Here is a 56,540-nt window from a genome sequence, read left to right as displayed (position 1 = left end):
GAGCATCTGCGCTTCGCGGTCTGTTACTGGCACACCTTCTGCAACGCCGGGCACGACCCGTTCGGCCCGGGCACCCGCCATTTCCCGTGGGACGCCGGCTCGCCGCTGGCCAGCGCCGAAGCGAAGGTGGACGCCGCGTTCGAATTCTTCACCAAGCTGGGCGTGCCGTACTGGTGCTTCCACGATATCGACCTGTCGCCGGACGCCGACGATGTGGGCGAGTACGAAAAGAACCTCAAGCACATGGTCGGCCTGGCCAAGGCGCGCCAGGACGCCACCGGGATCAAGTTGCTGTGGGGTACCGCCAACCTGTTCTCGCACCCGCGTTACATGAATGGTGCATCGACCAATCCGGATTTCGCCGTGGTGGCGCGCGCCGCCGTGCAGGTGAAGGCGGCGCTGGAAGCCACCGTTGAACTGGGTGGCGAACATTACGTGTTCTGGGGCGGCCGCGAAGGCTACGCCTCGCTGGTGAACACCCAGATGAAGCGCGAGGTGGACCACTTCGCCCGCTTCCTCACCATGGCGCGTGACTACGGCCGCAGCATCGGCCTGAAGGGCAACTTCCTGATCGAGCCCAAGCCGATGGAGCCGATGAAGCACCAGTACGACTTCGACAGCGCCACCGTGGCCGGCTTCCTCAAGGAACACGGCCTGGAGAAGGACTTCAAGCTCAACATCGAAGCCAACCACGCCACGCTGTCCGGCCACACCTTCGAACACGACCTGCAGGTCGCCTCCGACCACGGCCTGCTGGGTAGCATCGACGCCAACCGCGGCAATGCCCAGAACGGCTGGGATACCGACCAGTTCCCGAGCGACCTGTACGACACCGTGGGCGCGATGCTGGTGGTGCTGCGGCAGGGCGGCCTGGAGGGCGGCCTCAACTTCGACGCCAAAGTACGCCGTGAATCCACCGATCTGGACGATCTGTTCATTGCCCACATCGGCGGCATGGACGCGTTCGCGCGCGGGCTGGAAGTGGCCCATGGGCTGTTGAACGACTCGCCGTGGGAACAGTGGCGCAAGGAGCGTTACGCCAGCTTCGACAGCGGCGCCGGCAAGGATTTCGAGCGCGGCGCGCTCAGCCTCACCGAGCTGGCGGCACTGGGCGCGAAGGGTGGCGAGCCGAAGCAGATCAGCGGCAAGCAGGAACGTTACGAAAACCTGATCAACCAGTACCTGCTGCGTTGAGCCCACCGGCAAGGATGAGCACCATGACCCACTCACACGCCACCCGCCGCACCGGCTTCCTGCTGGCCGCGCTGCTGCTTTCACTCGCTGCCTGCAAGGGCGACGACAAGGCGGCAACGCCCGTGCAGGCCGAGGCCCAGGCCAAGGCCGATGCCAACCCCTGGCCCCAGGTAACCTGGCCGTTGCCCGACGACCCCGCGATGGAAAAGCGGATCACCGAGCTGATGGCCGGCATGACGGTCGAGGAAAAGGTCGGCCAGCTGGTGCAGGGCGACATCGCCAGCATCACGCCGGATGACGTGCGCAGGTATCGATTGGGCTCCATCCTTGCTGGCGGCAACTCCGATCCGGGCGGCCGCTACGACGCCAAGCCCGCCGAATGGCTGGCGCTGGCCGATGCCTTCTACGAAGCCTCGATGGACACCGCGCAGGGCGGCAAGGCGATTCCGGTGCTGTTCGGCATCGACGCGGTGCACGGCCAGAGCAACATCGTCGGCGCCACCCTGTTCCCGCACAACATCGGGCTGGGCGCGGCACGCAACCCGGACCTGGTGCGGCGGATCGGCGAGATCACCGCGCTGGAAACCCGCGCCACCGGCATGGAGTGGGCGTTCGCGCCCACCGTCGCGGTCCCGCAGGACGACCGCTGGGGACGCACCTACGAAGGCTATTCCGAATCGCCTGAAGTCGTGGCCAGCTACGCTGGCGCCGTGGTCGAGGGCCTGCAGGGCAAAGTGGGCTCGCCCACGTTCCTGGACGGCCGCCACGTGATCGCCTCGGTCAAGCACTTCCTCGGCGACGGCGGCACCACCGATGGCAAGGACCAGGGCGATACCCGGATCAGCGAAGCCGAGCTGGTGCGCATCCACGCCGCCGGCTACCCGACCGCGATCGCGGCGGGCGCGCAGACCGTGATGGCATCGTTCAACAGCGTCAACGGCGAGAAGATGCATGGTCACAAGGCCTACCTCACCGACGCGCTGAAGGGCCGCATGAACTTCGGCGGCTTCGTGGTGGGCGACTGGAACGGCCACGGCCAGGTCAAGGGCTGCACCACTACCGATTGCCCGGCCACCATCAATGCCGGCCTGGACATGGCCATGGCCTCGGACAGCTGGAAGGGCTTCTACGAGACCACGCTGGCAGCGGCGAAGGCCGGCACCATCACCCAGGAACGCCTGGATGATGCGGTGCGCCGGATCCTGCGGGTGAAGATGCGGCTGGGCCTGTTCGAAGCCGGCAAGCCGTCGTCACGCACGGTCGGCGGCCAGTTCGCGCTGATCGGCGCACCGGAGCATCGCGCCGTGGCACGCCAGGCCGTGCGCGAATCGCTGGTGCTGCTGAAGAACCAGGGCGGCGTGCTGCCGTTGGCACCCAAGCAGCGCATCCTGGTGGCCGGTGATGGGGCCAACGATGTCGGCAAGCAGGCCGGCGGCTGGACGCTGAACTGGCAGGGCACCGGTACCACCCGCAAGGACTTCCCGAACGCGGACAGCATCTTCGAAGGCATCGCCCAGCAGGCCAAGGCGGCAGGCGGCGAAGCGCTGTTGGCGGTGGATGGCAAGTACACCGCCAAGCCGGACGTGGCCGTGGTGGTGTTCGGCGAAAACCCCTATGCCGAGTTCCAGGGCGACCTGGCGACCCTGGCCTACAAGCCGGGCGACGACGCGGATCTCGAGCTGATCCGGAAGCTGAAGGCCGATGGCATCCCGGTGGTGGCGGTGTTCCTGAGCGGGCGCCCGCTGTGGGTGAACCGCGAGATCAATGCGTCCGACGCGTTCGTGGCGGCGTGGCTGCCCGGTTCGGAAGGCGGCGGCATTGCCGATGTGCTGCTGCGCAAGCCCGATGGCAGCGTGCAGCACGACTTCAAGGGCAAGCTCAGTTTCAGCTGGCCGCGCACCGCGATCCAGTACGCCAACAACGTGGGACAGAAAGACTACGACCCGCAGTTCGCCTTCGGCTTCGGCCTGACCTACGCCGACAAGGGCGACCTGGCCCCGCTGCCGGAAGTCTCCGGCGTGACCGGCAACGAAGGGGCGGCCGGTGTGTTCTTCGCCCGCGGTGACGCCGGCTCCGGCATGGCGCTGCGCCTGGAAGGCAGCACGGGGCAGGGCGTGACCGTCACCAAGGTACCGGAAGCGCTCGATGGCGACCTGCTCAAGGTCACCGGCGTGGACCATCTGGTGCAGGAAGATGGCCGCCGCCTGGCATGGTCGGGCAAGGGTGAGGCAACGGTTGCCGTGCAGTCGCACGTTCCGCTGGACCTGCAGCGCGAGAGCAATGGCGATCTGATGCTGATCACCACGCTGCGGGTGGATGCTGCGCCCAAGGGCGACGCCTGGCTGTCGGTCGGTTGCGGCGCCGGGTGTACCGCCCGCGTTCCGCTCGCACCTGCGCTGGCCAAGCTGCCGGTGGGCGAATGGAAGCGCGTGGGTGTGCCGTTGAAGTGCCTTGCAGGCGCAGGGGCGGACGTGGGCAAGCTGGATCGGCCCTGGTCGATCGGCACCGCCGGCGCAATGACGCTCTCGGTGTCACGCGTCGCGCTGGGCGCCCTGAACGAAGCGGACGCCACCGTCGCATGCCCAGGCGCGTAACCATGCGCCCCGTGCCATCACCGCTTGGGCGGGTGCGCGACCGAATCGCGCATCACCAGGCGGTGCGGCAGCACGTGGTCGGTCAGCACGCGGCTGTCGTCGGTGCGCTGGCGGATGGTGCGCAGCAGGATGTCGATGGCCGCGTCGGCCATCGCGGCGATGGGTTGATGCAGCGTGGTGAGTTCGGGCCACACCGTGGTAGCGGCGGAGGTGTCATCGAAACCCACCACCGACAGGTCACGCGGAACCTCGAGCCCCTGCCGGTGCGCCACGGAAATGGCGGCAGCCGCCATGTCGTCGTTGCTGGCGAAGATCGCGGTGGGCGGCTGGGACTGGGACAACAGCTTTTCGGCGGCATCCAGCCCCGAGCGGTAGGTGTAGTCCCCCTCTTCGACCAGGCGGGGCTCGACCTCCAGCCCGGCCTCGTGCAGGGCGGTGGCGAAGCCGTCGTAGCGCCGCGCGCTCGCGCTCAGGTCGTTGCGGCCGCGGATGAAACCGATACGGGTGTGGCCGTGCCGGATCAGGTGTTCGGCCATTTCCTTGCCGGCGTGGAAGTCATCGATGCGCACGCAGGAAACATCGTCACGCAGGTGTCCCGATGCGATGGCAACCACCGGAATGCCCGCCTGGACCAGCTCGGTCACCGCCACCGGCGATTCGCACAGCGGGGGCGGCAGTATCACGCCGTCCACGCGGCCGGCCAGGGCGCGCGCGGCCCTGCGCTCGGCAACGGGGTCCAGGTTGTCCCAGTAGTGGATGACCAGCTGGATGGCGGCGTTGGACGCACCCCGCAGCAGGCCCACCAGCAGTTCGCGCAGGTAGGCGCCGCTGGGGTTGGTGTAGATCAGCGCAATGCGAGTGTGCTGGGCCGCAGCCAGCGTACTGGCGGCCAGGTTGGGCGTGTAGCCCAGGGCCTGCACCGCGCGCATCACGCGCTCGCGGGTGTCATCGCGCACCTTGCCCTGGTTGATCGCCCGCGACACCGTCATCGGCGACACCCCGGCCAGCGCCGCCACCTCGTCGATCGTCACGCCACTGGTTTTGCGGCGGACCGATTTCTTCGGTTTGTCCAATGCGCACTCCCGTTCTTCTTTGTGACGCTGTGGCGTACAAAGCACCGGCTGAGCTTACAAGGTTTGCCGGCCGCACTGGCACACCGCACGCGTGTCGAGCGGTGTCATCGGATGCTGCTTGCTGCGGTGGCATTGATGGCCTGCAGCGCGGGTGCGCGCGCGGAGGATGGCTACAACCTCTGGTTGCGCTACGCCCCGCTGGACCTTGTGCTTGCTGCAGACTACGCCACACAGCTGGGCGAGGTTGTCGCCCCCGATCAGACACCCACCCTGCGTGCCGCACGCGATGAGCTGGTCCGCGGCCTCACCGGTCTGTTGGGCACCGCACCCCGGATCCAAAACGAAAGTTCCGCTGGTCGCGTACTTGCGCTTGGTACGCCCCAGTCGTCGGCGTTGATCGCGCCGTTCCGCGAAGAGGTCGAGTCGCTGGGGCAAGAGGGCTACCTGCTGAAGCGCACGCGGCGTGATGGGCGCGACATGCTGCTGGTGGCATCGCGCAGTGATATCGGCGTGCTGTACGGCACGTTCCATCTGCTCAGGTTGCTGCAGACCGGTGCTTCATTGGACCACCTTGATCTGCACGAGTCGCCCAAGGTGCGGCTGCGGGTGCTTGACCACTGGGACAACCTCGACGGGTATGTCGAACGCGGCTATGCCGGCCGCTCGCTGTGGGAGTGGCAGACGCTGCCGGAGTGGCGCGACCCGCGCTACACCGATTACGCACGGGCCAATGCCTCGCTGGGCATCAACGGCACGGTGCTGAACAACGTCAACGCCAACGCACAGAGCCTCGCGCCGCAGTACCTGGACAAGGCGGCCGCGCTGGCGGAGGTATTCCGGCCCTACGGCATCCGCGTGTACCTGAGCGCGCGCTTCAGCGCCCCCATCGAACTGGGCGGGCTCAAGACCGCCGATCCGCTTGACCCTGCGGTACAGCGTTGGTGGCGAGACAAGGCCGACGAAATCTACCGGCGCATTCCCGATTTCGGCGGTTTCCTGGTCAAGGCCAACTCCGAAGGACAGCCGGGCCCACAGGACTACGGCCGAAACCATGCCGACGGCGCCAACCTGCTCGCCGATGCATTGGCACCGCACGGCGGCGCGGTGATGTGGCGTGCCTTCGTCTATGCGCACGACGTACCCGCCGACCGTGCCACCCAGGCCTACACCGAGTTCGCGGGGCTGGACGGTGCGTTCCGCCCGAACGTGGTGCTGCAGGTGAAGAACGGCCCCATCGACTTCCAACCGCGCGAACCCTTCCATCCACTGTTCGGCGCCATGCCGCGCACGCCGCTGATGATGGAGTTCCAGATCACCAAGGAGTACCTGGGCTTCGCCACGCACCTGGTGTACCTGGGGCCGTTGTTCGAAGAAGTGCTCCAGGCCGACACCCGCGCAGGGGGCAGGCGCTTCACCGTGGCGCAGTCACTGAGCGGCATCGCCGGCGTTGCCAACATCGGTACCGATCGCACCTGGAGTGGCTCGCATTTCGATCAGGCCAACTGGTATGCGTTCGGTCGCCTTGCCTGGAATCCCGATCAATCGTCCCGTGACATCGCGGAGGACTGGGCGGCGATGACCTTCTCGCCAGAGCCGGCAGTGGTGCAGCCGATCGTCGGCATGATGATGGCATCACGCGAGGCCGCGGTGAACTACATGACCCCGCTGGGCCTGCACCACCTGATGGCGCGCGGGCACCACTACGGACCCGGACCCTGGGTGGACGGCGGCCCGCGTGCGGACTGGACCTCGGTCTATTACCACCGTGCCGACCGCAACGGCATCGGCTTCGACCGCACCGCGACGGGCAGCAACGCCGTGGCCCAGTACGCCCCGGAAGTGGCCGCAACCTATGCGGACCTGACCCAGGTTCCAGAGGCGCTGCTGCTGTGGTTCCACCATGTGCCATGGGATCACCGCATGGCCTCCGGGCGACCGCTGTGGGACGAGCTGGTGGGTCGCTACTCGTTGGGCGTACGCCAGGTCCAAGCCATGCAGGGCACCTGGGCGAGCCTGCGGGGAAGGGTGGATGCAGACCGGCACGAACAGGTCGCCGCCTTCCTCCAGATCCAGCGGCGCGAAGCGCAATGGTGGCGCGATGCCAGCGTTGCCTACTTCCAGTCCATCAGCAGCAGGCCACTGCCGGCAGGCGAAGCCACACCGCCGCACCCGCTGGCGTATTACCAAGCGCTGCAGTTTCCATCGGCACCAGGAGATGGGCGATGAACGGTAAACCGAGAATGGGATGGATGTTGGGCAGCCTTCTGGCGTGCTTCGCCGCACCGGTCATGGCGCAGGAATCCGTGACGCCACTGTTGCACCCGCTATTCCAGGACCATGCGGTGCTCCAGCGCGATCAGCCGATTCCGGTCTGGGGCCATGCCGCGCCGGATACCACCGTATCGGTGAAGTTTGCACGCCAGACCGCCACGGCACAGGCAAATGCAGAGGGTCGCTGGCAAATCACATTGAAGCCCATCGCCGCCGGAGGCCCCTACGAAATGAGCGTACGGGCAGGGCGGGACGTCCAGACCGTGAGCGACGTGCAGATGGGCGACGTCTGGCTATGCTCCGGCCAATCGAACATGGAGCTGCCGGTGCGGCGCGCGCTCAACGCCGACAGTGAAATCGCCTCGGCGGCGCAGCCGGACATCCGCCTGTTCACCGTACCCAAGGCCCCAGCCGTGACGCCTCGGGAGGGCTTCTCCGGCCCCGTGTCATGGCAGCCTGCATCACCGGAAAGCGTGCGCGACTTTTCCGCCGCCTGCTACTTCTTCGCGCGTGAACTGCGGAAGACCGTCAATGTGCCGATGGGACTGATCCAGTCGGCGTGGGGCGGTTCGCGGATAGAAGCCTGGACCAGCGCCGATGCGCTGCGCGCGCAGGGTGGCATGGAGGAAGCCCTGGATGTGTTCGCCTTGTATGCCAGCGACCCCGTGGCGGCAAACGCAGCCTGGGGCAAGCACTGGCAGCAGTGGTGGGAGCAGCGCGAGCGCGCCACGCCCGGCGATGCCCCCTGGCAGCCCGACGCCGACCGCACCGGGTGGCGCCAGGCCCCGGCCCAGCTCGGCGCATGGGAGCGCTGGGGCATCCCGGCGCTTGCCGCGTACAACGGCATGGTCTGGTACCGCACCCAGGTGAAGCTGAGCGCCGCACAGGCCGGGCAGGGCGCACGCCTTGAGCTGGCGCCTGCCGACGAAACCGACGTGACCTGGGTCAATGGCGTGGCGGTGGGCAGCCAGAACGCCCCGGGGGAACCGCGATCCTATCCGCTCCCGCCCGGCCTGCTGAAAGCCGGAACCAACAGCGTGGTCGTCAACGTGCTGGACACCTGGGGCGACGGCGGGCTGGCGGGCCCCGCAGAGGCCCACGCCCTGCAGCTGGACGATGGCACCCGGATCGTTCTGGATGCTCCCTGGTGGTACCGCGCAGCGCCGGGCGACCTGTCACCGCCACTGGCCCCGTGGCATGCCGCCAGCGGCCTTTCGACGCTGTACAACGGCATGATCGCGCCGCTGGGGAGCTATGGCCTGCGCGGCATGCTCTGGTACCAGGGCGAATCCAACACCGGCGATGGCGCTGCCTACGCGGACAGGCTGCGCACGTTGCGCGATGACTGGCGCCGGCAGTTCGGCGCGGAAATGCCGCTGCTGGTGGTGCAGCTGGCCGGCTACGGGCAGCCGCCCGTGGCCCCGGTGGAAAGCGGCTGGGCGCAGGTGCGCGAGGCGCAGCGGCGCGTTGCCGCAGAGGACCCGCATTCCGGGCTGGCACTCGCCATCGACATCGGCGATGCCTACGACATCCATCCGCCGAACAAACAGGAACTGGGCCGGCGCCTGGCCCGCGTGGCGCGCCATGTGGTCCATGGCGAACAGGCGCTGGCAGCCTCCGGCCCGACGGCAAGCAGGGTTTCCCGCACGAGGGTGGAGGTGCGCATCAGTTTCGACGATGTCACCGGAACGCTGGTCGCCACCGGTGCGAACGGCCCCATCGGCTTCGAACTGTGCGATGCCGAGGCCAAGCACTGCACCTACGCCGACGCCACGCTGGACGGCAACGCCGTCGTGCTGAACAGCCTGCAGGCAGGAACCGCCGCCAGCGTCCGCTACTGCTGGGCAGACGGCCCGGTCTGCACGCTGCGCGACAGCAGCGGCGCGCCCGCCGGTCCGTTCGAGCTCTCCCTCACTCCTTCAGGGACGCCCTGATGCGCCTGCTGCTTGCCACGGTACTGCTGCTGTCCGCCGCGCTTCGGGTGCAGGCGGCCACACCCGCAGCCCCGGTTTACTTCGACTGGTTCGAATACGCCGGCAATGACGTGGCGTTTGAACCGCCGCTGCCCGCCGGACATTACCGCAACCCGATCCTGGCCGGTTTCCACGCAGACCCCAGCATCACCCACGCCAACGGGAAGTTCTACCTGGTCAATTCCAGCTTTACGTACTTCCCGGGGATCCCGGTATTCGAAAGCGTGGACCTGGTGCACTGGAAGCAGATCGGCAACGTCATTGACCGCCCAACGCAGCTGGACTTCGATGGCCTCAGCGTGTCACGCGGCATCTTCGCGCCAGCCATCTCGTTCCACGACGGAGTCTTCTACGTGGTCACCACGGCGGTCGACAGCGGCGGCAATTTCATCGCCACCGCCCGCGATCCGGCCGGCCCTTGGTCCGACCCGCACTGGCTGCCGGGCATCGAGGGCATCGACCCATCGCTGTTCTTCGACGAGGACGGCAAGGTCTACCTGCTCAATAACGACGTGCCGCCCGGCCCGGCGCGCTACGAAGGCCACCGCGCTATCTGGATGCAGCAGCTCGACCTGGCGTCATTCAAGCCGGTAGGCCCACGCAAGGTGCTCATCGACGGCGGCGTGGAACCGGCCAAAAACCCGATCTGGATCGAGGGGCCGCATATCTACAAGCGCGATGGCTGGTACTACCTCTCCGACGCCGAAGGCGGCACCGGCCCGCAGCATTCGCAGGTGGTGCTGCGCAGCCGCGAGGTGTGGGGGCCCTACGTGCCGTATGCAGGCAACCCGATCCTCACCCAGCGCGACCTGCCGCAGGACCGGCCACTGCCGATCACCAACGCCGGCCACGCCGACCTGGTGGAAGGCCCGGACGGATCCTGGTGGGCGGTATTCCTGGCCAGCCGCAACTACGACATACGCCACTACAACACCGGGCGCGAAACCTACCTGCTGCCGGTGGAATGGCGTGACGGCTGGCCGGTGATCCTGCCGGCCGGCCAGACCATTCCGTACGCGGCCAAGGTGCCATCGTGGATGCAGGGAGAAGCAACACAAGCTCCTTCCACCGGCAACTTCGTAGAGCGCAACGAATTCGACACCCCCACGCTCGGCAACGATTGGCTGCGCGTGCGGGTACCCAAACAGCCGTGGGCCGACCTGCGCGAGCGCCCCGGTTCCCTGGCGGTGCACCCGCTGCCGGAAGACCTGGACACGCTGCGCAACCCCGCGTTCCTGGGCCGCCGCCAGCAGCACCTGCGCTTCGAGGCCAGCACCCAGATGACGCAGCCAGCAGAAGGCGTGGCGGCAGGATTGGCCGCCTTCCAGAGCGAAGCCTACTGGTACTTCCTCGGCGTCCGCAGCGTTGGCGAGGATCGCGTGGTGATCTTCCTGGAAGGACGCGACGGCGGCGGCGCAACAAAAACACTCGCATCGCGCGACGTCGCAGCGGCAGCTCCGCTGCGCCTGCAGATAAAAGGGGACGGAGGACGTTATGCCTTCGCCTTCGACACACGCGATGGGCAAGGCTGGCAGACCCTCGCCGATGACGTGGACGGAACGGTATTGAGTACGGATCGTGCAGGCGGCTTCGTCGGCGCCCTGCTGGGACCATTCGCGCGCGACGAGCGCGCCCTGAGGAGCAAATGATGACGCGCAGGCCCCTGTTCCGCACGCTGGCGCTCTGCGCCGCCATCAGCCTGGCCACCGTCGGCCACGCCGCCGCGCCTCAGCCGTGGCTCGACACCTCGGCCAGCTTCGAGACCCGCGCCGCCGCGCTGGTCGCGCAGATGACCCTGGAAGAAAAGGCGGCACAGATGCAGAACGCCGCGCCCGCCATCGAGCGGTTGGGTGTACCGGCGTACGACTGGTGGAACGAAGGCCTGCACGGCGTGGCCCGGGCAGGGCAGGCCACCGTGTTCCCGCAGGCCATCGGCCTGGCCGCCACGTTCGACGTACCGCTGATGGGGCAGGTGGCCACCACCATCAGCGATGAAGCGCGCGCCAAGCACCACCAGTTCATCCGCGAGGGCTCGCACGGCCGTTACCAGGGGCTGACGTTCTGGTCGCCCAACATCAACATCTTCCGCGACCCGCGCTGGGGCCGGGGCCAGGAAACCTACGGCGAAGACCCGTACCTCACCGCGCGCATGGGCGTGGCCTTCGTGCACGGCCTGCAGGGCGATGACCCGGTGTACCGCAAGCTGGATGCCACCGCCAAGCACCTGGCCGTGCACAGCGGCCCCGAGGCCGACCGCCACCACTTCGACGCCCGCCCCAGCAAGCGCGACCTGTACGACACCTACCTGCCGGCATTCGAGGCACTGGTGAAGGAAGGCCAGGTGGACGCGGTGATGGGCGCCTACAACCGGGTCTACGGCGAATCGGCCAGCGCCAGCCACTTCCTGCTGCGCGACGTGCTGCGGCGCGACTGGGGCTTCAAGGGCTACGTGGTCTCGGACTGCTGGGCCATCGTCGATATCTGGAAGCATCACAAAATCGTGCCGACCCGCGAAGCCGCGGCCGCGCTTGCGGTGAAGAACGGCACCGAGCTGGAGTGTGGCCAGGAATACGCCACATTGCCCGCAGCAGTGAAGCAGGGCCTGATCAGCGAAGCCGAGATCGACGAGGCGGTAACCCAGCTGTTCACCGCGCGGATGCGGCTGGGCATGTTCGATCCACCGGAACGCGTGAAGTGGGCACAGATCCCGGCATCGGTGAACCAGGCCCCTGCACACGACGCGCTGGCCCTCAAAGCGGCGCAGGAATCACTGGTGCTGTTGAAGAACGATGGCCTGCTGCCGCTGTCGCGCAATCTCAAGCGTATCGCCGTGGTGGGCCCCACCGCCGATGACACCATGGCGCTGCTGGGCAACTACTTCGGCACCCCGGCTGCACCGGTAACGATCCTGCAGGGCATCCGCGATGCCGCGAAGGGGGCCGAGGTACGCTACGCACGCGGCGTGGACCTGGTGGAAGGGCGCGATGATCCCAGCGCGACGCCCCTGATCGAAGCCACCTACCTGCGTCCTTCCGTGGATTCCCCCGAGCGCGGCCTGCGTGGTGAGTATTTCCGCACCGCCGATCTTTCCGGCACGCCGGCCCTGGTGCGCACCGATGCCCAGATCGGCTTCCGCTGGGACCGCGGCTCGCCAACCGACAACCTGCTGGCCCGCGGCGAAGCCGCCCCGGGGCAGGGCATCCCCAACGACGGGTTCAGCATCCGCTGGAGCGGTCAGCTGCTCCCGCCGGTGTCGGGTCGCTACCGCATCGAGGCCGCCGCCGACGACGGCTATCGCCTGTACGTGGACGGTAAGCGCGTCCTGGACCATTGGACCAGCAGCGACCGCCTGCATGGCGATGGCGTGGACCTGGACTTGGAGGCCGGGCGCGCGTACGAAGTGAAGCTGGAATACTTCGATGCCGAGCGCGACGCCGGCGTGCGGCTGGGCTGGCGCATGCCTGGTGCCAAGCCGCCGTTTGAGGAGGCTCTGGATGCTGCGCGCAATGCCGATGTGGTGGTGTTCGTCGGCGGCCTGACCGGCGACGTCGAAGGCGAGGAGATGAAGGTCAACTACCCGGGCTTCGCCGGCGGCGACCGCACCGACCTGCGCCTGCCCGCGCCGCAGCGTGCACTGCTCGAAGCCCTGCACGCCACGGGCAAGCCAGTGGTGATGGTGCTCACCGGCGGCTCGGCCATGGCGGTGGAATGGGCGCAGGCGAACCTGCCGGCGATCCTGATGAGCTGGTACCCCGGGCAACGCGGCGGTACCGCCGTGGGCCAGGCGCTATTCGGCGATACCAACCCCGGCGGCCGGCTGCCGGTAACGTTCTACAAGGCAGACCAGGCGATGCCGGCCTTTGACGACTACACCATGGAAGGCCGCACCTACCGCTACTTCCGGAGCACGCCGCTGTACCCGTTCGGGCACGGCCTGTCTTACACAACCTTCGACTACGGAAAACTGCGCCTGGATGCGCCCCGCATTTCCGCAGACGGGCACCTCAAGGTGCAGGTGGACGTGGCCAACACCGGCAAGCGCGCAGGCGATGAAGTGGTGCAGCTGTACATGCGGCGGGTCGATGCGGCGCCGGGTGATGCACAGCAGGCGCTGCGCGGCTTCCAGCGCGTGCAGCTGGCCCCGGGTGAGCGGCGTACCGTAGCGTTCGATCTGGATGCAACGCAGGCCCTGCGCCAGTACGACGAAGCGCGGGCGGCCTATGTCGTGCCGCCGGGCGCGTACGAGGTCAGGGTAGGCAGCTCCAGCGCCGACGCCCGCGTGCAGGCCCGCTTCACCGTGGAGGCTGCCCGTGACTGAGCACGTCCTGTCGGTACGGGAAAAGCTGGGCTACAGCCTGGGCGACCTCGCGGCGAACCTGATCTTCCAGACGCTGATCACCTACCTCGCGTTCTTCTATACCGATGTGTACCGGCTGCCCCCTGCCACGGCGGCGACGATCATCTTCGTGATCGGCCTGTTGGGCGCCTTCGTGTTCACCCCGCTGATCGGCATCGCCGCCGACCGCACCGCAACACGCTGGGGCAAGTTCCGGCCGTGGATCCTGTGGACGGCGGTACCGTTCGGCGTGCTCTCGCTGCTGGCCTTCAGCACCCCGCAGCTGGGTGCGCAGGGCAAGATCATCTACGCCCTGGGCACCTACGGCCTGCTGATGCTGGTCTACGCAGCCAACAACCTGCCGTACTCCGCGCTCAGCGGTGTGCTCACCGGCAGCATGGCCCAGCGCAACAGCCTCTCGGCCTACCGCTTCGTGGCGGTGATGATCGCCCAGTTCATCATCCAGGTGCTGCTGTTGCCGCTGGTGCTGATCCTCGGTGACGGCGACCGCGTGCTGGGCTTCGAGCGGGTCATGACCGTGTTCGCGGTGGTGGGCACCGTGTTCTTCCTGATCACCTTCGCCACCACCCGCGAGCGCATCGTGCCGGCCAAGGAACAGACCGGCGGCGTGCTGCAGGACCTGGCCGACCTGCTGCGCAACCGCCCGTGGCAGGTGATGCTGGCCCTGACGATCCTGGTCTTCATCAACCTCGCGTTGAAGGGCGGCACCTACATCTACTACTTCCAGTACTACATGAGCGAGCCCGCTCTCGCAGGCTTTCTCGACAACACCGGCTTCAACCGCTTCATCGGCGGATTGAACGCCACGCTCAATGGCATGGGGCTGTCCGGCTTCGCGTGGCCGGAGGATCCGGCAACCTCGGCGTTCAGCCTGTTCAACGCCTGCGGCATCATCTGCATGATCCTGGGCATCGGGGTATCGCGCCGGCTGGCCGATCGTTTCGGCAAGCGCGATGTATTCGGAGGCGCGCTGCTGGTCTCCACCGTGTTCCTGCTGGTGTTCTACTTCTTCCCGCCCACCGCCGTGGCCGTGGCGTTCGTGTCCTTCATGCTGCACGGCTTCTTCTACGGCATCACCATTCCATTGCTGTGGGCGATGATCGCCGACGTCGCCGACTACTCCGAATGGAAGAACAACCGCCGCGCCACCGCCATCATTTTCTCGGCGATGCTGTGCGGCCTGAAGATCGGTCTCAGCATTGGTGGCGCACTGGTCGCGGGCATCCTGGCGTACTACGGCTACCAAGCCGGCGCAGACCAGCAGCCGGAGGGCGTGGTCAACGGCATCCGCCTGACGGTGAGCGTGTACTGCTCCCTTCCGTTCCTGATCGCCGTGGCGATGCTGTTGCTCTACAAGATCGACAAGCGCATGGAAACCCGCATCGAGCAGGACCTGCAGCAGCGCCGCGAAGGCAACAACCTTGTGCACCTTGCGGCACATGCCATCTCCCAGCCGCTGGTGACCCACATCTACACGGCCGATCCGTCGGCCCATGTGTTCGAGGGGCGGCTGTACATCTATCCCTCGCACGACATCGACGCCGGCGCGCCGTTCGACGATGACGGCGGGCACTTCGGCATGGAGGACTACCACGTGCTGCGGATGGACAGCCCCAGCGGCGAGGCCACCGACTGCGGCATGGCCCTGCATGTACGCGACGTGCCTTGGGCCGCAAAGCAGATGTGGGCACCCGACGCGGCCCACCGTGACGGCCGCTATTACCTGTACTTCCCGGCCAAGGACAGGGAGGGCAGGTTCCGCATCGGCGTCGCCGTGGCCGAACGCCCCGAGGGTCCGTTCACCGCCGAACCGGAGCCGATGGCCGACACGTACTCCATCGACCCCGCCGTGTACGAGGACGAGGACGGCGCGCATTACCTCTACTTCGGCGGCATCTGGGGCGGCCAGCTGCAGAAGTACCGCGACAACCGCTACGACGCCGCGCACGCAGAGCCCACCGGCGATGCGCCGGCACTGGGCCCGCGCGTCGGCCGACTGGATGCAGGCATGACCCAGCTGGCCGAGCCCACGCGGGAAATCATCATCCTGGACGAGCACGGCCAGCCGCTGCGCGCCGACGACCATGAGCGGCGGTTCTTCGAGGGTCCGTGGCTGCACAAGTACCAGGGCAGGTATTACCTGTCGTACTCAACCGGCAACACCCATCTACTCTGCTACGCCATCGGCGACAGCCCGTACGGCCCGTTCACCTATGGCGGCGTGATCCTCAAGCCGGTAGTGGGCTGGACCACGCATCACTCCATCTGCGAGGTCGAAGGCCAGTGGTACCTGTTCTATCACGACGCCCTGTTGTCGGGCGGGGTCACCCACCTGCGTTCGGTCAAGTGCACCCCGCTGCACATGGAAACGGACGGCAGCATCCGGACCATTGATCCCTATGGCAACTGACAGCCCGTTGCCCATCGACGACGCGCAGGCGCCACTGCCTGCTGGCCACCTGCACTGGTTGCGGGCGGGGGAGCTGGAGGTGGCACTTGCCCCTGAGGCCGGCGGACGCATCGCCCGCATCCGCCATCAAGGCGTGGAGTGGCTGGTGGACGAACGGGAGAGTGGGGCCGCCGCCATTGCCTGGGGCTGCTACCCGATGGTGCCGTGGGCCGGCCGGATCCGGCACGGGCGCTTCAACTTCGATGGCCGGGCGTATGCATTGCCAACAAACTTCGGCGAACACGCCATCCACGGGGTAGGGTTCGCACTGCCCTGGCGCATCGACAGTATCGCGGCGGACAGCGCCACGCTGTCGCTGGAACTTCCCGAGGACGACTACTGGCCCTTCGGCGGCACAGCAACGCAGGTCATACAGATGACGCCGCACAGCCTGGAACTGCACCTCGCAGTGCAGGCCGGCACCCAACCGATGCCCGCCGTACTCGGCTGGCACCCGTGGTTCCGCAAACCGGATCAATTGCTGTTCGAGCCCGACGCCATGTACCCACGCGACGAGGAGGGCATCGCCAGGCTGCCACTGGCAAGCGCATCCCCCGGCCCATGGGACGACTGCTTCATCAACCAGAGAGACATAACCCTGATATACGGAGGCCAGCGCCTGACGCTGCGAGCCAACACCGACCACTGGGTGGTCTATGACGCCGCGCCGCACGCTACCTGCGTAGAACCCCAAACCGGCCCACCAGACGCCTTCACCCTCGCACCCAAGACACTGGAGCCAGGCCAGCAACTCGAGCTACGCTTTGAGCTGAGCTGGTAGGGTCGCTTCCCAAACGACCGCCGATAGCGGTGATCGGCACGGTAACGCATGACCCAAATCGAAAATACGCCTCCTCCGTTCGAGGTCATGCCCCAAAGGAACAATCACCACCCCGGCGGTTGATTGGGATGCAACCCTACCGGCAGCCGGCATCCAAGATCCCGGCGGGCAAGTACCTCAGCCAGTCACCTGCGGATCATCGCTCGGCGCGGCGAGGCGCCAGGCGGCCACGTACCGGATGTACTTGCCGACGAAGATGCCAGTGAAACCGCCCGACAGCAGCAGATAGGCCGCCCGGAAACCAACATCGCCCGCAAGCGTCGGCGACATCGCCAGCGCGGATTCAAACCCGTACTTCACCATGAATGTCACCAGCAGCAGCGGCAGCAGGCTGTAATCCGCGCTGCGCCACAGCTTCCCGGTTGCCCGGTTCGCGGTCAGCACTGCACGGCGAAGCATCATCCAGCCGATACCCATCCCCGCGCCGATGCCGACCAGCCACAGCGCCCATGCCTGCCAGGAGGTGCCGTAGCGGGCACTGATCGACCACAGGCCCCAAGCGGTGAACAGCGCAGGCACCACCGCCAACCTCCCCAGCGTGATCTCACCCGGCTTCATCGCGGCGACACCGCGCGTGATCAGGAAGATCAGATGTTCACCGCACAAGCTCCTGTTTCGACTAAGTGACTGATTGTATTTGGACTGCCCACACCTCGCGGCATCAACTTCGACCTCCCCACAAGGGTAAGATTTATAGCAGCCTTCGACAGCGCGCCATTTCTTGCTCAACGATGGACGCAACGTCGACATGTCGCAGCACCGTTGGCCGTGGAGCGTCTGGTCACTCCCCTGACGACTAAGAAGTGCATGTTTGGGGCCGAGACGAAGATGCTTGCGATCAGGCAGCACGCATGCGGGGCATGGCAGGGAGCAGGCATGACGCATGCTGCATGGCGCCTTCCAGCCCCCGCCCGCTTCTGGCCAAAAGCGGAGAGGCCAGCTCTCCCGGACGAAGACAGTATGGTTGGGAGTGCTAGCGCCGCTTCGCGGGCTTGCGCCGCGTACCAGTTTTGCCTTTACTCAACGCAGGGGTGCCCCTGCGGGCGCTGGGCTTCATCTCCGCATCCCAGGGTTGTCGACGGGACCAGGCGATCGTGACGTCCAGTGAGTGCTCGGCGTTCCGCGCAAGTCTGATCCATGGCAGCCGGGGGCCCGCTCTGTGTCGCGACTGGTCATACAGTGCAGGGACATGGCGGCCCAGCACGTGCCTGAAACCGTCGGCATAAGCCCGAGAGAGCGCCCGCAGGGTAGCCGTCAGCAGTATTCGATGCAAGTTACTTGGTGCCGGCTCGAGTTCAGGAAAAGCGAGAAGCGCGCTTAAGTTGGCGATCACCCGGTAAGCGGTGCGATGCAGGACGCGCACGTCCAAGTAGAGGCCACTGGCCACGCGTTGGACAGGCAGCAGCAGGAGATCGTGCCGTGATGAGGTTGATGGAGCACCAACTACCGGTTCAAGCGCCAGAGCTTCGCGCTCCCGGGTCGTAAGACTCGTCGCAGGAAGGGGAGATGCGATCTGGCGAGTAATGCTCAACAACGGCGGGAGAAATCCTGCAGGCAGATCCGCTATCGCTGCCTGTCCAGGCCAGAGGCTCTTGGCACACCGCAGGAGGTCCTTGGCGGCTTGATGGTCCCGCGCGCCGCTGGCGCGGGGGCGGCGCAGTCGTTCCGTATGAATATGCGTCGGGCTGATAGTGAAGCTATTGTGCCAGCGCATCAGGCACGTCGGTGCTGGCCACAGGGCAGCAAGCGCAGCGGCGCCACCCACGGACTGCTGCTCCGGACATAACAAGGTGTTGAGCCCACGCTCGACCGCCGTCCACCCTAGATAGGCTGCAAGGAAATCTCCGCGCTCACCTTCATGAGGATCGCCCTTGAGGATGGCGCGCTCATTAACCTGATCCATCCCACAGGGACAACACACCAGGTCCAGCCCCTGCCGGAACCCTTCAAGCAGTGGCCGATCGCATCTTCGGCAGCTATGGACCAGCTTCGTACGGTGCCACGGACACTGCGCCATCCAGGGCATCTGAAACAGATTGGAGTGATAGCCTACACGCAGGCACGAAGGGCAGGCGCGAAGCGACCAAGGCAAGGCGGACCAGGGGCCCTCACCAGCAAAAGGCTGCCACGGTTCGACAGTCCACAGGCCTTGTGATTCCTGCGAAATGCCCGCGGTAGCGGCCAGCCGAACCTGATTCCGTTCGGAAAATGCAAGGACGTGGGAGAGGTCGTCGCGGTACTGGAAGTGCAGTCCGAAGGCCGCCCGAAAGTCGGGGCCGTGGAAGTGGTTCAGACGGGCCACATGCAGCAGCGTTCCGAATGCAGAGAGTCCATGCTGGTGCTCCAAGCGCGCACTGACCAAGCCATTTGAAAATACATCGACAGCTGGCATGTTAGTCCTCCACCAGACCGGTGCCGCGAGAGCGTTCGAGCTCAATGAAGCCCGATGCCTCTAGGGCAGCATCGATGTCCGCATCGGTGAATCCGCTGAAGTCGGCGCGTCGCGCGGCGATAGTCGTCAACAGAAAGTTGATGCACACCTCAAAGCTCTTCATCGCCCACGTCCAGATGCCGGGCAATCCGGACTGCAGTCGGAGCTTCTCGGCGCGCTGATGCAACTGGGCGGCGTGTTGGCGAAACCGCCAGCCGCTCTCAAAAGCGTCCTGCGCAAAGTGGTGCGAGTAGCTGCGTCCGGACCCTAGCGGCCACTCGGTATGGTCATCCATGCGGCCCAGCGCGTGATTAATTTCTTCAATGCCATCCAGTCCACCGAACTCATGTTTGCGAATCAGGAAACGGCCTCGTACATGCGGTGGCGGATTTCCATCGTAGATCTTCTCCATCGGCGTTCCGCTAAAGTCACTTTGCACGACCAGGACGACGAACAGCATGTAGCCTGCGTCAGTCATTTCGTTATCCAGCGTCACAAGGTGCTCGTAATCGTCCGGGAACAGACGCTGCGCCTCGTCAAGGAAGATCACTGCCAGATCGGTGCCATGTTCGTTGCATTTGGCGATCAGGAAGTTGCGAAGGCGTGCCATCCGATCCAGCGGCGTCGTGCGCTGGGGTAAGGACAGCGAAAACCGCTCAAGCCACAAGCTGAAGAAGGCGCCGTCCGTGCGCTTGTGGCTCTTCGGAACATTGACGCGGGAGGAGAAGAAGGGAGTTTGAATCCACGATGCATCGCCGCACAGGTACTTCACAGCCCAAGACTTTCCAAACCTCGCTAAGCCATAGATGACGATGCCGCGATACTCGGCTTCGACCGCACTGACGATGGCATCGGCCATTCGCTCGATGGGACGGGTTGCAAACGGCGCGCGCAGGCGTTGTAGAAGCGGATGCATGTTCATTTGGTCGGATCCTTGGAATGGTCGAAGCTAACGCGGCCACCGCGGGGGGCGAACACCACCGGGGCCTGCGTCTGGCTCGTGGGGGCGAGAGGCGTGCAGGAGGAATGCTTGGCCAACTGGTCGACTGCAGCGGGCAGCTGATGCGCATGCGTACGTACAAAGGTGCGGTACGCCGAGATCGCATCGTCCACACCCACGATCGAGAACAAGCCCCGATTGCTCCACCGGATGATCAACTTGCGCATGTCGAAGTCGTGGCGTGTACGACTCCATGGCGGCAGTGCCGTGAGGCGGACGAGCACATCTCCTTTGACGGTCAGAAGCGTGATGTAGCGGAGGTCTTCCATGGAGATCACGGCTTGAACCTCCTGGCCGACCCAATCCCATCGATCACGGAGACCGAACGCCCGATAACGCGCACGCCTATAGTTCACGTACGGCTGGCGGCCTTCCTTGCGATTGCCCTTAATGGTGACCGTCAGCCGCAGCAGGGCCAGATTGCTCGCATCGGCGGGAGTGCGAGAAGACTCGAATGTCCAGCCGCCACCACTTACAAATCGGCGCACGACCGCTAGGGCCGACTGCTCCCCCAATGCCGTCAGCGGAGTCGCGTTGTAGCCGGCGATCACAACGTCCATGAGATCGTGCAACGCAACCGGATTCAGCGGATGCTGCTCGGCCGAATCGGCGGTGGTCGCCCGCTTGGGGGTATCGGCACCGCGCGCCGGCTCGAAACCACCCGGCAGATGACGGATCGCGCCGTTTTCCATTTGCCGGAACAGAGCCTCCAGGACACCACGCGTTTCCGGAACGTGCGCCGGACCTAGGTGCAGTACGCCGCGCATGTGGCGCGTGGCGTTGGTCGTGGTGAGCTTGGCGTGGTGCGCCATCGCGTTATCGATCGCCGACAGCACACCTCGCAGCAGCCGGCCCGTGGCCACTACGGTACCCACGCCCGACTCCGGGACGTATTTCATTTCAGGTGCCAGCAAGTCACGCGGGACCCACGGAGTCAAGGCGCGGTTGAAGAGCCGAAGCACATCGATCTGGGAGTATCCACGGCCCACGACCAGCGACCAACCCAGCACCAACCGCGATGCCGCATCGATGATAAGCAACAGCCACACATAGCTGATCTCGCGTAGGACGGTCTTACCGGAACCATCTTCCACTTCCAGGCAAAAGTCCGCATCCATGCGGTGAGCGTCGAATTCGAGCCGCTCCATCACCCCGAAGTCAAACACCTCCTTGAGCTGCTTGGCTTGCGTGACGTCAGTGTATTCCTCTTCGCATTCACTTTGAGGAAGATCCTGCCGTATTCGCTTCAGATGCTCCAACAACGCGCGACGTCCCTTGTCGCCCGCATTGAAGGGATAGCCCACCCCTAGAGTGTGCTTCCGTACCGCAGCGAGAAATTTCTCGAACAGGCGCTCGAATGCTGTCGACCTGCGCTCCCGTGTCGGCAATGGCTTGTGGAAATCCGCTAGCATTGGGGCAACACCCGGCAGGGCACGTAGCAACCGTCCGAAGGCTCCGGGGCCTGACTTTGCGGGCACCGGTGGCGTTTGCTTTGCTGACGGCACCCGCACGCGATGGGGCAAGCACACCCGCCAGCCCCATGGCTTTCCGTCAGGCGCCATAGCTGCGCACGTGTCGACCATCTTGATGAGGGTGTTGCGCTGAACGCCGTTCGCCTTTGCTGCCGCCAGCATGCTGTTACCACGCACTACCGAGCGTAACGCCGCCTTGCGCTTGTTATAGGCAGCAATGATTTGCGGCGTCCGCCCATTCAATTCAGGTTCGTCCCACTCGTCCAGCTCTTCTTCAGTAGGGGGAAAGATGTTCATGAGCGCACCGCCGACTCCACGACCGCGTGGATATGCAGCTTCACCGTCCAGTTGATCCTCAATTGCCCGCTGTGGATGAGACTGCAGGTGATGGCGCGAACGTCGCGAACGTCGTACTCGGCAAACGTTCGTTCAAGGTGATAGAACGAGTGGCGATTTTGGAGCTGGAACAGTGCGAGTATGCGCTCACGCAATTCGTCAGCCTGGGCTAGCTCGCGCGCCGTTTGCACATAGGGCAGCAGCCGAATCCGGTTCGCGTTCTCGACCGCCCGTCGCAGGAATTGCGTCTCCGGGACCAGGCGCAAGGCGACCTGCGCGTCGCAGGCGGCAGCGACGATGGCATCGCGCTTGCGCGCGGCCGCCCGCGCTGGGCCGGTATGGCCTTCCGGATAAGCCGTGAGCAGATGGAACTGTTCCAGACCACGGTGCGTGCGGGTCCAGAACGAAAGCTCCTGCCCGGTACCGTCGACTCGCAGTATCCTCGGTCGCTCTACGTAGGCTTCGATCTCGGGCGAGAACTCAAACTCCAAGGCTAGCGCCAAGGCCGTCGGCCGCACGACCGTCACACGGCGCCCCAGTTTGGGCGACTCATATAGATAGATGTCTTGGCGCTGCAACTGCGAACGGGTCAGTTCGCGGGCAGCGTAAGGCGCCGTATCTCCCACCGTGCGGCGGTTCATGCATGGCTCCGTTCTGACGGGGTGGGGAGGGCGGCCGCGACCACGCGGGGTGGCAGTCGACACTTCATGGCGGCAGGGGTCGTGAGGTTGTTGACGAACAACGAGGTGAGCGCGCCCAAACGCCGCTCCAGCAGGGCGAGTCCCTCAAACGATGGCCAGCGATGGGACGTGATGGGGGCAAGATCAGGTACTCCCCCCACCCCAATCGATTCGATTGCAAAGTGGGGAGAGTTAGGCCGGCGGACGCCAGCGGGTACACGCAGGACCAGAAAACGGGATTCTTCCGGGCGCGAGGCGACCGGGGCAAGTGGGATAGCTGTCATAGGAAGGCTCCGTTGTGGACAAGTTCGCCCGTACCCGGCTTCCAGTGAGGAAGGGGTAGACGTCGGCGAAGAACGGGGGTAGCCTTCAGACCGTTAGAGCAGTCTTAGTGGCACCCAAAGCCCCCGGTTCGCACCCGGGGGTTTTCCGTTTCCGCTTAGGGCAGGGTGGGACTACACAATCCTCCTCTTGGCATGGCTGGGGAAAGGCATGGACATTAGGCTTGGCAATCGTCAGGCGAGCCTGCAGCGGAGACCGACGCCAGCCAAAGGCCCACATCGCGTGTGCGCGCAAACCAACCGCGGCGGCCTGGAACGCGAAATACGCTCACCGGCAACGCCCCTTTGCTGGCGCTCCGCCGAAAGGAGCGGTCGCTACCAAATTTAAACAGGGCGGCCAGGGCCTGACCGTCCATGAGCTCGCCATGCACCGCAAGCAGGCTTGTCGCCCACTCTTTTTGTGAGTCGCTTGAGGCTGGGGACGGGACGGATGCGGTCACCAGTGCCCTCCAGTGGACAGGTGCGGCCATACAAGCACATGATGGGCCCGCCACCTGCCGCCACTATTGGGAATTACGCTCTATTCCTGCCGGACGACTCCAAGGAAGCTTTGGCGAGCCCGCCGACCGTGTCCGGGCATGGCATTGGCTGGCCGAGGTTCTTGCCGCCGCCCAGGTAGACAGTGTCCATGTGCTGGACCGACACACGCCCCGCCACCGGCTGATGCGGGGCCAGTCCCAAGGCCGTCGATTCGAAACCGTCCTGCTGGACGGCTACACGCCCCCTCGTTGGCTACGTGAGCACGTAGCAGGCCAAAGAGGTTTCAAGGCCACACAGCGCGCCTATATGCACCCGGTATGGGACCACTTGGCATACCGCGCGCCCTGCTTCCCCGAGCGCGATTCCTGGCTGACCCAGCAGCTCAAGCTCCACCGGATCCTGCGGATCGAGCCAGGGGACGAGCTGCATGCCATTGAGTTGGGTCTGATTCCAGACGAAAGGGAATGGGACTCCAAGTCCACCTTGGATCTGCATTTCAGTCGCTTTATGTCCTTGGATGGCCTGCTGCTGTTGCTACTGCTCTATCGCGAAGCTCAAGACGTGGGGCATCGAAGCCAGGCAGCGATGTTCCGAAGCTTGCTCTATGCGTTGGGTTCTGAGTGGCCACGGCACTACCGTTATCACAACGAAGCATCTGATACATGGCGGTTTTTGCTCGAAACCCGGATTGTGGACTGGGCGCCACGTTTTCAGCCTAGTCAAGCAGCGATCACGCGGGCGGAGGAGGAGTTGTTGCAGGAGCACGATCGTCTCGCAAAGCTTGCCAAGACGAAGCCACACACGCCGCCGGGACAGCTTAAGAAGGGCCGCAGCGAACGTCGTTGGCGTCGAAAGGTTCTGATTCGTGCGTGTTGCGTTCACTACGATGGTTTCTCGAGCTACCGCAACGTCGACTACCGCGACGCCGATCCATTATATGAATGGCTGGCAGCTCACCGCGAACACATCGCCCAACATCGTTCTCGTGCGATCGAAGTGCTAATAATGGATCCCGAAGATGCGGCAACGTCTCGACTGGATCCGTTAGTAATGCCCGCTGCGCTCTATGCCCAACGGTGCCGGCCACCGATTTCGGAATCGGAGTGGATTGTGTTCGGTAACAAATCCATCTTTGACGTTATCCCAGTGGTGAGCGAATGAGGCAGACGGCTCAACTCCAACCATCGGGAAACGTCCAAGTGATCCGTGTCATGTCTCGCAACGCAACTCGAAAGTGAAAGCAGCTTGTTGGATCCGCCCGGGCGGCGCAAGATCGAGGACGCGGTGATGTCCTGAGTCAGAACGAAATCACCACCGCAGCATTTTATGGAGAGGGGTCGCAATCAGTTGTAAGTCGATGCTATCCCCAAACTGCTTCTTGGCGCATGCAATACCAGCGGCGGCGGCGGGAACAGATCCCCTCCAATTCCTTAACGGCGGGATCAGGCTTCAGTCCCAGGCAGCAATCACAGCTATCGTTACAGCTGTAAAGCCGCATAGCCTCGATCGCTGCACCCAGAGACCTGAGGCTTCCGTCCGAGTGGTGCCCCTGGTCGGAATCGAACCGACGTGTACGCGCTTATCTGGCGCGTGCTCTCACCGGGGTATAAGGCCGGCGCTCTGACCAACATGAGCAACAGGGGCGTGATCGATCGAAGCGATCACGCCGGTATTCGAGGGTCGAGCGGGCTCAGGCGGGTCATAGGGCAAGCATACCGGGATCGACACCAAGCTACTATCCCCGGGCGCGACGGTAGGAGTGGGCCCACGCGGGAGCTGGGACGCGGTCGGTCGATACTAGCCAAGCCATCCGCAAGGCCTGCGCGTCCACCAGGGCATGATGGCGTCTGGCCCTATGTTCCGGATGGGCTGCGAACCAATCCTCGACCAGCAGTCCCGGAAGGCCTTCCTTCGACATGCGTGTCATGACCGGGGCCGGCCGGGGCCCGCATGCAGCGACTTGGTCATCAGGCAAGTCAAACCCATCCAAGGCATACCGCAGCAGCTGAAGGTCGTTCGGGAAATCCGCGATCACCGCTGGCGCGTCGGTCTCGTTCAGGAAGGCGCGCAGCTTGGTGGTCAGGGCGGCATCAGGCAAGGCTACGCCGCCGCGGTCGAGCAGCGGGTAGACGCTTTGACGAACGAAATCGGTGGGGGCGTCGGGCAGGATGGCTCGCTCGGCGTAGAAATGACGATCTCCATCCTCGTTCACTAGCGCCAGACTCACCAGCTCGCTGCCCGTCACATCGGCCCATTCGGTGTCCAAAAAGTAGTACGCGGTAGCCATGGATGAATGATGCCATAGCTTTCAAGGCCCCCCAGGGTAGGGCGGTCTTGGTCAGAACGCATTTCTCCTAGACGAGGAGGGCACCTGTCGCTGATCGAGCGCGTGAACCACCTCACAGCGCCCCAGCCATGTACGCAAGACGAAGAACTCGTCTTCTGCAGGCCACTCCAGATCCAGCCTGCGTATCCGGTCGGCCCCTTCATTCGTACTGGCGGTTTTGCCTAGCAGGGCGAGTGCTTCCTGGATCATCCGGAGCAGGTCATCGCCCGCTCTTTTCCACGCTTTGTTTTTCGCGTCCGTCATTGCTCTTCCTTCACTGGGCCCTTCAGTTCGATCGTGGCACAGGAGGTCACGCCTCCGGCTTTGCGTGCCACGGGATTAGGGATGGTTATCGAGGGTAGGGCGAGTCGTGGCGGTCGCGGATAGGATGTCCGCTAATGGCCGGAAGTGGACACCGAAGTCGGCTGGCAGGGAGCGACCACAACCTGGGAAACTCGCTCAAGGACAATCGCAGACACTTCTTCGGTCGCGAGGTAAAGCACCTTGACGATCTGTGCTATGAATATAGACAGTTGAATGAATGTGCATGGGAGGCCGTGCGATGAGTCGGAATAATGTTCCTTCTCAAGAAGATTTTGCTCGCGCAAAAGCGGCAATGAGGAAGGACGATCAGGGGCTAGCTGATGTTCGGAGAAATATCATGAACGAGTTCGGATCGCGAGGGATCCGCCAGGTGTTTTCACTGTACTCACGTGCAACCAATAGCTTTGGCGTATTCGTCTTCTTCCAGTCAAACACAGAAGTTGCTAGCGCGCATGAGTCTGGACTTGTTTCCGAAATAGAGGGGGCTGCTCTGCAGGCGCTTGAGGAAGTCGGGCGAGGACCTAAATCAAGCATCGATGTACGCTTTGAATTTGATAGTGACGAGAACGTCCAGATGGATTTCGCCGGGGACTACTCTCGCCGGCTTCGGTAGAAGGGGGTGGCAACGGCCCGGATGCGCGCCTGCAGCCTGCGGCGATCAGCTGAATCGCCCAGGCGACTTTGAATCAGCTGCTGCTATCCGATGGTCCGCTTCTGGCCGGAAGCGGACATGTTGACCATAACTGACCGTTGGCGGTAGGGGGCAAATACCGAAGCGCACTGCACCTGTTTTTAGCTAGCGGCCGCCAACTGCTCAAACCGGTAGGGCTTTGGCAGAAACCGCACAGAGAAAGGAAGGTGGGCCTCCTCCGTTGGAGCTGATATCCACCGAGACCCACTCGGCAGTGCCGATCAGGGCTCGCCTGAAAGGACGGGTATCGGTACGGACGCGCTGGCCTCAGTAGTATTACCGAGTCATGCCACGTAGAAATTCGGCGGTAGTGAGCGCTGGCAGCATCCAGAATCCATCCAATGGCCGGCGTTTTGCCGAGTCAACGGAGCTGCTCGATGGATACCACCACCAAGCCGAACATCGTCATGATCATGGCCGATGATGTCGGCATCTGGAACGTCAGTGCTTATCATCGAGGCATGATGGGCGGTAATACGCCGAACATCGACAGATTGGCCGGTGAAGGTGCGCTGTTCACTGATTACTATGGGCAACAGTCCTGCACAGCCGGACGCGCAGCCTTCATCACCGGGCAGACACCCTTCCGTACCGGCTTGCTCAAAGTGGGCCTGCCTGCCGCCAAGCAGGGGCTGCAGGCTACCGATCCTACCATTGCTGAGATCCTCAAGCCGTTGGGCTATGCGACGGCGCAGATCGGCAAGAACCATCTCGGTGATCGCAATGAATACCTGCCCACGGTGCACGGTTTCGATGAGTTCCACGGAATTCTCTACCACCTCAACGCGATGGAGGAGCCCTATGATCCGGAGTATCCGAAGGAGGCCAGCTTCCGCGAGAAGTTCGGGCCCCGCAACATCATTCACAGCGTAGCGGCCGAAGAGGACGACGCCACCGAAGATCCGCGCTGGGGGCGAATCGGTAGGCAGAAGATCAGCGATGCAGGACCCCTGCCACCGCATCCAGGCATGGATGCGGCTGCCCAAGTGAGCATGGAGGATATCGACGCTGACCTGGTCAAGCGGTCCTGCGAATTCATCGAGCGCTCCGTCAGCGCGGGCCAGCCGTTCTTCCTCTGGCATAACTCCACGCGGTGCCATTCCTGGACGCATCTGTCCAAGGAATGGGACGGGAAGACCGGGTTCGGCCTGTTTGCGGACGCCATGGCCGAACTTGACTGGATCGTGGGGGAATTACTGGCCAAACTGGACGCGCTAGGCGTCGCCGACAACACGGTGGTGCTGTTCACCAGCGACAACGGTGCCGAGATCTTCAGCTGGCCCGACGGAGGCAATCATCCCTTCCGGGGCGAAAAGGGCACCGTGTACGAGGGCGGCTTCCGCGTGCCGATGCTGGCGCGCTGGCCCGGCGTGATCCCCCCCGGGGTCATCATCAACGAGATCATGTCTGCCGAAGACTGGATGCCGACGCTGGTAGCGGCCGCTGGCGAGCCGGAACTCAAGGAAAAATTGCTTAAGGGCTACCAAGCAGGCACTACGACCTTCAGGAACCATCTTGACGGTTACAACTTCAAGCCTTTCTTTGAGGGAACGGTATCGCAGAGCCCGCGTCGCGAATTCTTCTACTTCAGCGACAACGCCGATCTGATGGCGGTGCGTTACAACCAGTGGAAGATCACCTTCAAGACCATCGTAGGCAACCTGTTCAGTGGCAAGGAAGATTCAACCAACGTGCCACTGGTAACTAACCTGCGGGTTGATCCGTGGGAGCGCTACCAGACCGAGTCCACGTCCTACGGCCAGTGGTGGGGCGAAAAGCTGTGGGTGATGATGCCCGCCACGGGCGTCGTCGGTGCGTTTCTAGCCACCTTCAAGGACTATCCGCCCAGCCAGGTGTCCGGATCGCTCAGCGTGGATAAGGCCCTGCAAGCGTTAGAAGAAGGGGGCAGAAAGAACTGATGGTTCCGCAACGGCGGCCCCAATGTGCTTACTCGCAACGCTGGATGTAGCAGCGTGCAGCGGCCCAGCCTATGGGTCAAAGGGGCGAAGATGACGTCTGAGCGTGCACTTAGTCCGCTATTGGCCGAAAGCGGACGGTGGGCGTGGCAGGTCGCCGCGTTGGATCCGCGGCTATGCATTTCATCCTACGAGCGCATCAGTGCGTGTGTTTGCCACTAGCAGGGCTCAGCGAAGTGCCGGCTGTAAGGTGGTTGTTGCGCGCAGTGGTATTGTTTGGACCTCGGACAGCTAACGGGGAGCAGGATGCCTCTACACGCCATTGCCTATTGGAGCCAAGTCGTACCCGACCTCACTCTTGACAAGGTGGATCACCTCGCCCGGGATGCCATGGTGCATAACCTGATCATGGACGTCACCGGAGTCCTGCTGACCGACGGAAACCGGTTCCTGCAGTACCTTGAGGGTCCCGAAACGGCGGTAAAGCAAAACTACAGGCGAATCACTAACGCCCGAAGCCATACCAGAATGGTGGAGCTGGGACGCAGCACGGGGAGGCAGAGGCGGTTCCCATCCTGGCCCCTGCGTTGGCTCCTGGTTGAGCCCGAAGATATCAGGCTTGCCATCGTCAGCGATTGGCGGGGCTTGGCCCATCGGAAGGAAGTTGATGTGTTCCAAGTACGCGCCGGCATAGAGCGCCTCACCCAACTGATTGATCCCTTTCTGGGGATTGAAATACCTGATTTCGGCGATCCTGTTTGAGATGGCGCTCCGCAGCCCCACCGTCTCAGGGGATGCATGAGAGCTTGTGCTGCGACGGGGCACAAATGGTCGGGCTCTCCCAGCGCAATAACGGAAGAGGGTGGTTTGTCGACCTGTGCACCCATCGCTTGGATGAGCGCGGCATGCACCCACTTGTCGTGCACCCCTTGGTTTCAGCGCGGCTGAACGATCGCAGCATCTCATCCGCAAGGGCAGCGAAAAATCGGGTCCAAGTATCCGCTGGCACAGCAATGTCGGATGGCCCCCCCGACCATAACCTCATGTGCGCCGCTCGCAAGCGCCGGGACGGCTGCCTTCAACAGCCCGAGCCAGGAGGCCCAGAGCGACCCAGAACGACCCGAAACTGAGCCTCTATCCTGGCAAATTTTTGATTTCAGAGAGCTTTTGTAACTGCTGAAGGTGGTCGGGGCGTCGCTTGGCCAGCCACCTAACAACCGCCGGGTTGTTAAGCAAGGAGCTTCCGACGTGGGTTTTGATTATTTCCAGTTGGAGGCTTGCCGGGCCAAATCCCTCCTGTAGCGTCTCGGTATCTGCCTGCAATGCGGCCAGCTCTTGTTCCAGGCGCTTCAGTGCCTCACTTGGTGTGGCATCTGTCTTTCTTTGGGCGGCTTCCGGAACCAGCTGGTCTGGGGAGCTGTTGCGCAGGAGGGCCACTGCCAGTCGAGTCGAGTAGGTGTTGAGATTCACCATGGTTTGCGCCACATCGATCTGCCGCATCGGCTTCATTTGTCGAAGCACGTTGAACATCCCTGAGGTTGCCGGCTTCTCCGCCAACAGGACAATGGCTTCAGGGCAGATGCCGTCGAGGAGCCTGAACTTGGCCCGGATGGTGTTGACTGACAGGTCCAACGCCTCGGCGAGCTGGGCAACCGACACCCCGCCCTCGGCGGCCTTCAGGATCATCTTGTGCGCCTGGATCACCGATAGGCTATTGACCCGCTTGTTGTAGGTGTAGCCCTCGTCGTCCGTGGAGATGAGGCACAGTGCCTTCGTTACCCCTAGATCTCTGAGTGCCTCAAGCCGCATATGGCCATCCAGGACAAGAAAGCGGCCGGGCTGGTCACGGTCCGTGGTGACGATGATTGGCTCAACAATGCCGATGGTCTCGATGGACTTTACGATTTGACGATACTTCACGGAGGCCTTGGCACCGCCAGGTAGCGCGATGGCCGCCCTGAGCAACGAAAGGTCCACGTCGACGCAGTTCTTCTCGAACGCTAATCGCAACCCTGTCCCCTTGGCGCTCATCGGCGGGCTCCCTTTGCAGGGACGAGGTCCGCGAGAGGGCGGGGCACCGTCGTTAACTTCTGCGCCTGAAGAAGCGCGACGAACTCCTCGTCGGCATACAGCTCCTTAAACACTTGCCTGGCAACGAGCAGCGATTGCTGCACATACTCGGACTTCATCTGGATGCGTTGGTGGGCTTCCACGTCTCGCTTGTAGAGCTTGGCAAGCTCCTCGCGACCCATGGGCTTACGCGGAGCACCCTTCACAAAGTCATTCTTGGCCTGCTTACCGCTCCGGTTCCGATGCTCTAAGATCTGGCGAATGCGGAAAATTTGCTTCCCTCGGAGGTCGCCTTTTTCATAGGCGTCTTGAAGAAGCTGCTGTGTCTCAACATCGGTCGCTCGAGCGATGCCTACAGCCAAGTGAATCGGTATGTGCCCGGCTTCGGCAGCAGCGAGCAGGCGCTTCTCTCCCTTCTGCAGGAGCGTGGTCACATTGTTGACCCAGGATGGTGAGCATCCCAACTTCTCAGCGACCTGGGAATCCGAGTAACCACGCTCCCGGAGGAGGCGCACATGCTCTAAGGTTTCCGCGGCGCGGGGAGTCCTCCGGGCTACATTTTCCACGATGCTCATGACGTGCGCGGTGCTTTCATCCACATCGATGACGAAGGCCGCGATTTGCCGATGCCCTAGAAGTCGGCAGGCTTCCATGCGCCCCTGACCGCAAACCAGCGCGTAGGGTTGGCCGTTTGGGCTCTCTGGCCTGCGGCGGACGGTGATCGGCCGCTTAAGGCCAATCTGCTCGATGCTCCGAACGATAGCCTTATGTGCACGATCGTTGCGGGCGCGCGGATTCGCGATTGCGATATCGTCGATTGCCAACATCACAACTTCCGATGAAGTCGAGTGATTGGACGGAGGGGAGTTCTTCATGCGCTCTCCTTCAGCGGCGCTCGGCCGGCCAGGTGATAAAAGTTGTGGAGATCGTCCGTGCGATACAGGTCCAGCCACAGCCCGTTGTTGTCCAGCCTCGGCTGATCTGACTGACTAAAATCCAGGGAAGGGAAGACGTAATAGTCGTAAGGGACTCGGTTGTCAGCGCACAGTCGGGTGACGAGGGTTACGTCGGGCTGGAGGCCGTTCTCGAACCTCATCCGCCAGCGCATTGAGCCTGCCGGGGTTGGCTTGCATGGAGCGACTACGAGTGATGCGGTGAACTCGCCGTTGACCAGCAGCAGGCCTGTATTGCCATGGGGCTGCACGTGCCCGCCAGCCGCTTCGATCTGCCGGCTCATGTTCTCAACTATAGTTGGGTGCATCTTCCGCAGAGCACGATTGATCTCTAAGTAGGCGTAGTCTCGGGCGGGCGTATAGCCAACCAATCTGTAGGCGCGCAAAAGGCTGCCGAAGCGGGAGCGGAATGCCGAGCTAGACGGGAGGGCTTCCTCTTCGTCGATCATCAACCCAGACAGTGCGCCGTGCTTAGCCAGTAGCTGCCGAAGCATCCCTAAGAGCTGGTCGTCTTCGTAGTGCGAGGAGCGCTGGGCGATGATCTCCCGGACCTGGAAAAACGTCTCGATCGGAACGAGGGCTGGGAAGGCGTCAGCTTTCCGCACCCATTCCTCTGGTGGGTTCTTCACATGTTGGGCTTTTAGCTTGAAAGAAGTCCGGTTGTAGACGTTGTTGCCGATGTATTTTTCGTTAGTCAGGATCTGGTGAACGACGCCACGGGACCAAGGCCTTCCGGTTTCCGTTGCAACGTTCTCCCGGTTGAGGATGGCCGCAATGACACGCTCCGGATTGCCTCTGAGGAACAGGTCGTATATGCGGCGGACGACAGAGAGCTCTTCCAGGGGCCCCGGCACAAGGATGACCCGGTCGGTTTGGATGCTCTTATGCTGACCCCGGGCCAAAAGTCCTTTGGGCTGGCGCTGTTCGTCCAGCAGTTGGCGCCTTAGGCCGTAGCCGGCTGTCCCGCCCTGGCGATACCCGTGATGGACTATCGTGCAGGCACCGCGGAACACTTTCACCGAAAGCTCTCGGCTGTATTCGGCCGCCATGCCCCGCTTGAGGCCGATCATGATGGCAGAGGGCAGGGAGCCGTCGTTCTGGAAGGGCTCGGCGCAGTAGACGATCGCTACGCCCCGCTTTTTGCATGCGTGGACGTAGCTCGCTGCTTCATCCGGATCAGGAAACCTCCCCCAGCGGCTCACGTCGTAGACCAAGACGAGTTCAAAATCGCGGCCGGGTCCTTGGACATCGTCCAGTAGCCGTTGCAGGCCGGGCCTGCCCTTCAGGGTTAGGCCGCTCTTGCCAGCGTCTTCGTAGGTCCGAACGATTTCAATGCCGTGCGCCTTCGCGTATTCGGCGATGGCCGAAGATTGGTTCTCAGTCGAGTAGCGTTGGTGCTCGGTCGACATGCGCACGTACTGCGCCGCGCGAAGGCCTCTGGCCCCGTTCTGTGGTTTGCTCACTTCCGTGTTCTGTTCCAGGGACACAGAAACGTCTCAGTCAGGCCGATAGATCCACTTGACGCTAGGCCGATGCCTTGACCATCACGTGACGGTCGGACTTTGGGTCTGAAGCAGTTCATCTTCGTGAGCCTAGAACTGAATTCGGGCCGAGAACTGGCAACTCGCGCTGAAGAGGGCGCCTATGACATTGCGCGATGAGCCTTCGAGGCATCTGCACCCGGCAAAAGCCTTCAATCCTCGGTCAGCACGTTGCGAGCGTAGCTAAGCCAGCCGTCCGCCTGAGGTGCCATCGTCTCATCCGCGAGTTTGCCAATCGGACCGTCTGCAGCCCGTAGCGCGCTCACCGAACGAACGAGAGCAATGTTCTGCTCAATGTGCTCCAGCAGCTCGGCCGGGCGAGGATGTGACTTAAGCGACGCCATCAGAACCGCGTCCATCACTTGGACTTGTGCGAAAAGGCTCAAGAACGTCGGGTCCTCGATAAGTTCCATGATGCCCTCCTTGCGGGCCAATGTATCCCACCCAGCGTAGCGCACGAAGGCGGAAGCCTTCGGTCCGAGGTCAACTTCCCGCGCGGCGACCGAACTGTTCTCCGCGCGCGCCTCTAGGTTCATTTCTGTGTCCGCTTATGGCCGAAAGCAGACATGGAGCATTGCGCAGCGCTCCGTTGGACCTCCTGGTGCAAACTCGGTTAAGGACCCCGGAGCAATTGGAGTTGATGTTCACCTCAACAACAAAGCCCTCACCAGTAGCCTATGCAATCCGTTGCCATAGTCCCTGATCGGCCCTCGCGCCACTTTAACGTTGATGGGAGCAGATTTTCCCTCAGTCTCGGGGGAGCCATCCATCCACCACTTGTACAGTTGGGATGGAAGCATGCAATGCTTAGAGAGGGAAGTTCTTCAACGCTGGCAGCTGGATCCTGAATTCCGCAGGCAGGCCTTGAGAGATGCTACCCAAAAGCTGACGGACCTCCTGCCTGCGTATCCGGGCATCGGAGACCAGCCGGTCGCGATTTGCGCTCTGGGGTATAGATGGTTCGAAACCCCACAAGAGGCAATGGCAGACGCAATTTGTCGGGCCGGGCAGATTGAGCCGGATCGGGACTGTACGCTCGAAGGCCAAGAATGGAACCTTCGGGATGGTCTCTGGGGGCTTTGGTGCGTGCCGGGTCGACCTAGGGCAAGGGCGCTCGTGGTGGTGGACCTCATTTCCAGGGGCCGACGGAAGCATTTGCGCAGCCGCGTCCCTGATACTTAGAAAACGTGCCGGAAAACGGGCCAGGAAGCCTGCTGGAGACTTATTTCGTCGCAGGATCTCATAGCTGGATCCGATGAGTACCTCTGGCCGAGAGCAGCCGTGCGGTTCGAGCAGGTGATTATGGTTCGTTATCAGGGGTAGGGCAGAGGTCCGCTTCAGGTTTCGTGCTCGCTAGGCTTTCGGCTGCTTTGCCATCTCAAGCGCATCTTCGACCTCTATTCCCAGCTAGCGCTCTGTGCGGCCAGCATCGTGGGGGGCGATGTTACCCATTCGGTACTGGCCAGATCTTCTGGGGCATGCTTGACCTGCGGCAGCTGCAATGCCAGTGGCGGCGCCACGTGCCCGGCCAGCGTGCCGTAGAGGGTAACGGCATCGGTAACTGAGCGACGTGGGCGGCCAGCAGGGGTGCCATGCAGGTAGATTTACTGAGCAGTGCCCGGTAGTAAAACGCTGGTTGCGGATGCGCGCTGCCGCGATTCTTGATGCAGGCTCCAGCGTCGGACAGTGCGTCATGCCCAGTCAAGAAGACGCCATACAATGGGTTGAATGGTCTGCGCTTGGCATCGAGCTGGTGGCGATCGGCCTGATTGTCGCCACCATCCTGGTCTCGACGGTGGTTTACCTGCTGGCACTGGCCGTGCAGCACAAGGACCGGGCGGACAGCTATGAGCGCTACCGGCGTCGACTGGGCCGCGCACTGCTGCTGGGCCTGGAAATTCTGGTGGCCGCCGACATCGTCCGTACGGTGGCGTTGGACAGCACCCTGAATGCGATTCTGTCGCTCGGACTGCTGGTCATCATCCGCACCTTCCTGAGCTGGTCCGTGGTGCTGGAAGTGGAGGGGTTCTGGCCCTGGAAGCGACCACCCGAGCGGGTACTGCCAGCCAATGAGGAGTAGCGGTCCATGAACACCCAGACGCTGATCCTGCATTGCCTGCAGGCGAGCATCCTCGGCACGGTATTTTCGTACGGCCTGCAGGCAGCCGTTTCGGATGCGCTGTTCCTGGTGCGCCACCCCGGTCTGCTGCTGCGCTCGGTGCTCGCCATCTTCATCATCATGCCGCTGGTAGCCATCGCGATGGTGGACGTATTCGCGCTGCCCCGTGCAACGGAGATCGCGCTGGTGGTTCTGGCATTGGCGCCGATTCCGCCGCTGCTCCCCAAAAAAGAAAGCAAAGCCGGTGGCGAGGGCGCCTATGCGTTGGGCTTGATGGTGGTCATGGGCATGCTGGCGATCCTGCTGGTGCCGCTGCTGGCGTGGATGCTCGGGGCGTACTTCGACCGCGATTTCGGCATGCCGCCGACGTCGATTGCCAGGATCATCCTCGTGATGATCGTGCTGCCGCTGCTGGCGGGCATGCTGGTCCGGATCGTGGCGCCGGCGCTTGCCAGGAAGTTGGCCCGGCCCATCGAGCTGGCATCGCTGGTGCCGCTGCTGGCCGCCGCGGCGCCCGTCCTGTTCGCTGCGGTGCCGATCGTGGTCAACCTGCTGCACAGCGGCACCCTGCTGGCCATCGTGGCATTCATCATGATCGGCCTGGCCGTGGGGCAGCTGCTGGCCGGGGCGGTAGCGCAGCGCCAGACCGTGCTGGCCCTGTCCACGGCCAGTCGCCATCCCGCGATTGCGCTGGCTATTGCCAAGACCAATTTTCCTGACGAGCCGTTCCTGGCCGCCACGATCGTGCTGTACCTGCTGATGGTGACCTTGCTGGCCATCCCTTACATCAAGTGGCGTCGCCGTATGGAATCGCCCGCCTCGGGACGCAGCGCTTAAGGGTGAAGGTCGCCAGGCTGGCACTGTCAGGAGGCGGTCGGTACCGGCGCCTGCATGCATCAATCACTGGGCAAGGATCGGTAGAAGTACCGAAGCAGCTTCTGCACCCGTCGGTCATCCTTGAACTCACCCCCGCGTACCCCGTTGGTGATGGAACATGCATCTGCCAGGCAGCTCATCCTTCATCCCGCTGTGGCTGCTCACCTTGATCTTCTTCACGGCGTTGCTGGCCGCCCGCGAGCTGGGGGCCTTCCTGCGCTCTCGACAGAGCCTGCGGAGATCACGGAAGGCTGTAACAACCGGTGCCGATGAAGGCGACTCGTTCTCGACCAACACCGTGCTGGGTCTGCTGGCGCTGCTTATCGGCTTCACTTTTTCGCTCGCACTTGGCCGCTACGACGAGCGCAGGTCGCTGGTTCTGCATGAGGCCAACGCGCTAGGAACCACCTGGCTGCGGGCGGACCTGCTGGAGATGCCCGACGCCGTGCAGGTACGCGCCGTGCTGCGCCGATACATCGACGCACGCGTGGATTTTGCGAAGGCAAAGACCGCGCAGCAGGAGGTGGATGAGTACGCACGCACCACCGCGCTGCAGACGGAGCTATGGGCCGCTGTGATGGCGGCCACCGCCTCATTTCGGGATACGCCGCGCGCAAGCCTGATGGTCACCACCACCAACGAATCCATCGATCTGGCCGGGGAACGGTTCGCGGCCCGCCAGGATCACATTCCACACCGGATCCTGCGGATGTTGTTCCTGTTCGCAGTATTTGCCGCCGGCTTGCTTGGTTATGAGCGCGCCCGCCAGCGGACGTCGACAACCTTGTTGCTCCTGCTGTTCTCGTTGGCCGTGGGATTGGTCCTGGATCTGGATCTGCCAAGTACCGGCGGCATCAACGTGCCACAGGACCCCATGCTCGATCTCCAGCGCTCCGTGGGTCTGCCCACCCCCTGACAAGTGTCCGCCATGCCGCTCTCATCCAGCGCTGCTCGCGCTCTGCGCCTTCGACCGTTGCTCGGTGCATCGGTCATCTTTCCAGCCCTGGCAGGGCTGTCCCAGCCGGCGTGGGCGCAGGACGCCGATGCCCTGGCGAAGAAGCTGTCAAATCCTGTGGCAGCGCTCATCAGCGTCCCGCTTCAGTACAACTACGACGACGGCTATTCCAACGATGGCTATCGTCATACGCTGAACATCCAGCCTGTCGCACCGTTCTCGGTCTCCCCGGAGTGGAACGTCATCTCCCGCACCATTCTGCCGGTGGTTTACCAGAAAAACGTGATTTCGGGTACTGACCAGGCGGGCCTTGGTGACCTCACCCAGAGCTTCTTCTTCTCGCCGAAGGAAACCGGCCCCTCCGGCATCGTCTGGGGCATCGGTCCGGCACTGCTCCTGCCCACAGGCACCGACGATCTTGGCGCCGACACCTGGGGTGCTGGTCCGACCTTCGTCCTGCTCAAGCAGGACGCGAGCTGGACCTACGGCGCGCTGGTGAATCATATCTCGGACATCGCCGGCAGCGGCTCCCGCCGGCGCGACATCAGCAACACGTTCGTCCAGCCGTTCCTCGCCAAGGCGTTCTCGGGCGGCCGCACCCTGGCCTTCAACATCGAGTCCACCTACGACTGGAAAGCGAGGCAGTGGAACGTGCCGCTCAACGTCCAGTACTCGAAGGTCAGCAAGCTTGGTAGCCAGATGATCAGCTACCAGGGTGGAGTTCGGGCCTACCTGGAGGGGCCGCGGGGCGGGCCGGACTGGGGCATCCGCTTCACTGTCACGTTGCTCTATCCCCGCTGACGAAAGGCCCCCGTGGGCAGCAGTCCGTTTGATCCGTCTCAACTGGAAAGGAGTAGATCATGGTCAAGACAGCAGAAAAAGCTACGAAGCCGTCCTCCGCAAAAAACGGTAGCACTGACAAGCTCCCCAACATCCTGGTCATCTGGGGCGATGACATAGGGGTGTGGAACGTTGGCGCCTACACGCACGGGATGATGGGGCGCACCCCCAACATCGACAGCATTGCCAGTGAAGGCATGCTCTTCACCGATCACTATGGCCAGCCCAGTTGCACGGCTGGGCGCGCGGCTTTCATCATGGGCCAACTGCCGATCCGCACCGGCATGACCACCATTGGCATTCCCGGCTCCACCCGTGGCATCCAGAAAAGCGACCCGACGCTGGCCGAAGTGCTCAAGTCGGTCGGCTACGTGACCGGCCAGTTCGGCAAGAACCACCTGGGCGACCGCAACGAGTTTCTGCCTACCGTCCACGGCTTCGACGAGTGGTTCGGCAACCTCTATCACCTGAACGCGGAAGAGGAGCCCGAGGAGCTTGACTACCCTGGGCAAAAAAATCCCGAATACAAACAAACCTTCGGTCCCCGCGGCGTGCTCCACGCCTGGGCCTCGGACAAGGACGATGCCACCACCGACCCGAAGTTTGGTCGGGTAGGCAAGCAGAAGATCAAGGATACCGGCCCGCTCACGCGCAAGCGCATGGAAACCTTCGACAGTGAAGTGGTCGAGGTAACCCTCGACTGGCTGGACCGGGTGGGCAAGGGTGACAAGCCGTTCTTCGGCTGGTTCAACACAACCGCCATCCATATTCATTCCCACTCGCCGAAAAAGTGGATACAGAAAGCCGTGGACGAGGGCAGGGCGGAGGAAGACGTGGTGCGGGCCAAGATGCTTGAGCATGACGAGCAGGTCGGTCAGCTGCTGGACAAACTCCGGGAGCTCGGCATCGAAGACAACACGATCGTGATCTACAGCACCGACAACGGCAATGAGTTGATGCTCTGGCCCGATGGCGGCTACGCGCCGTTCCGTGGCGAAAAGGGGACGACCTGGGAAGGCGGTGTGCGCGTACCCCACCTGGTCAAGTGGCCAGCCCGGATCGCCGCCGGCAGCGTCTCCAACGAAACACAGAACCACGAAGATGTCTACGCCACGCTGGCCGCAGCCGCCGGGCTTCCCGATCTGAAGGAGAAGCTGATCAAGGGCCATACCATGAATGGCACCAAATACAAGGTGCATCTGGATGGGTACAACAATCTGGCCCACTGGACCGGGGAATCGCCCAAGTCGGCGCGGCGCGAAATCTTCTACTACGATGAAACCGACCTGATGGCGGTGCGCGTGGACAACTGGAAGATGCACATCGGCGTGAAGCGGGAGGGCAGCTGGTGGGATGAAAAGTACTACCCGTCCGTGCCCTACATCTTCAACCTGCGCATGGATCCCATGGAGCGAATGGACCCACAGTCGCCGGAATGGGGCTACATCGGGCGCAAGTTCTTCGCCTCCAAGTTGTGGGCACCCACAGCTGCCGGCCCGTTCATCGCCGCGCACCTGAAGACGCTCATGGAGTTTCCTCCGTCGCAGGGCGCCGATACCCTGAGCATGAAGAAGGCGTTGGAAGAGGCCCAGCGGAAGATGGAGAACCCGGCCGGGAGCAGTAACTGACAATAACGGCGCCGGGTGTCCTGGGACTCCGGCGCCCTCGGCGCGGCAGACCTCAGCTGGTGAACAGCCAAACCGCCGTCAGCCCGCCCAGCAGTAACAGACCCATCGTAAAGACCGTTGTCGCGCGATGCCTAGGATCGATGATGCCGCGTTCGATATCCCTGGTCACCAGCTGATAGCGGACAAGGGACCAGACAAGCAGCGCCAACCCGAGCAACACCATGCCAAAACCCGCGTTGCTCGCGTCGTGCAGCATCAATCTGTTGCCTTTGGGCGCTTGGTCGTTCTGGATCAGGTAAGTGCTGAAGCGGTTGATAGTGATCCCGAAGCCGATCAGCGACACCGTTGTGCGCAGGTACGCCAAGTGGGTGCGCTCGTTGCCCAGATGGGTGCGGCCACGTGCTAGGTCGTTGGCCAACGTGGAGGGAGGCGGGGCGTCGGGCGGGGCAGGCAGATGGCTCATGGGAACTCCATGATGGTAGTGACCCGGGGGCCCCAAGTGTCTCGTCCTGGCAGACCTGAATGCATGCGTGTCAATGCGCATCCGACCTCAGTAAAACTACTGCGCAGCACTTCAAGGTAGGGAAGCCTCCTGTGAGAGAAGGCTCACATGCGGCCGCCGCGGGTGATCAGGGTTCGCTGTGGAATTCAGTAAACATACTGACGAGTAACCGGCAGTTGTGCGGATGCACGTGGCAGCAGGCAAAAATAGACTCGATGCTCCCAAGCGGAGCTCGACATGTCATCTACGCCGATGGGTATGGCAAAGGGGACGGGGGATGTCCGGGGGCGCTCTCGAGAGGCGTTGCGGCTGACCGCGTTGGCATCCGCCTGCTTCATGAGCTACGTAACCTCTGCGGCCCCGCCTCCGGACCATGGGTTGGAACCCTTGCCCACGCTGTCGGGAACGACGCTGCTGACCGCACCGTCGGAGGGGTCTGGGTGCCAAGGCATCCAGACCAACCCTCGCGTGGTATCACTGTGCGACGGCGCCACGCACGCGTTACCCGATGCAACGGTCCCCGGGACGACCTGGGACGTGGTCCGCGTGGGGTATGGCACCACGGCTACATTCAACGGTTACAACATCGTGGCCGAGATACCGACCGGCGGCGCGGGCTTCTTCAGCCCCATCACCGTGTTCAGTGGGCCGGATGGCGCCTATGCGGTCGCAACCGGCACGTTCACCAACACCACGATCTACATGGCCCCCCAATCCCTGGCCAACGCCATCGCGACCACGGGGGGCGTGCTCAACCTGGGGGCGGGCACGGTAGTGGGCCTCAATCCCGCCAACACCTACTCGCCGACCATGACCATCGCAGCGCTGACGGCGTTCGGAGGCGGTGTGGTCAACGCCAACGGCACGGTGGTCAACCTGCCCACCACGTTGGCCACCGTGTTCCAGATCACCAACTCCGGACCTGGGGGCGGTCTGCCGGGTCAAAGTGCTCTGGGCCAGATCAATGCGTCGAACTTGACCGTCACGTTGGGCGATGGAATCGCTGGCACTGGCCGGACCCGTGGAGCGTTGGTCGGGGGCGAGGCCGAGTCGAACCTGACCGACAGCACGATTACCGCAGGCAACTACTCGCTCGGCATCTACAACTACTTCGCCGGGTCCTACACAGGCGCCATCGCAGGCTCCCGATCAAATGTCCTCCGCAGCTCGATCACGCTCGGCAATGACAGCGTTGGGTGGTGGGGCAATGGCGCACTCGCACCGGCCCGCCTCACCGCCACCGACAGCCAGTTCAACGTCGGCACCGGAAGCTGGGGCCTCTTCATGGCCACGGGCGCTGTCGGCCGCCTTACGAACACGACGGTTTCAGCGGGCGCGAACAGCTTCGGTGCCCTGATGCATGACGGCACCAGCCTGACCATCGATGGAACCAGTGCTATCACTGCGACCGGAGCAGGGTCCGTCGGCATCCGGAACGACTCTGGAGCCGTCGTATTTGGCTCGGGCACTCCGGGCATCACGGGCGGTGATCTCGGCTTGAACGGCATCGCCGCAAGCACCTTCGAGCTTCAGTCCGGGAGCACGCTTCGGGTATCAGGCCGCGCTCAATGCGGGCGTCAAACCGGGGTCTACTGTGGCCATCTTCGGCGCCGGCCCGGTCGGACTGATGGCTGCAGCGTGCTGTCGCTTGTTGGGCGCTGAGACCATCTTCATGGTCGATCATCTGGCCTACCGGCTGGCCTTCGCCGCGCAGACCTACGGCGTAACCCCGGTGGATTTCAGTCAGATCGAGGACCCTGCGCAATACATCATCACCCAGACCAATGGGCGCGGCGTGGACGCGTCCATCGAAGCAGTCGGCTTCGAAGCCGAAGGCAGCGCGCTCGAGTCGGCGTTGACCACGCTGAAGGTGGAAGGCAGCAGCGGGGTTGCGATCCGCCAGTGCATCGCCGCCACCCGCCGCTGCGGCACGGTGAGCATTCCCGGCGTCTATTCCGGCTATCTGCATGGCTTCCTGCTTGGCGATGCGTTCGACAAGGGTCTGACCTTCAAAATGGGCCAGACCCACGTGCAGGGTTTGATGCCCGAACTGCTCGACTACATCGGGGAAGGCGCGCTCGACCCTGGAGTGATCATCACCCACCGTCTTCCGCTCGAAGAAGCCGCCCGCGGCTACGAACTGTTCGACCGTAAGGAGGAGGACTGCCGCAAGGTGATCCTTATCCCCTGACAAACGAGACGGGCTGGCGGCGCCCCGCTCGGCTGCGAGCAATCTCTGAGCTCCACCCGGCGAGGTCTCCCTGACCGCCGGGTTGCGGGCCGGATTCGCCTAGGCGCGGTAGGCAAGGCAGCGTCGGAACTCAACGAGGGCGGGAAGCACCGTAAGAAGTAGCGCCGGCACGATGGCAAACAGCCACATGGCGATGGGAGCCGGTTCAAACACCAAGCCAGTTACCGCGTGCGTATCAGGAAGGGACCAGTAAAAGGCGCCGATAGCGATCCAAGGGGCCAAGTCCAGGACGCTATGAACGTGTTGCTCCAAGGGGCCAATGGCTCGGGTGGGATAGGCCACGCGTGTATCCCAATAGCCTGTGATGGCATGCAGGCACATCAGCCCCAGAAGGATCACGAAAAGCGGTTGAGATGCTCGAAAGGAGAGCCACAGGAGCGTTGCCGCCCCCAGGATCGCGATCTGCGCCAAGTGCAGCGTGGCCTCTTTCAGTCCCGATGTGGATTCGATGCTGCTGGCTCGGTGAAGCAGAAAGTCCATGGCCCCTGCAACCAGCCAAAAGAGATAGAGGACGTGCCAAGCCGTCACGTCCATGGCTGAGTTGATCCTTTGACGTCCCAGACTCGGTTGCAATCACTTTTCATCGTGACTCCCTGTAGCGGATCCAAGGTTAGCCCGATAGAAGATAATAGGTGACCGCCGCTCACGGCGGTGTGTATTTTCTGGCGTGCGTACCGCCCATCCATCCATGAACAGCAACTCGCTGCAACCGGCCCAGTCGTTTGACGTTCCCTTGACGCCGCAGTGACGCGACATGCCCTCCGCCAAGCGGATATTTGTCATCAAATATCTACTAGGAAGATCTTATGAGTGCTTACCGACAGTTACGGGCGGCAACTCCCCGCGTGACTCGGATGGAAATGGCGGATCTCTACGTGGGCGATGCCACCACCGCGGTTCAGCTGGACGCGGTCCCCTGCGAGACGTGGATCCAGAACCTTCGCGTACTGGTCAGCCGGTCTACTGAGCTTGATGGAGCCCGAGTGGAAGTGGAGGGCTCATGGGTCCACTTCATCGGCGTGAGGAAAGAAGTTGGCCCCGTTGCCGCACATCTTCTGGAGCTCATCGCGGCTGCAGACGAGATGGCCTACGCACCCGCCGCCGTTCGGTCGCCCACCTTCAGCGGCACCGCAGCACGCGCGGCGCGGTGACCTGGCGCCGGCAATTGCTGGTCGCGAAAACAATCTGGAATGCAAGGACGAGATCATCATGACCGACGACAAAAAGAACGCTGGTAGCCCGGACCGCGATCGCATCAACGTCAACGAAGACTATGAGCTGCAATATTGGACCAAGGCACTGGGCGTCAACGCCGAAGAACTCCGGGCCGCGGTGAAAGCGGTGGGTTCTACTGCGGTCGCAGTGCGCAAGCACTTGGGCAAGTAGCTCGGGGCAGGGCATGTCCCTCAAGCTGATGGGCGTTGAATACATCATCAGTGGGAAACTGTTCGCTGGCCTCCCTGAGCAGGAAAAGGCGCTCTGGCACAGCCACGTCCACGAAGTGAAATCGGGGCAGCTGATCGCACCAGGGATCCCGGAGGTGGCCGAGCATGAGCGCATGGAGAAGCTCATCCACACGTATGGAAAAACGTGGCACACCTGGCACACCGACCTGGATAAAGACCTGCCGCGCGGAATGCCGCAGCTGATGATGGGCTTTACCGCCGATGGCCAAGCCGATCCAGCGATGGTGGCGGCTCGGGACGCACGGCTGGGGGTCAGCAGCGAGGACAAACGGAAACGCCGCGCCGATATCCCCGAGCCCGCTATAGACCCGGGAGCAGACGCTTGGCAACAGGGGAGGGTGGTCCAGCTTCAAGACCCAACGGGTGCCCACGCTCACGACGCCCGCAGCAACGTCAAGGAGCGTCCCAACCCAGACCAGAACGCAGCGTCCAACGGCTCGACCGAAGAATAGCTGCAGGGTCGGCACGGGGGCTTGAGAAACACCCCTCAGCGGCGTAGGTAGCTCGCCAGTTTGAGGACACGAGCCGCCTTGGAGTCATCCAGCAGCCGTAATGCGGTCGTTCGTCTGGAGCCAATGCCAGCCACCGCTTCCTGCACCACGGTCGTCTGGTATTCCCTCGCATTGCTGTCGAAGCAGGTAGCGGCGATGCATGATTCGGCGGTCATTCCTGTAATGACTAGCTCCCTCACGCCCAGCTTGGCCAGGAGCACGGAAAGCGGGGTGGCGAGGAAGGCCGAGTGTTTGGGTTTGAGCACGAAGTAGTCGCCAAGGTGCGGCTGTAGAACTTCAGCGATCGCTGACGACTCGCCTTCCGTCGCCAGACAGAGACTTACCAACTCTTTGAAGTCCATCTGCCAGTTGGCAAAGTTGTCATTTACATAGATGACCGGGTTACCTCGCTCGCGGAAGCGCCGCGCGAGGACAGCGATCTGCCCGGCGGCCTTCAACGCGTTGGGCTTCACCTGGTCAGCGTCGGGGAAGTCGAACAGAGTGAACATGTCGATGATCAGAAGAGCAGGGGTGGGCTGACTCATGGATGCTCCGGCCCCTCAATCGCCCGTCTGACTGTGCGGTGCAGCCAGCGGCTTCGACTGTGGCGAGTCCTTTTGGCGCAGGAAAATGGTCAGGATGACCAACGCAAGAACAGCCAAAAATTCGCTCTGCCAGTTCTGGAACGACTCGAACCAGAAGCTGCTGCTCCAGAGATGTTCCCAGCACGTCGGCGTGGGCTGTCCAAGGGCCATCTGCTCATCGACCTCCGCGCGCCAGCTACCCGTAAGGTGAAACGAGAAGCTCAACAGGAACAGCACCCCGAAGGTGATCGCCAAGGAGTGGCCGTATAAGGTCTTCCAGAGCCCACCTTTGCGAACGGCCCAAGGGGTAGGGCCAGCCTCAATGCGCTCCTCTTCTTCGGCGTCGTCCAGTGGTCGGGATTCAGCAGAGCCCTTCTGACGCAGGCTGACGGTCAGCAGGACATACATGCCCATCTGAAGGAACTCGCTTTCCCAGTTCTCAAACGTGGCGCTGACGAAGTGCCCGCTCTGCAGATAGTCCCACAGGTCCAGCGGCGCTCGGTGTGCGTCAGCGAGTTCCTGGTTGTGTGCCAGGAAGCCGGTCCACACTTGCCCTCCCAAGAAGCAGAGAAGCAAAAGGAGCAGCACGATCGATAAACCGTTACGTTTCCACATTCCCATACGGCCCAGAGTTAAGCTAGCTGTCCGACGTTAGTCCCGCCGGTGGAGAAATCCGGTGAAGGAGCGGCAGCCAGTGCCGCTCCCCGGATTACCAGCTGGGTCAGGACGCTTTCTGGTCGCGTTCCATGGTCCTACCTCACGCCGCTTGGGCTGCCTTGGCATTTCCACCGGACTTGGCCAGGAGCGTCAACTTCTCATCGGTTGCCTTCTCTTCTTCCAGGGTCTCAAGAAGAAGCGGGAGCGCGTCCTTGTACCCGAGCTGCTTGGCGAGCGCCGCGATGGTGCCATACGAGGCGATCTCGTAGTGCTCCACCTTCTGGGCCCCGCCGATCAGCGCGGCATCGCGCACCGGGCCCTTCTCAACCGAATCAATGACTTCTTTGCCTTCCTCAACCAGCCCTTCCATCGCGGCGCACTTGATGCGCTTGAGGCGGATGCCCAGCACTTCAACGACCTGATCGATGCGCTCGATCTGTCCCTGTGTCTCTTCCAGGTGGGTCTCAAAAGCAGCCGCCAGATCCGGGTTTTCTGAGGCTCGGGCCAGGCGGGGCAGGGCTTTTGTCAGCTGCTTTTCAGCGCTGTAGATGTCGGACAGCTCGTGAACGAACAGCTCTTCAAGCGTTTTGATGGCCATCTAGTGATCCTCTGGTGGGGTGAGCCAATACCTTGCCGCCAGCCTCGACCAAGACGCGTGAAAGTAGACCCCTCGGCGTTGAGAATTTCTTAACCAAGCCATCTGGGCCGCTGAGCGGTGGGCGGTGTGCGAGCAGGTAATCAAATCACCTATGCGTTCTCCAAATAACTCAGGCTCAGCCAGGGCCTCTTGCCGGGATGCAGCGTTGCGGCGCAGCGCCGTCCGCATTCGATTCGTGTAACAGCGGAAACGAAGGCGGTCTCCGCCGAAGCGACTGCCCGAGCTAAACTGGCTTTCAGGCAGCTCCTCCCCAAGCCCATGCAGCTTTGCCAACTGTCACCAAGGGAGTGCCCACAATGGATATGCAAGTTGCAAGTAGTGTCCGCCCGCTCAGCAGCGAGATCCGGCGGCTCGCTGGCCAGCAGCATGACCATGGCGTCAGACCATCGGTTCTGGCCAAGCGCTTAAACCGTTCAGCTAGTTCAGGTCGCGAGCGACGAAATGGGCGCTCGCTCACGTCGGGTGCTCTACTTTGTCCGCTACGATTCTCTCCCCGGGATAGGAAACCAGAGCAGCGGAGAAAGGTCGGAATGACCCTGCAAGCAATCGCATACGCCAGTGAGGCGGCTATAGATCTGAGCAACGACCAGTTGAACCGACTGGTTGAGAAAGCCGCTGCGCATAACCGTCTGGCGGGCGTGACCGGGATACTGCTTTTTGATGGGTCACGCTTTTTGCAGTACATCGAGGGCCCGGATGATGGACTGTCGATGGTTTATTCGCGGATCGTCAATTCTCGTGAACACTGCAATGTCGTTGAGCTTGCCCGTGGACGGGTCTCCGAGCGACGTATGCCCTACTGGTCAATGCGGTGGATTCCTATCGTCGATACCCAATTCCAAGAGGCGGCGTTCAGCGATTGGACGCGCCTCGGTGGTCGAACCTTGGGCTCTCGTCTTGTGCCCACCGGGGTAGAGCGTCTAGCCGAAATTGCAGCTCCCTATATCGCTTAATCCTGCTCAGACCGAGGATCGCTTTCCGAGCTGAGGCGGGTCGAGAAGAGGTCAAAGCGTGCTTTGCTGATAGCCTGTCTCGCGCCACATGCGGAGCACGTCAGCACCGTCCCACCCGCGATGGTCACTAAGTCGGGTGGAGCAGTCGCGTGAAACTTATGGCTGCACTTCGTGCATGTCGCACTTACCATCGAGATGGACGTGAACTGCCCGGGGGAGCCTAACGTGGGCCCCGAGACCTCATGGAGATAGAAGGCGCCAGTATTCGGCATTGCGGTCCCTACCTTCGAACGAAGGCGCAGCTTATGAAATTTGCTAGTTAAGGGACGGTAGATGCCGCGCCGTCGGCGTGTAGAATTTGAAGCAACTGCGATCACGCTTGACCGACGGCCTGCGCGGGCTAGAGTTCCGTCTCAGCGTGGGGCGCTCGGGCCAGCCCTCCGCCGAAGAGTGGATCCTAGCCGTCAGTCGTCGGCTGATGGGATGGTAGAGTCGCGCATCCTGGTCGATCTGGGGGAGGCGGCATGGGAAAGCTACACACGCTTGTTTACACGAGCCAAGTTGGCCTTGGGGCGACCCTTCTTCAGGTTAAGGAAGTGGGGCGTAGCGCCGCCACTCATAACGCAACTACAGGTGTCACCGGCGTATTGCTTACCGACGGAAGCCGGTTCCTTCAATACATCTAAGGTCTTGAGGGAGCGGTGGTGGATGCTTGGTCGAGAATCAGCAGTGCAAGCTGCCATAAAAACATCGCCGAGCTGGCGCGTAGCGTAGGCGGGCAGAGACGGTTTCCTTACTGGCCGATGCGGTGGCTGCCTGTTGAGCCCGAGGACCTCCGCATTGCGAAGCTAAGTGACTGGCGAGGCTTGCTACCCCGCGAAGAGGTCACAATGTTCCAAGTGCCTACCGGCATCGAACGCGTCAACAGGTTGATCGATCCGTACGAAGGGGTGGACCTGCCCGATTTGTGGGATGCCTGAAGCAGCTACCTGGTGACGGCCAAGTTCTTCGCGCCGTTTTCACGCCTGTCGGCGGACATTTCCATCCAATAACGGGGGAGACACCACCCACTGGGTGGACTCCAGCTGGACGCGGAGCGGATCCGCAGGGTGAGGTCGGTAATACATTCGGCCAGATCTCCTGCGGATCCGCGAGGCGGACGTTCTAGTCCCCTTATCCGGGCCCGGCTTAGGGTGGCTAGAGGGATATCCCCGACAAAGCCGCGCGGGCACACCGCGTGGATCCCACTAAGCTAGCGCCCACCCTAGGGCACCTCCTGCTGCCTGATTCCTGCACCCTTTAAGAGCAGTGCGCCGCGTCCCTGAAAGAGTCTGTCCGGCGGAAGGTGCGGGACCGGACGAAGTGGTGGGAAAGAGCGGCTCCGAAAGTTGCCTTAACTCCCCCACACCGCCGGGAAGCCACCCATGCCGCAGGGCGGTGGATGTTCCGGTGCTCAGTGACGCTGACATGGCCAGTTAGTTCGGAGTGTCGGTGCCTTGGGTGGCCAGCTGCGCGCAAGCTTGCGGGTTCTCGGTCGTGCTACATGCCAGCTGCATTGCTTCAAGCGCGGCTGGCAGCCGCCCGGCGGCACGGAGGGCTGACGCCACGGCAGTGCAAAAGGTGACGCTGGGCTGCTGGCGGCACAGCTTGGCCACTTCGTCCAACTCCGCATCGGGTAAGGTCGGTTCGTTGGGCATGCCTTTGGTTAACGCAAATGCCTTGCCCACCGCCCTTGCGCGCTCGGCATCCTCCGCGTGGCCGCAGGCCTCGGCATCGAATACCGCGCTGTCTTTCACGCACACCGCTGGGGCGCTGGAGGGGATGCTTTCGTCGGCCATGACCTTGGCGATTACCCACGCGCTGCGAGCTTCGCTGCGGTAGTCCTCGATCAACCGGTTGCAGGCGGCGGAAACGCCTTCGGTGCACCATCGCCTCCAGCTGTCTGCGCCGGCCCACGTCATCTGGCCAAAGCAGGTAGTGATATCGGCGCGGCAACTGCCGGGCGCGAAGGTCGACGCGGCTTGGCAGGCGACGTCAGCTTCGAGCACGTAATGCCCGGCGTCGTCGCTGAGGTTCCGGCTATCGGTACTGACCGCTAGCCTGGTCATCCTGCCGCTGGCCAGATTGGCCGCCAGCAGTTGATCGCCGTTGTGCTGTAAGTGATACGGCTCTGCGGCCTCGCCGGGCAGTTGACGTTCGCCTTGCACCGCACTGTCAACCCGAAGTACGGCGCCACTGGCCGGATCCTTGAAGGTGCCACAACGCGGCGATTGCGCGGCAGCGGGCAGGGCCAGCACGGCCAACAGTGGGAACAGGACAACGTGCCAGCGGCAAAGGCGGCCGGGGGAAACGGCAAGAAGCACAGTATGATCCTTGATCAAAAAAAAAATAACGCGAGGCGGACCTTCGCCGGAACCAGGACTGCACGTGGTTGCGCAGCAAGCACAGGGCCAGTCTGGGGCTTGCGTCAGCCCGCTGCGTACGTTTCGGCCGCCAGCAGGATAGGGTCTTCGCTCTGGGGTGCCAAGGGGGGACGAAATGTAAGATTGACGCGCAAGGGGCTGGTATCCGCAAACCCTTCCTGATTCGCTGATCTCTGCAGCATATTCAAAGCAAAGCTTGGCCAAGTCCAACTCGAATCCAGTAGAACTACGGCTATCGACCTAGGGCATCCGCGCTAAGGTCTTTCCTGCCAACGCCTTGCCCCAACCAGCAACCAACCCTCTGAATCGATAAGGATGTCGTTGACAGGCGCCATCCTCCATGCGTGTCCGCTTTTGGCCGAAAGCGGACCTTGGAGGGCGTGGCATTAGGGATGCATCGTGGGCAGGGCGGGTGTCCATTTCCAGCCGAAGTAAGACACATGCGGGGAACTAGGGTCGCACCCCGCATCGTCCTGCACATCAAACATCCAGCTTCAGCCAAGCTACCAGTGCCGTGAATGCGGGCGAGGGCTGCCGGCGGTTCGGGTAGTAAAGATGGTAGCCGGGGAAGGGCACGCACCACCTGTCCAGCACAGCCACCAGCCTGCCCTGCGCAATGTGCTCGGCTACCATCGGTTCCGGCGCATAGGCCAAGCCCAGGCCGTCCAGTGCGGCATTGATTACGTGGGTCATGCTGTTGAAGACCAACGGTCCGTCGCCGCGTACGGTGAATTCCTTGCCCTTCTCTTCGAACTCCCAGGCATAAATGGCGCCGTTTGGGCGATGCCGGATGTGCACGCAGCGGTGTCGGGTGATGTCGGCGGGCTTCCTGGGCTTGGGATGTTTCTCGAAGTAGTCGGGAGATCCAACCACCACCAGGCGCCAATCCGGTCCGACCCTGACAGCGATCATGTCCTTGCTCAGCGCTTCTCCGAGCCGGATGCCGGCGTCGAAGCGCTGCTCCACCACGTTGGTAAAGCCGTAATCCACGTAGAACTCAAGCGTGATGTCCGGGTACTCGGCCAGAAACCCGGCAAGCCGTGGTCGTATGATGGTCTCCATCGAATCATCCGTGCAGGAGATCCGCAGCGTTCCCGCCGGCCGGTCGCGCAGGTCTCCCAGGGCTTCCACGCTGGCACCGATGGCCTCGAAGTGCGGTGCGATGGAGCGCATAAGGCGCTCGCCCGCCTCAGTGGGAGAAACGTTGCGGGTGGTGCGGGCCAGCAGGCGAATGCCCAGGCGCTCTTCCAGCAACCGCATTGAATGGCTCAGCGCAGAGGGCGTTACCCCAAGGCGAACGGCGGCCTTGGTGAAGCTCTGCTCCTGGGCCACCACCAGAAAGGCTTGCAGATCATTGGTCTTCACGGCGCTCATGGATCAATTGTGAGCTCAACTCAACAATGCATCAACTTTCAGCCGGCTTATCGCGGTAGCGGGCGGAGCCTATCGTGGCGACCTCAGTCCCCCCAACCGAGGCCGCACTCGCATGAAACCGACCACGTTGCTGCTGGCGCTGCTTGCCAGCTACGTACTTCCGCTTCCCGCCATGGCTGCCGATACCCCTGGGGCAGCACATCCCGCCGGGGCAGACAACTTCTACCACAGCCCCACGGTCACTGGTGAGCGCGTCAGCTTCCACAACCAGTACCAGGTGGAAGTGGTGGGCACGCTGTACCGCCCCCAAGGCCTGCCTCGCGGCAGCCGCGCCCCCGCCGTGGTGGTTGGCCATCCAATGGGCGCGGTGAAGGAGCAGAGCTCGCAGCTCTACGCGCAGAAGTTGGCCGAGCAGGGCTTCGTTACGCTGGCGATCGATCTTTCCTTCTGGGGAGAGAGCGGTGGCGCCCCGCGGCACCTGGTGGCGCCGGAAATCTATTCAGACGACATCAGCGCCGCCGTGGACTTCCTGAGTACGCAGGCCTATGTGGACCCGGAACGGATTGGCGGCCTGGGTATATGTGGCAGCGGCAGCTTTGTGATCAGCGCCGCCAAGATCGACCCGCGCATCAAGGCCATTGCCACGGTAAGCATGTACGACATGGGTGCGGCGGCACGGCAGGGGCTGAACAACGGGCAGTCGCTGGAACAGCGCAAGACAGTGATCCAGTCCGCAACCGACCAGCGCTTGGCCGAGTTCAAGGGCGGCGCGGCTGTGTACGTGCCAGGCACAGTGAACAGACTCGATGCTGAGACCCCTGCCATCCAACGCGAGTTCTTCGACTTCTACCGTACCCCGCGCGGCGCCTACACGCCAAAGGGCGATACGGCAGAGCTGACCACCCAGCCGCTCTTCAGCAGCCTGGTCAAATTCATGAACTTCTATCCCTTCAATGACATCGAGACCATCTCGCCGCGGCCGATGCTGTTCATTTCTGGCGACGTCGCGCATTCACGCGAGTTCAGCGAGGACGCATACCAAAGGGCGGGCCAACCGAAGGAGCTCTACTGGGTGAAGGGTGCGGGGCACGTGGACCTGTATGACCGTACCAACCTGATTCCCTTCGAAAAACTGACGACGTTCTTCCAGCGCGGCCTGGCCGGGAAATGAGCCGCACCCACGTGAACGCAGATCGCGCCAACTGGGGGGGCGTGCTCGCGATGACGCTGTGCGTCTTCGCGTTGATCGCCTCCGAATTCATGCCGGTGAGCCTGCTTACTCCCTTGGCGGCAGATCTGGGCGTGACCGAAGGGCTTGCTGGGTACGGCATTGCCATTTCGGGAGCCTTTGCGGTGCTGACCAGCCTGTCGATCTCCCGGTTGGCGGGCAACATGAACCGACGAACGTTGCTGCTGATCCTCACCGCATTGATGGCGGTGTCGGGTGTGGTGGTGGCCCTGTCTCCGAACTATCTGGTCTACATGACGGGGCGTGCACTGATTGGCGTGGTGATCGGTGGGTTCTGGTCACTGTCTGCCGCAACGGCAATGCGGCTGGTGCCCGCCGCAAAAGTCCCGCGCGCCCTGGCGATATTCAACAGTGGCAACGCGCTTGCAACGGTAGTTGCGGCGCCATTGGGCAGCTACCTGGGTGGCATGATTGGATGGCGCGGCGCTTTCTTGTGCCTTCTGCCCGTGGCTGTCATAGCGCTCGCATGGCAGTGGGTTTGTCTGCCCTCCATGCCTGCGGAGAGCGGGCAGTCACAAGGCGGGTTGATCGCGTTGTTCCGGCGACGTGTGGTGGCACTTGGGATGCTTGCCTGCGGTGCCTTTTTCATGGGGCAATTTGCCCTGTTTACCTACGTGCGGCCGTTCCTGGAGCGGGTGACCAGTGCAGGAACGTCTGCTGTACCGCTGGTGCTGCTGGCTATCGGCGTAAGCGGCTTCGTGGGCACGCTCGTCATTGGCGTGTTCATCAGGCGTGGGCTTTACCGAACTCTGGTGACCATTCCAGCCTTGATGGCTCTCATTGCCGTGGCCTTGGTTCCACTGGGGCCCCAGCTTTGGCCGACCGCCGCACTGCTCTCGGCTTGGGGCCTGCTGGCAACGGCCGCACCGGTGGGCTGGTGGAGCTGGCTGGCTCGCACTTTCACTGACAACGCAGAGGCCGGCGGCGGGCTGATGGTGGCGGTAGTGCAGTGCTCCATCGCACTCGGTTCGACCGTGGGCGGGCTGCTGTTTGACAGTCTCGGCTTTGCCAGCACGTTCCTGGCCAGTGCTGGCCTGCTGCTGTGCGCCGCGCTGCTCGCTTATGCGACGGCGTCCGAGCGGGCGACCACGTCGGGGCCGGTGGTCGCTGTGGAGGCCCGGGGCTCATGAGGTGCGTTACGTCGATCACAGGAGCCCTGCTTTGCCTCCTGCTTGCATTCGGGGCAATAGCGGCATGCTCTGCCGAGCCCACTCATCACGCTATTGCAGCTAGGAAGGTAGAGTCAAACCCGGAGGTTCATTCCATGAAGATTCGACTGATCATCAACGATCAGATGCTGTCGGCCACCATGGAAGACAGTATCCCGGCGCGCGAGTTCATCGCCCAGTTGCCGCTGACGCTGCAGCTCGAGGACTACGCCGCGACCGAGAAAATCGCGCAGCTTCCGCGCCGTCTCAGCGTGGCCGGTGAGCCGGAGGGAGTCACGCCGGCGGCGGGCGACATCGCCTTTTATGCGCCGTGGGGAAATCTGGCGATTTTCCACAGGCCCTTTGCGTACTCGAAGGGTCTGATCCGACTGGGTCGAATCGAAGGAGGACTGCAGCTCCTTCGCACGGAAGGGCCGCTCGCGGTTCGGATTGAGTCCGACTAGCCGTTGTTTGCATACCCAACACACCACAAAGAGGTGAGCAAAATGGAAATCAAACGCCTTGGCACCCAAGCGTCCATCAAAGGATCGACGGACTGGTTTACGGGCACGGTCCGCATCGATCCGCTCAATGCCGCCCCTGCGCCATCGAGGGTATCCTGCGCGGCAGTCACCTTCGAGCCGGGCGCGCGAACTGCGTGGCACACCCATCCGTTGGGGCAGACGCTTATCGTTACAGCCGGCTTCGGTTGGACACAGTGCGAAGGCGGCCCGATCGTGGAGATCCGCGCGGGTGACGTGATCTGGTGCCCGCCGGGTCACAAACACTGGCACGGTGCATCGCCCACCACCGCCATGACGCACATCGCAATCCAGGAGGCATTGGATGGCAGGAACGTTGACTGGCTGGAGCATGTGACCGAAGAGCAGTACCTGGCCGGACCTACCGCTGCTGACGCACCGGCCCGCTCCGACGGAGGTGGCTGACATGTTGGTTCGATCCGCGGTTGGCGGGCTCTTGGCCCTCTCTGTCTGGGCGCTGCTTGGCGTTCCCCATGAGGCTCAAGCTGCGGCGCCCGAACAGCAAATCACCACTGCCGGGAATCAGGCTTCGATGAATGGTCAGACGGAGTACTTCACCGGCAGAGTTCGCATCGACCCGCTCTGGCCCGCGGACCCGGGCATCACTGCCTCCGCCGGGCTGGTGACGTTTGAGCCGGGTGCACGATCGGCGTGGCACACCCACCCTGCGGGCCAGCGTTTGGTGGTCACCTCTGGCGTCGGGCGCGTGCAGGAGTGGGGTAAGCCCATTCAGGTCGTTCGTCCCGGCGATGTAGTGTGGTGCCCGCCGGGGGTGAAGCACTGGCATGGAGCTGCCCCCGCTACGGCGATGACCCATCTCGCCGTAACCGGCGTGCGCGATGGTCAGAACGTGAACTGGTTGGAGAAGGTGACCGATGCCCAGTACCAAGGTGATTGACTGGAAACGGCGGTCCAGTCGTCTCGCCTCTCTGATGGGTGCGGCGATGCTTGCCTCCGGTCCGGGACAGATGGCTTTCGCATACGAAGGAGCAGCTATGAACGTCACATCAAACGGGGGTTCTACCTCCGAACTGGACGCCCGCCAGCAAGCGATTATTCCGATCAGCGCCTCAGCAGCGGCTGGCAACATGGATAGCCTTCGGGGTGCGCTGAATCAAGGCTTGGACGCGGGACTGAGTCTGGCCGAAGCACGAGAGATCCTTGTGCAGGTTTACGCCTATGCGGGGTTTCCGCGGAGCCTGAACGCATTGAGCGAACTCATGAAGGTGGCGGAGGCACGCAGGCAGAGGGGCATCCAGGATGAAGCCGGGCGCGAGCCGGGCAAGCCGATTCCCAAGGGCGACGCGTTGCTCGCCGCAGGCACCGCGAACCAGACCAAGCTGGCGGGTGGTCCAGTCTCAGGGCCATTGTTCGATTTCGCACCGCAGGCAAATGAGTATCTGCGTACGCATCTCTTTGGCGACATCTTCGAGCGCGACAACCTTGATTGGCAGAGCCGCGAGCTGGCCACGGTCAGCATGCTGGCTGCCATGTCCGGGGTGGAACCCCAGTTGCAGTCTCACATAGGAATCAGCATGAACATAGGCGTGCGCCCGGAGCAGCTGTCAAGGCTGGCCGATGTTCTCGAAGCCCACTCCAGCTTGGAGGCTGCCGAACGTGTCCGCGTTGGTATTCAACGCCAGCTCAACGCTCAGCAGGATTGATCTTCGGGAAAACTCTGCGCCGAGCGGCACGCGCACATTGGAGGGTTGATTGAAAAGGATACTCATCGGAATCTTGATCGGCATGGCTGCATGCTCCTTCAGTGTTGGAGCTGAGGAGGTGCAGATGACACGGCTGTCAATGATCACCGTAAACGCGGAGCATCTCCCTGCTTATCGAGACGCCCTGGCTGAAGAGGTTCGCGCCTCGAGATTGAGCCAGGCGTGCTGTCGTTGTACGCCGTCTTCGACAAGGACGATCCGACCAGACTGACGATTCTTGAAATATATGCGAGTCGGCAGGCATACGAACAGCACGTGAAGAGTCCGCATTTCCTCAAGTACAAGAACGGGACGCTGCACATGGTCAAGTCCCTCGAGCTGGTTGATGTTGATCCTCTTCTGCCGGAGCTGAAGATTAAGTAGCAGTGAACCTTGCTGCGCGGACGTGTGATACGCCAAGGGCTATCTTTCATTCACGGCATTCCGCCGTCAGTACACCGGCCCGACAGCCCTCCATTGACCGATTCATTGAAGGTGACCGGAGTCCGCTACTAGCCGGAAGCGGACGCACCACCGGGGACCGGGTCGCTGGGCCCGTGGTAATGTCCGCTTCCGGCCCGCAGCGGATATTCGCTATAGGGTAGAAGAATAGGGAGGAAGGGATGGACGATGATCGATGGAAGTCACAGCGCGGGGATGAGTGGTGGTTCGATGGAGGCAGCATCTCGGCATCAGCTCAGTTCGTGCCGGGATCGTCAGCGCTCCCCATCGACAGCGTGTCCGGCATCTCGACTGCCGATCAGCTTGAGTTTCTGCTGTCGCAGACCATCCGGCAGTTCCCAGGTAT

Annotated in this window: 50 protein-coding genes, 1 tRNA gene and 2 pseudogenes (2 of these 53 running past the window's edge); 33 read left to right on the top strand and 20 right to left on the bottom strand. The window is 62.9% G+C overall.

From position 1 onward, the window contains the following. Together xylA and BAY15_RS10375 are read left to right on the top strand one after the other, a co-directional pair. On the top strand, nucleotides 1–1,194 hold the 3' portion of the coding sequence (gene xylA, locus BAY15_RS10380; RefSeq protein ID WP_068852108.1) for a xylose isomerase. 141 nt of this gene lie to the left of the window's left edge; the window shows 1,194 of its 1,335 coding nt (coding positions 142–1,335); the start codon falls outside the window, past its left edge; it ends in the stop codon at nucleotides 1,192–1,194. A gap of 14 nt (nucleotides 1,195–1,208) precedes the next feature. After that, entirely contained in the window at nucleotides 1,209–3,788 is a 2,580-nt protein-coding gene (locus BAY15_RS10375) for a glycoside hydrolase family 3 protein (protein ID WP_428999271.1), read from the top strand. A 17-nt stretch (nucleotides 3,789–3,805) separates the two neighbouring features. Here the strand turns inward: BAY15_RS10375 and BAY15_RS10370 are convergent, their stop codons facing one another. After that, complete coding sequence (locus tag BAY15_RS10370; protein WP_068852105.1) at nucleotides 3,806–4,861, bottom strand: LacI family DNA-binding transcriptional regulator; 1,056 nt, start codon at nucleotides 4,859–4,861, stop codon at nucleotides 3,806–3,808. Between the two features lie 111 nt (nucleotides 4,862–4,972). Between BAY15_RS10370 and BAY15_RS10365 the strand changes: the two genes are divergently transcribed. From BAY15_RS10365 to BAY15_RS10340, 7 genes and pseudogenes are all read left to right on the top strand, one after another. Further along, on the top strand, nucleotides 4,973–7,087 hold the full coding sequence (locus BAY15_RS10365) for an alpha-glucuronidase family glycosyl hydrolase (RefSeq protein WP_068852102.1): 2,115 nt from the start codon (nucleotides 4,973–4,975) through the stop codon (nucleotides 7,085–7,087). Beyond that, nucleotides 7,084–9,066, top strand: a complete 1,983-nt coding sequence (locus BAY15_RS10360; RefSeq protein ID WP_068852099.1) for a sialate O-acetylesterase — start codon at nucleotides 7,084–7,086, stop codon at nucleotides 9,064–9,066. Before BAY15_RS10365 ends, BAY15_RS10360 begins: the two co-directional genes overlap by 4 nt. Continuing rightward, nucleotides 9,066–10,754: a glycoside hydrolase family 43 protein gene (locus BAY15_RS10355; RefSeq protein WP_068852096.1), complete on the top strand. Its 1,689-nt coding sequence runs from the start codon at nucleotides 9,066–9,068 to the stop codon at nucleotides 10,752–10,754. The genes BAY15_RS10360 and BAY15_RS10355 overlap by 1 nt, the downstream gene beginning before the upstream one ends. Further along, complete coding sequence (locus tag BAY15_RS10350; RefSeq protein WP_343123986.1) at nucleotides 10,754–13,423, top strand: glycoside hydrolase family 3 protein; 2,670 nt, start codon at nucleotides 10,754–10,756, stop codon at nucleotides 13,421–13,423. Before BAY15_RS10355 ends, BAY15_RS10350 begins: the two co-directional genes overlap by 1 nt. Continuing rightward, nucleotides 13,410–14,870: pseudogene (locus BAY15_RS19560) on the top strand (MFS transporter); the annotation flags it as partial. The gene BAY15_RS10350 and the pseudogene BAY15_RS19560, both read left to right, overlap by 14 nt. Further along, nucleotides 14,856–15,872 (top strand): glycoside hydrolase family 43 protein, encoded by a 1,017-nt coding sequence (locus BAY15_RS19555; RefSeq protein WP_428999298.1) that lies wholly within the window; start codon nucleotides 14,856–14,858, stop codon nucleotides 15,870–15,872. The pseudogene BAY15_RS19560 and the gene BAY15_RS19555, both read left to right, overlap by 15 nt. Next, on the top strand, nucleotides 15,862–16,692 hold the full coding sequence (locus BAY15_RS10340; protein WP_068852089.1) for an aldose epimerase: 831 nt from the start codon (nucleotides 15,862–15,864) through the stop codon (nucleotides 16,690–16,692). The genes BAY15_RS19555 and BAY15_RS10340 overlap by 11 nt, the downstream gene beginning before the upstream one ends. A gap of 177 nt (nucleotides 16,693–16,869) precedes the next feature. Here the strand turns inward: BAY15_RS10340 and BAY15_RS10335 are convergent, their stop codons facing one another. The 5 genes from BAY15_RS10335 to BAY15_RS10320 form a co-directional block, all read right to left on the bottom strand. Further along, nucleotides 16,870–17,502 (bottom strand): DUF1453 domain-containing protein, encoded by a 633-nt coding sequence (locus BAY15_RS10335; RefSeq protein ID WP_237334242.1) that lies wholly within the window; start codon nucleotides 17,500–17,502, stop codon nucleotides 16,870–16,872. Nucleotides 17,503–17,725: 223 nt separating this feature from the next. Next, nucleotides 17,726–19,144 carry a hypothetical protein gene (locus tag BAY15_RS19190; protein ID WP_157771730.1) on the bottom strand — a complete coding sequence of 473 codons (1,419 nt, stop codon included), beginning with the start codon at nucleotides 19,142–19,144 and terminating at the stop codon, nucleotides 17,726–17,728. Nucleotide 19,145: 1 nt separating this feature from the next. Then, nucleotides 19,146–20,105 (bottom strand): ATP-binding protein, encoded by a 960-nt coding sequence (locus BAY15_RS10330; RefSeq protein ID WP_157771729.1) that lies wholly within the window; start codon nucleotides 20,103–20,105, stop codon nucleotides 19,146–19,148. Then, a complete protein-coding gene (locus BAY15_RS10325) occupies nucleotides 20,102–21,952 on the bottom strand; it encodes a hypothetical protein (protein WP_157771728.1) in 1,851 nt (616 codons plus the stop codon). The genes BAY15_RS10330 and BAY15_RS10325 overlap by 4 nt, the downstream gene beginning before the upstream one ends. Beyond that, nucleotides 21,949–22,632: a hypothetical protein gene (locus BAY15_RS10320; RefSeq protein WP_157771727.1), complete on the bottom strand. Its 684-nt coding sequence runs from the start codon at nucleotides 22,630–22,632 to the stop codon at nucleotides 21,949–21,951. Before BAY15_RS10320 ends, BAY15_RS10325 begins: the two co-directional genes overlap by 4 nt. A 734-nt stretch (nucleotides 22,633–23,366) precedes the next feature. Here BAY15_RS10320 and BAY15_RS10315 point away from each other — a divergent pair. Further along, a complete protein-coding gene (locus BAY15_RS10315) occupies nucleotides 23,367–24,653 on the top strand; it encodes a hypothetical protein (RefSeq protein ID WP_157771726.1) in 1,287 nt (428 codons plus the stop codon). A gap of 380 nt (nucleotides 24,654–25,033) precedes the next feature. On the opposite strand, the gene BAY15_RS10310 is transcribed toward BAY15_RS10315, so the two are convergent. From BAY15_RS10310 to BAY15_RS10300, 3 genes are all read right to left on the bottom strand, one after another. Then, nucleotides 25,034–25,136: transfer RNA gene (locus BAY15_RS10310), tRNA-Ile, on the bottom strand. Nucleotides 25,137–25,227: 91 nt separating this feature from the next. Further along, the gene (locus BAY15_RS10305) at nucleotides 25,228–25,779 is read right to left on the bottom strand and encodes a 3'-5' exoribonuclease (RefSeq protein WP_068852072.1); all 552 of its coding nucleotides are present in this window, start codon (nucleotides 25,777–25,779) and stop codon (nucleotides 25,228–25,230) included. A gap of 51 nt (nucleotides 25,780–25,830) precedes the next feature. Further along, nucleotides 25,831–26,082: a hypothetical protein gene (locus tag BAY15_RS10300; RefSeq protein WP_068852069.1), complete on the bottom strand. Its 252-nt coding sequence runs from the start codon at nucleotides 26,080–26,082 to the stop codon at nucleotides 25,831–25,833. Between the two features lie 283 nt (nucleotides 26,083–26,365). Here BAY15_RS10300 and BAY15_RS19185 point away from each other — a divergent pair, with 283 nt between their 5' ends. From BAY15_RS19185 to BAY15_RS10290, 3 genes are all read left to right on the top strand, one after another. Next, nucleotides 26,366–26,755, top strand: a complete 390-nt coding sequence (locus BAY15_RS19185; protein ID WP_157771725.1) for a hypothetical protein — start codon at nucleotides 26,366–26,368, stop codon at nucleotides 26,753–26,755. A 455-nt stretch (nucleotides 26,756–27,210) separates the two neighbouring features. Further along, the gene (locus BAY15_RS10295; protein WP_208856095.1) at nucleotides 27,211–28,752 is read left to right on the top strand and encodes an arylsulfatase; all 1,542 of its coding nucleotides are present in this window, start codon (nucleotides 27,211–27,213) and stop codon (nucleotides 28,750–28,752) included. Nucleotides 28,753–29,055: 303 nt separating this feature from the next. Then, nucleotides 29,056–29,511, top strand: coding sequence for a BLUF domain-containing protein (locus tag BAY15_RS10290; RefSeq protein WP_068852063.1), 456 nt, complete (start codon nucleotides 29,056–29,058; stop codon nucleotides 29,509–29,511). 372 nt (nucleotides 29,512–29,883) lie between these two features. Here the strand turns inward: BAY15_RS10290 and BAY15_RS10285 are convergent, their stop codons facing one another. The 4 genes from BAY15_RS10285 to BAY15_RS10270 all read right to left on the bottom strand — a co-directional run bounded on the left by BAY15_RS10285 (nucleotide 29,884) and on the right by BAY15_RS10270 (nucleotide 33,849). After that, on the bottom strand, nucleotides 29,884–30,780 hold the full coding sequence (locus BAY15_RS10285) for a plasmid partitioning protein RepB C-terminal domain-containing protein (RefSeq protein ID WP_068852060.1): 897 nt from the start codon (nucleotides 30,778–30,780) through the stop codon (nucleotides 29,884–29,886). Beyond that, nucleotides 30,777–31,694, bottom strand: a complete 918-nt coding sequence (locus BAY15_RS10280) for a ParB/RepB/Spo0J family partition protein (protein WP_083214141.1) — start codon at nucleotides 31,692–31,694, stop codon at nucleotides 30,777–30,779. Before BAY15_RS10280 ends, BAY15_RS10285 begins: the two co-directional genes overlap by 4 nt. After that, complete coding sequence (locus BAY15_RS10275; RefSeq protein WP_068852054.1) at nucleotides 31,691–33,181, bottom strand: recombinase family protein; 1,491 nt, start codon at nucleotides 33,179–33,181, stop codon at nucleotides 31,691–31,693. Before BAY15_RS10275 ends, BAY15_RS10280 begins: the two co-directional genes overlap by 4 nt. Nucleotides 33,182–33,465: 284 nt before the next feature. Next, nucleotides 33,466–33,849 carry a hypothetical protein gene (locus BAY15_RS10270; RefSeq protein WP_068852051.1) on the bottom strand — a complete coding sequence of 128 codons (384 nt, stop codon included), beginning with the start codon at nucleotides 33,847–33,849 and terminating at the stop codon, nucleotides 33,466–33,468. A 1,106-nt stretch (nucleotides 33,850–34,955) separates the two neighbouring features. On the opposite strand from BAY15_RS10270, the gene BAY15_RS10265 reads away from it, so the two are divergent. From BAY15_RS10265 to BAY15_RS10245, 5 genes are all read left to right on the top strand, one after another. After that, the gene (locus BAY15_RS10265) at nucleotides 34,956–35,393 is read left to right on the top strand and encodes a DUF1622 domain-containing protein (protein ID WP_208856094.1); all 438 of its coding nucleotides are present in this window, start codon (nucleotides 34,956–34,958) and stop codon (nucleotides 35,391–35,393) included. 6 nt (nucleotides 35,394–35,399) lie between these two features. Then, complete coding sequence (locus BAY15_RS10260) at nucleotides 35,400–36,269, top strand: bile acid:sodium symporter family protein (protein ID WP_083214140.1); 870 nt, start codon at nucleotides 35,400–35,402, stop codon at nucleotides 36,267–36,269. Nucleotides 36,270–36,426: 157 nt separating this feature from the next. After that, the gene (locus tag BAY15_RS10255; protein ID WP_068852045.1) at nucleotides 36,427–37,224 is read left to right on the top strand and encodes a hypothetical protein; all 798 of its coding nucleotides are present in this window, start codon (nucleotides 36,427–36,429) and stop codon (nucleotides 37,222–37,224) included. A gap of 12 nt (nucleotides 37,225–37,236) precedes the next feature. After that, a complete protein-coding gene (locus BAY15_RS10250) occupies nucleotides 37,237–38,064 on the top strand; it encodes a hypothetical protein (RefSeq protein ID WP_068852042.1) in 828 nt (275 codons plus the stop codon). Between the two features lie 59 nt (nucleotides 38,065–38,123). Next, nucleotides 38,124–39,731: an arylsulfatase gene (locus BAY15_RS10245; protein ID WP_068852039.1), complete on the top strand. Its 1,608-nt coding sequence runs from the start codon at nucleotides 38,124–38,126 to the stop codon at nucleotides 39,729–39,731. Between the two features lie 52 nt (nucleotides 39,732–39,783). Here the strand turns inward: BAY15_RS10245 and BAY15_RS10240 are convergent, their stop codons facing one another. Continuing rightward, complete coding sequence (locus tag BAY15_RS10240; protein ID WP_083214139.1) at nucleotides 39,784–40,194, bottom strand: YidH family protein; 411 nt, start codon at nucleotides 40,192–40,194, stop codon at nucleotides 39,784–39,786. A 426-nt stretch (nucleotides 40,195–40,620) separates the two neighbouring features. Here BAY15_RS10240 and BAY15_RS10235 point away from each other — a divergent pair, with 426 nt between their 5' ends. Both BAY15_RS10235 and BAY15_RS10230 read left to right on the top strand, forming a co-directional pair. Continuing rightward, nucleotides 40,621–41,895 carry a hypothetical protein gene (locus BAY15_RS10235; RefSeq protein WP_157771724.1) on the top strand — a complete coding sequence of 425 codons (1,275 nt, stop codon included), beginning with the start codon at nucleotides 40,621–40,623 and terminating at the stop codon, nucleotides 41,893–41,895. After that, nucleotides 41,783–42,424, top strand: a pseudogene (locus BAY15_RS10230) (zinc-binding dehydrogenase); the annotation flags it as partial. The gene BAY15_RS10235 and the pseudogene BAY15_RS10230, both read left to right, overlap by 113 nt. A 99-nt stretch (nucleotides 42,425–42,523) precedes the next feature. On the opposite strand, the gene BAY15_RS10225 reads toward BAY15_RS10230, so the two are convergent. Next, nucleotides 42,524–43,018, bottom strand: coding sequence for a hypothetical protein (locus BAY15_RS10225; RefSeq protein ID WP_068852033.1), 495 nt, complete (start codon nucleotides 43,016–43,018; stop codon nucleotides 42,524–42,526). Nucleotides 43,019–43,344: 326 nt separating this feature from the next. On the opposite strand from BAY15_RS10225, the gene BAY15_RS10220 reads away from it, so the two are divergent. From BAY15_RS10220 to BAY15_RS10210, 3 genes are read left to right on the top strand one after another with little or no spacing between them, the layout of a single operon-like run. Continuing rightward, nucleotides 43,345–43,635, top strand: coding sequence for a hypothetical protein (locus tag BAY15_RS10220; RefSeq protein ID WP_068852030.1), 291 nt, complete (start codon nucleotides 43,345–43,347; stop codon nucleotides 43,633–43,635). Nucleotides 43,636–43,693: 58 nt separating this feature from the next. Continuing rightward, entirely contained in the window at nucleotides 43,694–43,870 is a 177-nt protein-coding gene (locus BAY15_RS10215; RefSeq protein ID WP_068852028.1) for a DUF3606 domain-containing protein, read from the top strand. Nucleotides 43,871–43,883: 13 nt separating this feature from the next. Next, a complete protein-coding gene (locus BAY15_RS10210; RefSeq protein ID WP_083214137.1) occupies nucleotides 43,884–44,402 on the top strand; it encodes a DUF1264 domain-containing protein in 519 nt (172 codons plus the stop codon). Nucleotides 44,403–44,437: 35 nt separating this feature from the next. Here BAY15_RS10210 and BAY15_RS10205 read toward each other — a convergent pair whose 3' ends face one another. From BAY15_RS10205 to BAY15_RS10195, 3 genes are all read right to left on the bottom strand, one after another. Then, nucleotides 44,438–44,986, bottom strand: coding sequence for a cysteine hydrolase family protein (locus BAY15_RS10205; RefSeq protein ID WP_068852025.1), 549 nt, complete (start codon nucleotides 44,984–44,986; stop codon nucleotides 44,438–44,440). Between the two features lie 15 nt (nucleotides 44,987–45,001). Beyond that, a complete protein-coding gene (locus BAY15_RS10200; protein WP_068854661.1) occupies nucleotides 45,002–45,640 on the bottom strand; it encodes a DUF6766 family protein in 639 nt (212 codons plus the stop codon). Between the two features lie 142 nt (nucleotides 45,641–45,782). After that, nucleotides 45,783–46,280 (bottom strand): ferritin-like domain-containing protein, encoded by a 498-nt coding sequence (locus tag BAY15_RS10195; protein WP_068852022.1) that lies wholly within the window; start codon nucleotides 46,278–46,280, stop codon nucleotides 45,783–45,785. 590 nt (nucleotides 46,281–46,870) lie between these two features. Here BAY15_RS10195 and BAY15_RS19175 point away from each other — a divergent pair. Beyond that, nucleotides 46,871–47,293, top strand: a complete 423-nt coding sequence (locus BAY15_RS19175; RefSeq protein ID WP_083214136.1) for a BLUF domain-containing protein — start codon at nucleotides 46,871–46,873, stop codon at nucleotides 47,291–47,293. 524 nt (nucleotides 47,294–47,817) lie between these two features. Then, a complete protein-coding gene (locus BAY15_RS19700; RefSeq protein ID WP_083214135.1) occupies nucleotides 47,818–47,979 on the top strand; it encodes a BLUF domain-containing protein in 162 nt (53 codons plus the stop codon). 789 nt (nucleotides 47,980–48,768) lie between these two features. Here BAY15_RS19700 and BAY15_RS10190 read toward each other — a convergent pair. Beyond that, on the bottom strand, nucleotides 48,769–49,656 hold the full coding sequence (locus BAY15_RS10190; protein WP_157771723.1) for a hypothetical protein: 888 nt from the start codon (nucleotides 49,654–49,656) through the stop codon (nucleotides 48,769–48,771). Between the two features lie 540 nt (nucleotides 49,657–50,196). Continuing rightward, nucleotides 50,197–51,090, bottom strand: coding sequence for a LysR family transcriptional regulator (locus BAY15_RS10185; protein ID WP_068852016.1), 894 nt, complete (start codon nucleotides 51,088–51,090; stop codon nucleotides 50,197–50,199). Nucleotides 51,091–51,202: 112 nt separating this feature from the next. Between BAY15_RS10185 and BAY15_RS10180 the strand changes: the two genes are divergently transcribed. The 8 genes from BAY15_RS10180 to BAY15_RS19170 form a co-directional block, all read left to right on the top strand. Next, entirely contained in the window at nucleotides 51,203–52,261 is a 1,059-nt protein-coding gene (locus tag BAY15_RS10180; protein ID WP_068852011.1) for an alpha/beta hydrolase, read from the top strand. Further along, the gene (locus BAY15_RS10175) at nucleotides 52,258–53,469 is read left to right on the top strand and encodes an MFS transporter (protein WP_068852008.1); all 1,212 of its coding nucleotides are present in this window, start codon (nucleotides 52,258–52,260) and stop codon (nucleotides 53,467–53,469) included. Before BAY15_RS10180 ends, BAY15_RS10175 begins: the two co-directional genes overlap by 4 nt. A gap of 134 nt (nucleotides 53,470–53,603) precedes the next feature. Continuing rightward, nucleotides 53,604–53,951, top strand: coding sequence for a cyclophilin-like fold protein (locus BAY15_RS10170; RefSeq protein ID WP_068852005.1), 348 nt, complete (start codon nucleotides 53,604–53,606; stop codon nucleotides 53,949–53,951). 42 nt (nucleotides 53,952–53,993) lie between these two features. Further along, a complete protein-coding gene (locus BAY15_RS10165; RefSeq protein ID WP_068852002.1) occupies nucleotides 53,994–54,434 on the top strand; it encodes a (R)-mandelonitrile lyase in 441 nt (146 codons plus the stop codon). Between the two features lies 1 nt (nucleotide 54,435). Further along, complete coding sequence (locus tag BAY15_RS10160) at nucleotides 54,436–54,927, top strand: (R)-mandelonitrile lyase (RefSeq protein WP_083214134.1); 492 nt, start codon at nucleotides 54,436–54,438, stop codon at nucleotides 54,925–54,927. Continuing rightward, entirely contained in the window at nucleotides 54,905–55,693 is a 789-nt protein-coding gene (locus tag BAY15_RS10155) for a carboxymuconolactone decarboxylase family protein (RefSeq protein WP_335743672.1), read from the top strand. Before BAY15_RS10160 ends, BAY15_RS10155 begins: the two co-directional genes overlap by 23 nt. Before the next feature lie 222 nt (nucleotides 55,694–55,915). Continuing rightward, nucleotides 55,916–56,116, top strand: coding sequence for a putative quinol monooxygenase (locus BAY15_RS10150; RefSeq protein WP_208856093.1), 201 nt, complete (start codon nucleotides 55,916–55,918; stop codon nucleotides 56,114–56,116). 239 nt (nucleotides 56,117–56,355) lie between these two features. Beyond that, nucleotides 56,356–56,540: the 5' portion of a hypothetical protein gene (locus BAY15_RS19170; RefSeq protein WP_157771722.1), read on the top strand. It continues 172 nt past the right edge of the window; the window shows 185 of its 357 coding nt (coding positions 1–185); it begins with the start codon at nucleotides 56,356–56,358; the stop codon falls past the right edge of the window.

The organism is Stenotrophomonas rhizophila, assembly GCF_001704155.1.
In the GTDB taxonomy this organism is placed as follows: Bacteria; Pseudomonadota; Gammaproteobacteria; order Xanthomonadales; family Xanthomonadaceae; genus Stenotrophomonas; species Stenotrophomonas rhizophila_A.
The sequence above is the reverse complement of the archived record's forward strand: the minus strand, read 5'-3'. Positions and strand labels throughout refer to the sequence as shown.

Excerpts from the sequence above, each read along its gene's own strand:
- BAY15_RS10245 (WP_068852039.1), top strand. The coding sequence starts at position 38,124 with ATGGTCAAGACAGCAGAAAAAGCTACGAAGCCGTCCTCCGCAAAAAAC.
- BAY15_RS10320 (WP_157771727.1), bottom strand. The coding sequence starts at position 22,632 with ATGAACCGCCGCACGGTGGGAGATACGGCGCCTTACGCTGCCCGCGAA.
- BAY15_RS10290 (WP_068852063.1), top strand. The coding sequence starts at position 29,056 with ATGCCTCTACACGCCATTGCCTATTGGAGCCAAGTCGTACCCGACCTC.
- BAY15_RS10335 (WP_237334242.1), bottom strand. The coding sequence starts at position 17,502 with ATGTCGACGTTGCGTCCATCGTTGAGCAAGAAATGGCGCGCTGTCGAA.
- BAY15_RS10165 (WP_068852002.1), top strand. The coding sequence starts at position 53,994 with ATGGAAATCAAACGCCTTGGCACCCAAGCGTCCATCAAAGGATCGACG.
- BAY15_RS10265 (WP_208856094.1), top strand. The coding sequence starts at position 34,956 with ATGCGCGCTGCCGCGATTCTTGATGCAGGCTCCAGCGTCGGACAGTGC.
- BAY15_RS19185 (WP_157771725.1), top strand. The coding sequence starts at position 26,366 with ATGGGAGGCCGTGCGATGAGTCGGAATAATGTTCCTTCTCAAGAAGAT.
- BAY15_RS10220 (WP_068852030.1), top strand. The coding sequence starts at position 43,345 with ATGGCGGATCTCTACGTGGGCGATGCCACCACCGCGGTTCAGCTGGAC.
- BAY15_RS19175 (WP_083214136.1), top strand. The coding sequence starts at position 46,871 with ATGACCCTGCAAGCAATCGCATACGCCAGTGAGGCGGCTATAGATCTG.
- BAY15_RS10240 (WP_083214139.1), bottom strand. The coding sequence starts at position 40,194 with ATGAGCCATCTGCCTGCCCCGCCCGACGCCCCGCCTCCCTCCACGTTG.
- BAY15_RS10355 (WP_068852096.1), top strand. The coding sequence starts at position 9,066 with ATGCGCCTGCTGCTTGCCACGGTACTGCTGCTGTCCGCCGCGCTTCGG.
- BAY15_RS10155 (WP_335743672.1), top strand. The coding sequence starts at position 54,905 with ATGCCCAGTACCAAGGTGATTGACTGGAAACGGCGGTCCAGTCGTCTC.
- BAY15_RS10185 (WP_068852016.1), bottom strand. The coding sequence starts at position 51,090 with ATGAGCGCCGTGAAGACCAATGATCTGCAAGCCTTTCTGGTGGTGGCC.
- BAY15_RS10200 (WP_068854661.1), bottom strand. The coding sequence starts at position 45,640 with ATGTGGAAACGTAACGGTTTATCGATCGTGCTGCTCCTTTTGCTTCTC.
- BAY15_RS19700 (WP_083214135.1), top strand. The coding sequence starts at position 47,818 with ATGGGAAAGCTACACACGCTTGTTTACACGAGCCAAGTTGGCCTTGGG.
- BAY15_RS10225 (WP_068852033.1), bottom strand. The coding sequence starts at position 43,018 with ATGGACGTGACGGCTTGGCACGTCCTCTATCTCTTTTGGCTGGTTGCA.
- BAY15_RS10215 (WP_068852028.1), top strand. The coding sequence starts at position 43,694 with ATGACCGACGACAAAAAGAACGCTGGTAGCCCGGACCGCGATCGCATC.
- BAY15_RS10255 (WP_068852045.1), top strand. The coding sequence starts at position 36,427 with ATGCATCTGCCAGGCAGCTCATCCTTCATCCCGCTGTGGCTGCTCACC.
- BAY15_RS10340 (WP_068852089.1), top strand. The coding sequence starts at position 15,862 with ATGGCAACTGACAGCCCGTTGCCCATCGACGACGCGCAGGCGCCACTG.
- BAY15_RS10295 (WP_208856095.1), top strand. The coding sequence starts at position 27,211 with ATGGATACCACCACCAAGCCGAACATCGTCATGATCATGGCCGATGAT.
- BAY15_RS10175 (WP_068852008.1), top strand. The coding sequence starts at position 52,258 with ATGAGCCGCACCCACGTGAACGCAGATCGCGCCAACTGGGGGGGCGTG.
- BAY15_RS10300 (WP_068852069.1), bottom strand. The coding sequence starts at position 26,082 with ATGACGGACGCGAAAAACAAAGCGTGGAAAAGAGCGGGCGATGACCTG.
- BAY15_RS10205 (WP_068852025.1), bottom strand. The coding sequence starts at position 44,986 with ATGAGTCAGCCCACCCCTGCTCTTCTGATCATCGACATGTTCACTCTG.
- BAY15_RS10160 (WP_083214134.1), top strand. The coding sequence starts at position 54,436 with ATGTTGGTTCGATCCGCGGTTGGCGGGCTCTTGGCCCTCTCTGTCTGG.
- BAY15_RS19190 (WP_157771730.1), bottom strand. The coding sequence starts at position 19,144 with ATGCCAGCTGTCGATGTATTTTCAAATGGCTTGGTCAGTGCGCGCTTG.
- BAY15_RS10285 (WP_068852060.1), bottom strand. The coding sequence starts at position 30,780 with ATGAGCGCCAAGGGGACAGGGTTGCGATTAGCGTTCGAGAAGAACTGC.
- BAY15_RS10330 (WP_157771729.1), bottom strand. The coding sequence starts at position 20,105 with ATGAACATGCATCCGCTTCTACAACGCCTGCGCGCGCCGTTTGCAACC.
- BAY15_RS10315 (WP_157771726.1), top strand. The coding sequence starts at position 23,367 with ATGAGCTCGCCATGCACCGCAAGCAGGCTTGTCGCCCACTCTTTTTGT.
- BAY15_RS10360 (WP_068852099.1), top strand. The coding sequence starts at position 7,084 with ATGAACGGTAAACCGAGAATGGGATGGATGTTGGGCAGCCTTCTGGCG.
- BAY15_RS10270 (WP_068852051.1), bottom strand. The coding sequence starts at position 33,849 with ATGAACCTAGAGGCGCGCGCGGAGAACAGTTCGGTCGCCGCGCGGGAA.
- BAY15_RS10170 (WP_068852005.1), top strand. The coding sequence starts at position 53,604 with ATGAAGATTCGACTGATCATCAACGATCAGATGCTGTCGGCCACCATG.
- BAY15_RS10375 (WP_428999271.1), top strand. The coding sequence starts at position 1,209 with ATGAGCACCATGACCCACTCACACGCCACCCGCCGCACCGGCTTCCTG.
- BAY15_RS10350 (WP_343123986.1), top strand. The coding sequence starts at position 10,754 with ATGACGCGCAGGCCCCTGTTCCGCACGCTGGCGCTCTGCGCCGCCATC.
- BAY15_RS10280 (WP_083214141.1), bottom strand. The coding sequence starts at position 31,694 with ATGAAGAACTCCCCTCCGTCCAATCACTCGACTTCATCGGAAGTTGTG.
- BAY15_RS10260 (WP_083214140.1), top strand. The coding sequence starts at position 35,400 with ATGAACACCCAGACGCTGATCCTGCATTGCCTGCAGGCGAGCATCCTC.
- BAY15_RS10365 (WP_068852102.1), top strand. The coding sequence starts at position 4,973 with ATGCTGCTTGCTGCGGTGGCATTGATGGCCTGCAGCGCGGGTGCGCGC.
- BAY15_RS10250 (WP_068852042.1), top strand. The coding sequence starts at position 37,237 with ATGCCGCTCTCATCCAGCGCTGCTCGCGCTCTGCGCCTTCGACCGTTG.
- BAY15_RS10325 (WP_157771728.1), bottom strand. The coding sequence starts at position 21,952 with ATGAACATCTTTCCCCCTACTGAAGAAGAGCTGGACGAGTGGGACGAA.
- BAY15_RS10275 (WP_068852054.1), bottom strand. The coding sequence starts at position 33,181 with ATGTCGACCGAGCACCAACGCTACTCGACTGAGAACCAATCTTCGGCC.
- BAY15_RS10305 (WP_068852072.1), bottom strand. The coding sequence starts at position 25,779 with ATGGCTACCGCGTACTACTTTTTGGACACCGAATGGGCCGATGTGACG.
- BAY15_RS10195 (WP_068852022.1), bottom strand. The coding sequence starts at position 46,280 with ATGGCCATCAAAACGCTTGAAGAGCTGTTCGTTCACGAGCTGTCCGAC.
- BAY15_RS10210 (WP_083214137.1), top strand. The coding sequence starts at position 43,884 with ATGTCCCTCAAGCTGATGGGCGTTGAATACATCATCAGTGGGAAACTG.
- BAY15_RS10180 (WP_068852011.1), top strand. The coding sequence starts at position 51,203 with ATGAAACCGACCACGTTGCTGCTGGCGCTGCTTGCCAGCTACGTACTT.